This window comes from Pseudomonas sp. GW822-FHT01E03 (assembly GCF_058802985.1).
This window is the reverse complement of sequence record NZ_JBXAOQ010000009.1, coordinates 56,644-113,660: the sequence shown is the minus strand read 5'-3', so window position 1 is coordinate 113,660 and position 57,017 is coordinate 56,644. Positions and strand designations below refer to the sequence as shown.

General features: G+C 60.9%; 51 protein-coding genes (2 of these 51 only partly in view). 31 read left to right on the top strand and 20 right to left on the bottom strand.

The features are described 5' to 3' along the window. The 4 genes in view from scpB to AC1RP7_RS18965 are tightly spaced (at most 13 nt apart) and all read right to left on the bottom strand, a layout consistent with a single transcriptional unit that may run on beyond the window. On the bottom strand, positions 1-95 hold the start of the coding sequence (scpB, locus tag AC1RP7_RS18980; protein ID WP_493181637.1) for an SMC-Scp complex subunit ScpB. It extends 877 nt beyond the left edge of the window; 95 of the gene's 972 nt are visible here — the first part of the coding sequence; its start codon is at positions 93-95; its stop codon lies off the left edge, out of view. A gap of 11 nt (positions 96-106) precedes the next feature. Then, the gene (locus tag AC1RP7_RS18975) at positions 107-925 is read right to left on the bottom strand and encodes a segregation and condensation protein A (RefSeq protein ID WP_007984128.1); all 819 of its coding nucleotides are present in this window, start codon (positions 923-925) and stop codon (positions 107-109) included. Continuing rightward, entirely contained in the window at positions 926-1,555 is a 630-nt protein-coding gene (locus AC1RP7_RS18970; protein WP_032829738.1) for an L-threonylcarbamoyladenylate synthase, read from the bottom strand. A gap of 13 nt (positions 1,556-1,568) precedes the next feature. Beyond that, positions 1,569-2,432: a PHP domain-containing protein gene (locus AC1RP7_RS18965; RefSeq protein ID WP_493181636.1), complete on the bottom strand. Its 864-nt coding sequence runs from the start codon at positions 2,430-2,432 to the stop codon at positions 1,569-1,571. Between the two features lie 87 nt (positions 2,433-2,519). Here AC1RP7_RS18965 and AC1RP7_RS18960 point away from each other — a divergent pair, with 87 nt between their 5' ends. The 6 genes from AC1RP7_RS18960 (at position 2,520) to AC1RP7_RS18935 (ending at position 6,867) form a co-directional block, all read left to right on the top strand. After that, the gene (locus tag AC1RP7_RS18960; RefSeq protein WP_057715933.1) at positions 2,520-3,116 is read left to right on the top strand and encodes a septation protein A; all 597 of its coding nucleotides are present in this window, start codon (positions 2,520-2,522) and stop codon (positions 3,114-3,116) included. Position 3,117: 1 nt separating this feature from the next. Further along, positions 3,118-3,417, top strand: coding sequence for a YciI family protein (locus AC1RP7_RS18955; RefSeq protein ID WP_493181633.1), 300 nt, complete (start codon positions 3,118-3,120; stop codon positions 3,415-3,417). 122 nt (positions 3,418-3,539) lie between these two features. After that, positions 3,540-3,953 carry an SH3 domain-containing protein gene (locus AC1RP7_RS18950; RefSeq protein ID WP_057715935.1) on the top strand — a complete coding sequence of 138 codons (414 nt, stop codon included), beginning with the start codon at positions 3,540-3,542 and terminating at the stop codon, positions 3,951-3,953. A 7-nt stretch (positions 3,954-3,960) separates the two neighbouring features. Continuing rightward, on the top strand, positions 3,961-4,638 hold the full coding sequence (locus AC1RP7_RS18945) for a response regulator transcription factor (protein WP_007984138.1): 678 nt from the start codon (positions 3,961-3,963) through the stop codon (positions 4,636-4,638). 248 nt (positions 4,639-4,886) lie between these two features. Further along, a complete protein-coding gene (locus tag AC1RP7_RS18940) occupies positions 4,887-5,336 on the top strand; it encodes a Spy/CpxP family protein refolding chaperone (RefSeq protein WP_090453778.1) in 450 nt (149 codons plus the stop codon). Positions 5,337-5,523: 187 nt separating this feature from the next. Further along, a complete protein-coding gene (locus AC1RP7_RS18935) occupies positions 5,524-6,867 on the top strand; it encodes a sensor histidine kinase (protein ID WP_218497013.1) in 1,344 nt (447 codons plus the stop codon). A 138-nt stretch (positions 6,868-7,005) separates the two neighbouring features. Here AC1RP7_RS18935 and AC1RP7_RS18930 read toward each other — a convergent pair whose 3' ends face one another. Next, positions 7,006-7,572 (bottom strand): NAD(P)H nitroreductase, encoded by a 567-nt coding sequence (locus AC1RP7_RS18930; protein WP_090453776.1) that lies wholly within the window; start codon positions 7,570-7,572, stop codon positions 7,006-7,008. Between the two features lie 121 nt (positions 7,573-7,693). Here AC1RP7_RS18930 and AC1RP7_RS18925 point away from each other — a divergent pair, with 121 nt between their 5' ends. After that, complete coding sequence (locus AC1RP7_RS18925) at positions 7,694-9,148, top strand: TrkH family potassium uptake protein (RefSeq protein WP_057715939.1); 1,455 nt, start codon at positions 7,694-7,696, stop codon at positions 9,146-9,148. On the opposite strand, the gene AC1RP7_RS18920 is transcribed toward AC1RP7_RS18925, so the two are convergent. Next, positions 9,105-10,166: an AraC family transcriptional regulator gene (locus AC1RP7_RS18920; RefSeq protein ID WP_079246791.1), complete on the bottom strand. Its 1,062-nt coding sequence runs from the start codon at positions 10,164-10,166 to the stop codon at positions 9,105-9,107. The genes AC1RP7_RS18925 and AC1RP7_RS18920 overlap by 44 nt on opposite strands. A 159-nt stretch (positions 10,167-10,325) precedes the next feature. On the opposite strand from AC1RP7_RS18920, the gene AC1RP7_RS18915 reads away from it, so the two are divergent. After that, positions 10,326-10,637, top strand: coding sequence for an Mpo1-like protein (locus AC1RP7_RS18915; RefSeq protein ID WP_218497011.1), 312 nt, complete (start codon positions 10,326-10,328; stop codon positions 10,635-10,637). Positions 10,638-10,664: 27 nt separating this feature from the next. Beyond that, positions 10,665-11,255, top strand: coding sequence for an HD domain-containing protein (locus AC1RP7_RS18910; protein WP_493181631.1), 591 nt, complete (start codon positions 10,665-10,667; stop codon positions 11,253-11,255). Between the two features lie 147 nt (positions 11,256-11,402). On the opposite strand, the gene AC1RP7_RS18905 is transcribed toward AC1RP7_RS18910, so the two are convergent. After that, positions 11,403-12,218 carry a UDP-2,3-diacylglucosamine diphosphatase gene (locus AC1RP7_RS18905; RefSeq protein WP_218497006.1) on the bottom strand — a complete coding sequence of 272 codons (816 nt, stop codon included), beginning with the start codon at positions 12,216-12,218 and terminating at the stop codon, positions 11,403-11,405. Between the two features lie 134 nt (positions 12,219-12,352). Here AC1RP7_RS18905 and AC1RP7_RS18900 point away from each other — a divergent pair, with 134 nt between their 5' ends. Next, the gene (locus AC1RP7_RS18900) at positions 12,353-13,111 is read left to right on the top strand and encodes a helix-turn-helix transcriptional regulator (RefSeq protein WP_493181629.1); all 759 of its coding nucleotides are present in this window, start codon (positions 12,353-12,355) and stop codon (positions 13,109-13,111) included. Positions 13,112-13,188: 77 nt separating this feature from the next. After that, positions 13,189-14,082, top strand: coding sequence for a DMT family transporter (locus AC1RP7_RS18895; protein ID WP_057715945.1), 894 nt, complete (start codon positions 13,189-13,191; stop codon positions 14,080-14,082). On the opposite strand, the gene AC1RP7_RS18890 is transcribed toward AC1RP7_RS18895, so the two are convergent. From AC1RP7_RS18890 to recQ, 4 genes are all read right to left on the bottom strand, one after another. Beyond that, positions 14,076-14,363, bottom strand: coding sequence for an Rdx family protein (locus tag AC1RP7_RS18890; protein ID WP_057715946.1), 288 nt, complete (start codon positions 14,361-14,363; stop codon positions 14,076-14,078). The genes AC1RP7_RS18895 and AC1RP7_RS18890 overlap by 7 nt on opposite strands. 33 nt (positions 14,364-14,396) lie before the next feature. Further along, entirely contained in the window at positions 14,397-15,644 is a 1,248-nt protein-coding gene (locus AC1RP7_RS18885) for a type IV pilus assembly protein FimV (protein ID WP_493181627.1), read from the bottom strand. Positions 15,645-15,771: 127 nt separating this feature from the next. Then, entirely contained in the window at positions 15,772-16,206 is a 435-nt protein-coding gene (locus AC1RP7_RS18880) for a MarR family transcriptional regulator (RefSeq protein WP_007984163.1), read from the bottom strand. Between the two features lie 119 nt (positions 16,207-16,325). Next, entirely contained in the window at positions 16,326-18,452 is a 2,127-nt protein-coding gene (recQ, locus tag AC1RP7_RS18875; RefSeq protein WP_057715948.1) for a DNA helicase RecQ, read from the bottom strand. 428 nt (positions 18,453-18,880) lie between these two features. On the opposite strand from recQ, the gene AC1RP7_RS18870 reads away from it, so the two are divergent. The 4 genes from AC1RP7_RS18870 to lapD all read left to right on the top strand — a co-directional run bounded on the left by AC1RP7_RS18870 (position 18,881) and on the right by lapD (position 22,807). Continuing rightward, positions 18,881-19,468, top strand: a complete 588-nt coding sequence (locus tag AC1RP7_RS18870; protein WP_057715949.1) for a UPF0149 family protein — start codon at positions 18,881-18,883, stop codon at positions 19,466-19,468. Positions 19,469-19,478: 10 nt separating this feature from the next. Continuing rightward, complete coding sequence (locus AC1RP7_RS18865; RefSeq protein WP_057715950.1) at positions 19,479-19,874, top strand: YbaN family protein; 396 nt, start codon at positions 19,479-19,481, stop codon at positions 19,872-19,874. Between the two features lie 256 nt (positions 19,875-20,130). Beyond that, on the top strand, positions 20,131-20,838 hold the full coding sequence (lapG, locus tag AC1RP7_RS18860; protein WP_489339987.1) for a cysteine protease LapG: 708 nt from the start codon (positions 20,131-20,133) through the stop codon (positions 20,836-20,838). A 22-nt stretch (positions 20,839-20,860) separates the two neighbouring features. After that, the gene (gene lapD / locus AC1RP7_RS18855) at positions 20,861-22,807 is read left to right on the top strand and encodes a cyclic di-GMP receptor LapD (RefSeq protein ID WP_493181625.1); all 1,947 of its coding nucleotides are present in this window, start codon (positions 20,861-20,863) and stop codon (positions 22,805-22,807) included. 82 nt (positions 22,808-22,889) lie between these two features. Here lapD and AC1RP7_RS18850 read toward each other — a convergent pair whose 3' ends face one another. Beyond that, a complete protein-coding gene (locus tag AC1RP7_RS18850; protein ID WP_493183999.1) occupies positions 22,890-33,056 on the bottom strand; it encodes a retention module-containing protein in 10,167 nt (3,388 codons plus the stop codon). 587 nt (positions 33,057-33,643) lie between these two features. Between AC1RP7_RS18850 and AC1RP7_RS18845 the strand changes: the two genes are divergently transcribed. The 3 genes from AC1RP7_RS18845 to AC1RP7_RS18835 are packed head-to-tail and all read left to right on the top strand — an operon-like array spanning position 33,644 to position 38,543. Beyond that, positions 33,644-35,002: a TolC family outer membrane protein gene (locus AC1RP7_RS18845; protein ID WP_057716654.1), complete on the top strand. Its 1,359-nt coding sequence runs from the start codon at positions 33,644-33,646 to the stop codon at positions 35,000-35,002. Positions 35,003-35,018: 16 nt separating this feature from the next. Beyond that, a complete protein-coding gene (locus AC1RP7_RS18840; RefSeq protein ID WP_489339984.1) occupies positions 35,019-37,178 on the top strand; it encodes a type I secretion system permease/ATPase in 2,160 nt (719 codons plus the stop codon). 9 nt (positions 37,179-37,187) lie between these two features. Beyond that, positions 37,188-38,543 carry an HlyD family type I secretion periplasmic adaptor subunit gene (locus AC1RP7_RS18835; RefSeq protein WP_057715955.1) on the top strand — a complete coding sequence of 452 codons (1,356 nt, stop codon included), beginning with the start codon at positions 37,188-37,190 and terminating at the stop codon, positions 38,541-38,543. Between the two features lie 145 nt (positions 38,544-38,688). Here the strand turns inward: AC1RP7_RS18835 and AC1RP7_RS18830 are convergent, their stop codons facing one another. Both AC1RP7_RS18830 and AC1RP7_RS18825 read right to left on the bottom strand, forming a co-directional pair. Beyond that, positions 38,689-39,285 carry a tRNA-uridine aminocarboxypropyltransferase gene (locus tag AC1RP7_RS18830; protein WP_493183097.1) on the bottom strand — a complete coding sequence of 199 codons (597 nt, stop codon included), beginning with the start codon at positions 39,283-39,285 and terminating at the stop codon, positions 38,689-38,691. 5 nt (positions 39,286-39,290) lie between these two features. Then, complete coding sequence (locus tag AC1RP7_RS18825; RefSeq protein ID WP_007972518.1) at positions 39,291-40,184, bottom strand: LysR family transcriptional regulator; 894 nt, start codon at positions 40,182-40,184, stop codon at positions 39,291-39,293. 351 nt (positions 40,185-40,535) lie between these two features. On the opposite strand from AC1RP7_RS18825, the gene speB reads away from it, so the two are divergent. The 6 genes from speB (at position 40,536) to AC1RP7_RS18795 (ending at position 46,169) form a co-directional block, all read left to right on the top strand. Then, a complete protein-coding gene (gene speB / locus AC1RP7_RS18820) occupies positions 40,536-41,486 on the top strand; it encodes an agmatinase (RefSeq protein WP_007984912.1) in 951 nt (316 codons plus the stop codon). A gap of 9 nt (positions 41,487-41,495) precedes the next feature. Further along, on the top strand, positions 41,496-41,918 hold the full coding sequence (locus AC1RP7_RS18815; RefSeq protein WP_090453759.1) for a YybH family protein: 423 nt from the start codon (positions 41,496-41,498) through the stop codon (positions 41,916-41,918). Positions 41,919-41,973: 55 nt separating this feature from the next. Continuing rightward, positions 41,974-43,485, top strand: coding sequence for a purine-cytosine permease family protein (locus AC1RP7_RS18810; protein WP_493183098.1), 1,512 nt, complete (start codon positions 41,974-41,976; stop codon positions 43,483-43,485). Between the two features lie 172 nt (positions 43,486-43,657). Beyond that, positions 43,658-45,037 (top strand): sodium:solute symporter family protein, encoded by a 1,380-nt coding sequence (locus AC1RP7_RS18805; RefSeq protein WP_057715959.1) that lies wholly within the window; start codon positions 43,658-43,660, stop codon positions 45,035-45,037. A gap of 84 nt (positions 45,038-45,121) precedes the next feature. Then, complete coding sequence (locus AC1RP7_RS18800) at positions 45,122-45,847, top strand: MBL fold metallo-hydrolase (protein ID WP_150813378.1); 726 nt, start codon at positions 45,122-45,124, stop codon at positions 45,845-45,847. 70 nt (positions 45,848-45,917) lie between these two features. Beyond that, positions 45,918-46,169, top strand: a complete 252-nt coding sequence (locus tag AC1RP7_RS18795) for a phosphopantetheine-binding protein (RefSeq protein ID WP_150813377.1) — start codon at positions 45,918-45,920, stop codon at positions 46,167-46,169. An 87-nt stretch (positions 46,170-46,256) separates the two neighbouring features. On the opposite strand, the gene AC1RP7_RS18790 is transcribed toward AC1RP7_RS18795, so the two are convergent. Both AC1RP7_RS18790 and ptrR read right to left on the bottom strand, forming a co-directional pair. Then, positions 46,257-46,385, bottom strand: a complete 129-nt coding sequence (locus tag AC1RP7_RS18790) for a PA1414 family protein (protein WP_007972508.1) — start codon at positions 46,383-46,385, stop codon at positions 46,257-46,259. A gap of 135 nt (positions 46,386-46,520) precedes the next feature. Next, positions 46,521-47,414 carry a putrescine utilization regulator PtrR gene (gene ptrR, locus AC1RP7_RS18785; RefSeq protein WP_057715962.1) on the bottom strand — a complete coding sequence of 298 codons (894 nt, stop codon included), beginning with the start codon at positions 47,412-47,414 and terminating at the stop codon, positions 46,521-46,523. A gap of 104 nt (positions 47,415-47,518) precedes the next feature. Between ptrR and AC1RP7_RS18780 the strand changes: the two genes are divergently transcribed. Next, on the top strand, positions 47,519-48,700 hold the full coding sequence (locus AC1RP7_RS18780) for an MFS transporter (protein ID WP_493183102.1): 1,182 nt from the start codon (positions 47,519-47,521) through the stop codon (positions 48,698-48,700). On the opposite strand, the gene AC1RP7_RS18775 is transcribed toward AC1RP7_RS18780, so the two are convergent. Next, positions 48,645-49,577, bottom strand: coding sequence for a DMT family transporter (locus AC1RP7_RS18775; protein ID WP_493183104.1), 933 nt, complete (start codon positions 49,575-49,577; stop codon positions 48,645-48,647). The genes AC1RP7_RS18780 and AC1RP7_RS18775 overlap by 56 nt on opposite strands. A 197-nt stretch (positions 49,578-49,774) precedes the next feature. Further along, positions 49,775-50,611 (bottom strand): CvfB family protein, encoded by an 837-nt coding sequence (locus tag AC1RP7_RS18770; protein ID WP_008018234.1) that lies wholly within the window; start codon positions 50,609-50,611, stop codon positions 49,775-49,777. Positions 50,612-50,962: 351 nt separating this feature from the next. Between AC1RP7_RS18770 and AC1RP7_RS18765 the strand changes: the two genes are divergently transcribed. The 3 genes from AC1RP7_RS18765 to AC1RP7_RS18755 all read left to right on the top strand — a co-directional run bounded on the left by AC1RP7_RS18765 (position 50,963) and on the right by AC1RP7_RS18755 (position 53,027). Continuing rightward, positions 50,963-51,151 (top strand): PFL_1563 family small protein, encoded by a 189-nt coding sequence (locus AC1RP7_RS18765; protein ID WP_015096330.1) that lies wholly within the window; start codon positions 50,963-50,965, stop codon positions 51,149-51,151. A gap of 206 nt (positions 51,152-51,357) precedes the next feature. Beyond that, positions 51,358-52,080, top strand: coding sequence for a TorF family putative porin (locus AC1RP7_RS18760; protein ID WP_090453748.1), 723 nt, complete (start codon positions 51,358-51,360; stop codon positions 52,078-52,080). A gap of 77 nt (positions 52,081-52,157) precedes the next feature. Further along, positions 52,158-53,027 (top strand): DUF6279 family lipoprotein, encoded by an 870-nt coding sequence (locus AC1RP7_RS18755; protein ID WP_493183105.1) that lies wholly within the window; start codon positions 52,158-52,160, stop codon positions 53,025-53,027. A gap of 60 nt (positions 53,028-53,087) precedes the next feature. Here AC1RP7_RS18755 and AC1RP7_RS18750 read toward each other — a convergent pair whose 3' ends face one another. Next, positions 53,088-53,480 (bottom strand): transcriptional regulator, encoded by a 393-nt coding sequence (locus AC1RP7_RS18750; protein ID WP_090453744.1) that lies wholly within the window; start codon positions 53,478-53,480, stop codon positions 53,088-53,090. Positions 53,481-53,674: 194 nt separating this feature from the next. Here AC1RP7_RS18750 and AC1RP7_RS18745 point away from each other — a divergent pair, with 194 nt between their 5' ends. Then, the gene (locus AC1RP7_RS18745) at positions 53,675-54,409 is read left to right on the top strand and encodes a DUF899 domain-containing protein (RefSeq protein WP_154910901.1); all 735 of its coding nucleotides are present in this window, start codon (positions 53,675-53,677) and stop codon (positions 54,407-54,409) included. A gap of 188 nt (positions 54,410-54,597) precedes the next feature. Continuing rightward, the gene (locus AC1RP7_RS18740) at positions 54,598-54,876 is read left to right on the top strand and encodes a hypothetical protein (protein WP_493183106.1); all 279 of its coding nucleotides are present in this window, start codon (positions 54,598-54,600) and stop codon (positions 54,874-54,876) included. A gap of 62 nt (positions 54,877-54,938) precedes the next feature. Here AC1RP7_RS18740 and AC1RP7_RS18735 read toward each other — a convergent pair whose 3' ends face one another. Continuing rightward, the gene (locus AC1RP7_RS18735; RefSeq protein ID WP_007972492.1) at positions 54,939-56,279 is read right to left on the bottom strand and encodes a DEAD/DEAH box helicase; all 1,341 of its coding nucleotides are present in this window, start codon (positions 56,277-56,279) and stop codon (positions 54,939-54,941) included. A gap of 192 nt (positions 56,280-56,471) precedes the next feature. On the opposite strand from AC1RP7_RS18735, the gene AC1RP7_RS18730 reads away from it, so the two are divergent. Further along, on the top strand, positions 56,472-57,017 hold the 5' portion of the coding sequence (locus AC1RP7_RS18730; protein ID WP_493183108.1) for a mechanosensitive ion channel family protein. 753 nt of this gene lie beyond the right edge of the window; the window shows 546 of its 1,299 coding nt (coding positions 1-546); the start codon lies at positions 56,472-56,474; its stop codon lies beyond the right edge, outside the window.

Genomic DNA, 57,017 nt, shown 5'->3' with positions numbered 1-57,017 from the left:
AGTTCGAACAGGCTTTCCAAAGATTGCGGCTTTCCCGAGGCCAACAGAAAGGCTTCAAGCAAGGGTGCCAGATCACGGGGTTCAGTCAGGTTCATGTTTCGACTCGTTATTCGGCTCGGGCTCGCACGTGGATCGCGGCAAATGGCTCATTCTGCACCAGCTCGACCAGGGATTCCTTGACCAATTCAAGGATCGCCATAAAGGTCACCACCACCCCCAGGCGCCCTTCTTCAGCGGTGAACAGCTCGACAAACGGTACGAAACCGCCGCCCTTGAGGCGCTCCAGCACATCGCTCATGCGTTCGCGGGTCGACAGCGCTTCGCGGCTGACCTGATGGCTTTCGAACATGTCGCCACGGCGCAACACCTCGGCCATGGACAACAGCAGCTCCGACAAGCGCACATCCGGCAACAGCTTGCGCGCCCGGGCCTCCGGGGCGTCCAGCTTGGGCACCACCACATCACGGCCGACGCGACTCAGGCCGTCGATGCCTTCGGCGGCAGCCTTGAAACGCTCGTATTCCTGCAAGCGGCGGATCAGTTCGGCGCGCGGATCTTCCTCTTCGTCTTCGACGGTTTCGGCCCGTGGCAGCAGCATCCGCGACTTGATCTCGGCCAGCATCGCGGCCATCACCAGGTATTCGGCGGCCAGCTCCAGGCGCACCGACTGCATCAATTCGACGTAGCCCATGTACTGGCGAGTGATTTCCGCCACCGGGATGTCGAGGATGTTGATGTTCTGTTTGCGGATCAGGTACAGCAGCAGGTCGAGCGGGCCTTCGAACGCCTCTAGAAAGACTTCGAGGGCATCCGGCGGGATGTACAGGTCCAGCGGCATTTCCATGACCGCCTGGCCATAGACCATGGCGAAGGGCAGTTCCTGCTGGGCTCCGGCCTGACTGTCGACGGGTTCTACTGCGGACATCTAGGCCTCGACCATGAACGGCGCAGGGTCGCCGCAACCAACGCGAATGACTTCCGGCTCGCCGTCGGCGAGGCTGATCACGGTGGACGCCTTGATCCCGCCGAAACCGCCGTCGATGATCAGATCGACCTGATGTTCGAGCAACTGGCGCATTTCGTGGGGATCGCTCAACGGATCTTCATCGCCTGGCATGATCAGGGTTACGCTCATCAACGGCTCGCCCAGTTCAGCCAGCAGCGCCAGGGCAATCGGGTGGCTAGGCACACGCAGTCCGATGGTGCGCTTCTTCGGGTGCAACAACAGCCGCGGCACTTCGCGGGTGGCATTGAGAATGAAGGTATACGGCCCCGGCAGATGGGCCTTGAGAATGCGGAAAGTGCCGGTGTCGATCTTGGCGAACAGCCCCAGTTGCGACAGGTCGCTGCAAATCAGCGCGAAGTTGTGCTTTTCATCCAGCTGCCGCAGACGCCGAACGCGCTCCACGGCTACCTTGTCGCCGATCTGGCAACCTATGGCGTAGGAAGAGTCCGTGGGATAAATCACCACCCCGCCCTTGCGGATGATCTCGACTGCCTGTTTGATCAGGCGCGCTTGCGGGTTTTCCGGATGAATCTGGAAAAATTGACTCACATTCTCTACCTGTTCAGACGGCGGCAATAACTGGGTCATGTTTGAATCGACACCATAGCGGTGGCAGATCCTCCGGGAGTGGCCGGTATTCACCGATCTCCGACCAGCCTCCGGGGCCATGAAAATCACTGCCGGCACTGACCAGCAGACCGAACTCGCGGGCCAGAATGGCCAGGCTGCCCACTTGCTCGGCAGGCTGGTAACCATTGACCACTTCGATGGCGTGGCCCCCTGCTTGAATATAGTCGGCAATCAGGCGACGTCGCTTGCTGCGCGTGAATTCATAGTGCCATGGGTGTGCCAGACTGACCCAGGCCTTGGCCGCGCGCAGGGTTTCGACGGTTTCCTCCAGGGTCGGCCAGTGTTGCTTGACGTCGCCCAGCTTGCCGGCGCCCAGCCATTTGCGGAACGCCTCGGCGCGATCCTTGACGAATCCTTCACGCACCATCCAGTCGGCGAAATGCGGGCGAGCCGGCGCGTTACCGCTGTCGCCCAGCTCCTGCTGGATCTCCCTGGCGCCATCCAGCGCCCCCGGCATGCCTTTCAATGCCAGTTTGCGGCTGATTTCCTCGGAGCGTAGCCAGCGGCCATCATGCAATCTGGCAATGGCCTCGACCAACGGCGCGGCGTTCACGTCAAAACCGTAGCCCAGGATATGAATGGTCGCGCCGCCCCAGGTGCAGGACAATTCGACGCCGTTGACCAGCTGCATCCCCAGCGCGGCAGCCGCGTGCCGGGCCTCGTCGAGGCCCTCGAGGGTGTCGTGATCGGTCAAGGCCAGGACTCGCACGCCTTTCTCGAACGCTCGCGCCACCAGAACCGCAGGCGCCAGGGCGCCATCGGAGGCCGTGCTATGGCAGTGCAAATCAACATTCACAGGGCTTTGTAACCTCAAATCAGCTGGCGCTATCGCGCGCCCATATGTTTGTTATTATGCCGCCACATCCTGCTTCTGGCTGCCACTGTGAAACAATTCATCGATTTCATCCCGCTACTGCTGTTTTTCATCGTCTTCAAAATCGACCCACAGGTCGTCGACATCGCCGGTCATGAGATCACTGTAGGCGGTATTTACAGCGCCACCGCGATGCTGATCGTCAGTTCCCTGGTGGTCTACGGCACACTGTTCATCAAGCAGCGCAAGCTGGAGAAGAGCCAGTGGCTGACCCTGATCGCCTGCCTGGTCTTCGGCAGCCTGACGCTCGCGTTCCACAGCGAGACGTTCCTTAAGTGGAAAGCCCCGGTGGTCAACTGGCTGTTCGCCCTTGCGTTCATCGGCAGCCACTTCGTCGGTGACAGCCTGCTGATCAAACGCATCATGGGCCACGCGCTGACCTTGCCGGAGCCGGTCTGGACGCGCCTGAACATCGCCTGGATCGCCTTCTTCCTGTTTTGCGGTGCCGCCAACCTGTTTGTCGCGTTCACCTTCCAGAGCTACTGGGTCGACTTCAAGGTCTTCGGCAGCCTGGGCATGACTTTGCTGTTCCTGATCGGCCAGGGCATCTACCTGTCCCGTCATCTGCACGATGCCGACACCACAACGCCAAAAACCGAGGACTGACATGCTTTACGCAATCATTGCCACAGACGTCGCCAACTCCCTGGAAGCCCGCCTGGCCGCTCGGCCTGCACACCTCGAGCGCCTGCAAGCGCTCAAGGGCGAAGGTCGCATCGTACTGGCCGGCCCACATCCGGCGATCGACAGCAATGATCCGGGCGCGGCGGGTTTCACCGGCAGCCTGATCGTCGCCGAATTCGATTCCCTGAACGCCGCCCAGGCCTGGGCCGACGCTGATCCGTACATCGCCGCTGGCGTCTACGCCAACGTTCTGGTCAAGCCGTTCAAGCAAGTCCTGCCGTAACTTTCTTCTCGCAATGCCCCCACGCGGTGAACCATATCGGTTCATCGCGCTCTCAATCGCTCATTATTCTCGTTTGCCGGCCGACAACTTTCCCAATACTCGTATTGGAACCAGGAGTCGCCATGCGCAAGGGTCCGTTGTGCCTGATGTTGGTCACGTTGTCGATCGTGGCGCCCGCCCACGGTGAAGAAAACGCCGAGGGGGGCAACTCGACGCCGCTTTCCTTGAGCGCCGGAAGCCAGATCACCGAGCTGCAGCAACGCTTGAAAGAAAGCGAACGGCAACGGGAAGAACTGAACAAACAATTGCAAACTGCCGATGGCGAACGCGAAAGCCCGCTCCTGGCCCGGTTGCGCCAGGAGAACCAGCGTTTGAAGCTGCAACTCAAGGAAGCCCAGGCCAGCAGTCCGCTGCCGCGCCTGCTGACCGACCAGCAACAATGGTTCGTCATTGGCGCCGGGGTAGCGCTATTGGCTCTGCTCTGCGGTATCTTCGCCAGTGGAGCAAGTCGAAAACGTCGACAATGGCTAAATTGAGTGAGTCATGAGCGAGCTGTTACTTATTGATGATGACCAGGAGCTGTGTGAGCTCCTGAGCAGTTGGCTGAGCCAGGAAGGGTTTCAGGTTCGGGCCTGTCACGACGGCCAGAGCGCACGCCGCGCGCTGGCTGAAACCGCCCCGGCGGCCGTGGTGCTGGATGTGATGTTGCCCGATGGCAGCGGCCTGGAACTGCTCAAGCAGTTGCGCAGCGATCACCCGGACTTGCCCGTACTGATGCTCTCGGCCCGGGGCGAACCGCTGGACCGTATCCTCGGCCTGGAACTCGGCGCCGACGATTACCTGGCCAAGCCCTGCGACCCACGGGAACTGACCGCCCGCTTGCGCGCAGTCCTGCGCCGTAGCCACCCGGCGGCGGTGTCCAGCCAGATGGAACTGGGCGACCTGTGTTTCAGCCCGGTGCGCGGCGTGGTCAGCATCGACGAACAGGAATTCACCCTCACCGTCTCCGAAAGCCGCCTGCTGGAAGCCTTGCTCAAGCAACCGGGCGAGCCCCTGGACAAACAGGAACTGGCGCAGATCGCCCTCGGCCGCAAGCTGACCCTGTACGACCGCAGCCTGGACATGCACGTCAGCAACCTGCGCAAGAAGATCGGCCCACACCCCGATGGCCGCCCGCGTATCGTCGCCCTGCGCAGCCGCGGTTACTACTACAGCCTGTAGGAGCAACCGGTCGACGCTCGATTGCTCGCGATGGTCTCACAGTCAACGCGCTTTTCCAGACAGCACGCGTAATCGTTCAACTCCATCGCGAGCGAGCTCGGTCCTACAGTCAGGCACCTGGACGTTTTGTCAGGTCGGCGCAAAATCATCTTTACCCAAGCTTTACGTACCGCTGACCGCCGCTGACCTTGATCTGCGTAATCTGTACTCATCCGGAACGTACCGGGAACGAGACAAGGAGATACACCATGCGCAAGACTCTTATCGCTCTGATGTTCGCTGCTGCCCTGCCGACCGTTGCCATGGCCATGCCTGAAGGCACGGGCCCCATGGGTGGGTCGATGGACGGCTCGCGCCACGGCGGTCAGATGCACGGCATGCACGGCAAAGGCCCGTACAGTGAACTGGACCTGAGCCGCGAACAGCGCGAGCAGATCCGCAAGATCATGGGCGAGCAGATGCACGAGCGTAAGCAACTGGTCGATAAGTACCTGGAGAAACTCTCGCCAGCCGACCAGAAAGCCATGAAGGACGAGATGGCCGCCAACCACAAGAAAGCGGAAGCGGATGTGCGCGCCTTGCTGAAACCGGATCAACAGAAGAAATTCGACGAGATCCAGAAAAAACAGGCTGAACGTCGCGCCGAGTGGGCCGAGTTCAAGGCCTGGAAAGCGCAACAACCGCAAAAGGCGCAATAATGCGCTGACCCCGGACCCGACGGCTGAACACCGTTGGGTCTGATGCTTTTGATCTACTGTAGGAGCGAGCCTGCTCGCGATGGACGTCAACGATAACGCGCGGCATCAGGCAGCCCGTGTTGTCTATGCGTTTTTCGCGAGCAAGCTCGCTCCTACATGGGATTCTGTGTTTGTTTGAGGATTTCCTGTGCGTTCATTGTTCTGGCGTATCCTGGCCAGCTTCTGGCTGGCCATCGCCCTGGTTGCAGGGCTTTCCATCCTGCTCGGGCACATGCTCAACCAGGACGCATGGATTCTCAGCCGCCACCCGGGCCTCAACACGCTGGCCGAAGAGTGGACGCAAACCTACGAAAGCCAGGGTGAAGACGCCGCCCAGGACATTCTCCAGCAACGCAAACGCCAGTATCACATCGACGTTCAGGTGCTTAACGAAAGCGGCGATCCGCTGGTGCGCGGCACTTTCCCCAAACGTGCGGCGGCCTTTGAGGCGCGCCAGAACAATGAGGACCGGCGCCTGCCGTGGCGGCGTCTGACCGATGAGTTCACCAGCGAAAAAACCGGTGACACCTACCTGTTCATCTACCGCATTGCGCACCCGGAACTGGACGCCTGGCACCGCGAGAGCCTGCTCTGGCCGCTCAGTGCGCTGGGGATCGCCCTGGTGGTGCTGACCCTGTTCAGCCTGCTGGTGACCTTCTCCATCACTCGCCCGCTCAGCCGTCTGCGCGGCGCGGTGCATGACCTGGGACAAACCACGTATCAACAGAACAGCCTGGTCAAGCTGGCCAACCGTCGCGATGAGTTCGGCGTCCTGGCCAACGACTTCAACCGCATGGGCGCGCGCCTGCAAAGCCTGATTGGCAGTCAGCGGCAACTGCTGCGGGATGTGTCCCATGAACTGCGCTCGCCCCTCGCCCGCCTGCGTATCGCGCTGGCACTGGCCGAACGGGCCACCCCGCAAGAACGGGAACAGCTGTGGCCGCGCCTGACCCGCGAGTGCGACCGACTGGAAGCGCTGATCAGCGAAATCCTGGTACTGGCGCGGGTCGACTCCGATAACGCCAGTGCGGAAGAGGTGGACCTGAACGCCTTGCTCTATACCCTGCAAAAGGATGCGCAACTCGGTTCACCCGAGCAACTGGTCCACCTCGAAGCCGAATCGCAACTGAATCTGAAGGGCTGGCCGACCATGATCGAACGGGCCGTCGACAATCTGCTGCGCAATGCACAGCGCTTCAATCCGGTGGGCGGCCTACCGATCGAAATGCAAGCGCTGCGTCAGGGTGAGCGGATCGTCGTGACTGTGCGCGATCATGGGCCCGGTGTCAGTGCCGAATACATGAGCCAGCTCGGTGAGCCGTTCTATCGGGCGCCGGGGCAGACTGCGGCCGGACACGGCCTGGGCCTTGCCATCGCCCGGCGCGCGGCGGAGCGACATGGCGGCAGCCTGGTGCTGGCCAATCACCCGGAAGGCGGGTTCATTGCCAGCCTGGAATTGCCGTTGGTGCCGGGGGCTGTCGTACAGCCCTGAAACGGACACCCTTTGATGTGAGCTACCTGGATCTACTGTGGGAGTGAGCTTGCTCGCGATGACGGCGGCACTCTCAACAATCAAATTGACTGACCGGCCGCTATCGCGAGCAAGCTCGCTCCCACAGGTTTTGCGGTGTCAGACTTTGCCCGGCCAGGCGCTGACGAACTCGGCCAGGTCAACTTTCTCGGCCACGCGCGGTTCTTTCTGCGGTGTGCCCAGATACAGGAAAGCAATCACCTCCTCCCCTTCCGCCAGGCCCAAACCCTTGGCCACATGGGGCGAGTAAGCCAGGTCACCGGTACGCCACACCGCGCCAATGCCCTGCGCATACGCTGCGAGCAAAATCCCGTGGGCCGCACAGCCTGCCGCCAGCAATTGCTCGGACTTCGGATACTTGACGTGATCCTGCAACCGCGCAATCACCACCACCACCAGTGGTGCACGCAGTGGATTATTGCGCGCCTTGTCGATGGCCGCTTCGCCGACTTCGCTGTCTTGCAGTTTCGCCGCCTCGGCCAGCAACTCGCCCATCTGCTCACGCGCCGCGCCTTCCACCGTCAGGAAACGCCAAGGCTGCAAGTGACCGTGATCCGGAGCGCGCATGGCGGCGCCAAACAGCACCTCGCGCTGCTCGGCAGTGGGTGCAGGGTCAATCAGTCGTGGAACGGAAACACGGTTGAGCAAAGCGTCGAGAGCCTGCATCGGCCACCTCCTGAAAAATTTGTGCGGCTATTCTAGCTGTAACTGTCGCAGCAGTGCCGGTTTACATGCCCTGCCCCGCAGGTAGAATGGCGCCCTTTCCACTATCAGCCGAGCGGACCTCATGGCGTTGCCGACCTTACGGATCATTGGTTTCATCATCGGCATCTTCCTGATCACGCTGGCGATCTCCATGGTCGTGCCCATGGCCACGCTGGTCATTTTCGAGCGCACCAGCGATCTGCCGTCGTTCCTCTGGGCCAGCATGATCACCTTTGTCGCCGGTTTGGCGCTGGTGATTCCAGGGCGCCCCGAACATGTTCACCTGCGCCCCCGGGACATGTACCTGCTGACCGTCAGCAGTTGGCTGGTGGTGTGCATCTTCGCCGCGCTGCCATTCCTGCTGACCCAGCACATCAGCTACACCGATTCATTCTTCGAAAGCATGTCCGGCATCACCGCCACTGGCGCAACCGTGCTCAACGGCCTGGACAACATGTCCCCCGGCATCCTGATGTGGCGCTCGTTGCTGCACTGGATCGGCGGCATCGGCTTCATCGGCATGGCGGTGGCGATCCTGCCGCTGTTGCGCATCGGCGGCATGCGGCTGTTCCAGACCGAATCGTCGGACCGCTCGGAAAAGGTCATGCCCCGCTCACACATGGTGGCGCGGCTGATCGTGGCGGCCTACGTCGGCATTACCATTGTCGGCAGCCTGGCGTTCTGGTGGGCCGGGATGAGCCCGTTCGACGCCATCAACCATGCGATGTCGGCCATTTCCACCGGCGGCTTCTCGACCTCCGACCAGTCTTTGGCCAAGTGGCCGCAACCGGCGGTGCATTGGGTAGCGATCGTCATCATGATTCTCGGTGCCCTGCCGTTCACCCTGTATGTGGCCACGTTGCGTGGAAACCGTCGGGCGCTGATCAAGGACGAACAGGTTCAAGGCCTGCTCGGCATGCTGCTGGTGACTTGGCTGGTGCTCGGCACCTGGTATTGGTGGACTACCCAGCTGCATTGGCTGGAGGCGTTGCGGCATGTGGCGCTGAACGTGACATCGGTGGTGACGACGACCGGTTTCGCGCTGGGGGACTACAGTCTCTGGGGCAATTTCTCGCTGATGCTGTTTTTCTACCTGGGGTTTATCGGCGGTTGTTCCGGCTCGACCGCGGGCGGGATCAAGATTTTCCGCTTCCAGGTGGCCTATATCCTGCTCAAGGCCAACCTTAACCAGCTGATTCACCCGCGGGCGGTGATCAAGCAGAAGTACAACGGTCACCGCCTCGACGAAGAAATCGTGCGGTCGATCCTGACCTTTTCGTTCTTCTTTGCAATCACCATCTGTGTGATCGCGCTGCTGCTGTCGCTGCTCGGCGTGGACTGGATGACCGCCCTCACCGGCGCGGCCAGTACCGTGTCCGGTGTCGGCCCGGGGCTCGGCGAAACCATCGGCCCGGCGGGCAACTTCGCCACCCTGCCGGATGCCGCCAAGTGGATTCTCTCGTTCGGCATGCTGTTGGGCCGACTGGAGATCATTACGGTGTTTGTGCTGTGTATTCCGGCATTTTGGCGTCATTGACCGCATCAGGTGCTTGCATCAGCCGCATCCGGTACTCGCCGGGTGTGGCATCGAACCAGCGCCGGAAAGCACGGAAGAAGTTGCTCGGATCGGCAAACCCCAGCAAGTAGGCAATTTCCAGCAAGGTCATGTTCGGTCGTGCCAGGTACTGTTCGGCCAGTTCGCGCCGGGTATCGTCCAGCAGCGCCTGAAAACTCGTACCCTCTTCCTGCAAGCGCCGCTGCAAGGTGCGCTGGGACAGATGCAGCGTCTGCGCCACGGTATCGCGCTTGGGTTCGCCTTGGGGCAACAGGCGGCACAACACCTGCCGCGCCTTGTGGGTCACGCGGCTTTCGGAAAAACGCGCCAGGTACTCGCCGGCAAAGCGGTCATGCAGCAACGCCATGGCCTCGTTGGCCGTCGGCAGCGGCGCTTCCATATCGGCGGGTTCGAAAATCAGCGCATCGTAAGGTGCGTTGAACACCAGCGGTGCATGGAAAGCTTGTTTATAGGGTTCCAGATTGACCGGCTCGGTACCTTGCAACAACACTTTGCGCGGTTGCAACGTACGCCCGGTCAACCAGCCACACAGCGCCAAGGCACAGGCCATTGAAGCTTCGGCGCTTTGCCGGGTCGGCGGCAGATGATCGCCATGCACCGTCAGAATCAGCCCGTAGCCTTCTTCCAGTAGCTGGAAACTCAGGTCGGCACTTTCGGCGATGATCCGCTGATAGCGCACCAGACGCTGAAAGCCTTCGGCCAGGGTCCGGCTGGACATCAAGGCGTAACCGGCCACATGAAACTGCGCCGGTCGCAGCACCTTGCCCATGTTCAGGCCGATGGCCGGGTTCCCGGACAGCTCGACCGCGCGTTGCCACAACCGGGTCATGGAATCTTGGGGGAAGCGTGCGTCCGGATCATCCAGTGCCGCGTAGTCGAGCCCCAACTGCTTGAACAGAGCCCGGCAATCCAGGCCGTCCATCTCCAGCGCTTTGACAATCCCCATCGCCCAGCTTGCAGAAGTCGTTCGTTCGCTCATGGCGTTTTCTTACATGGTGGCCGCATGCTACGGCTATTGACCGAAGGATACTAAAGTGGCGCCTATTGTCAGTGGCTGATGCCATTGATCACTCTAGACTCAAATAAGCTACCCGCAGAACAACTTGCAGCAAGAACAATAACCACAGAGATCGCTGTCGTGGAAAACGTCAAACGATTCAACAGCTTCGCTGAGTTCTATCCTTACTACCTCAGTGAGCACAGCAACAGTACCTGCCGCCGTTTACACTTTATCGGCACGACCCTGGTTATCTTGATTCTGACGCTGACCATTGGTCGCGGAGCATGGATTCTGTTGTGGACCCTGCCACTGGCAGGCTACAGCTTTGCCTGGGTCGGGCATTTCTTCTTCGAGAAGAACCGCCCGGCAACGTTCCAACACCCCTTCTATAGCCTGCTCGGCGATTTTGTCATGTACCGGGACATGGTCCTGGGGCGCGTTCCGTTCTAGCTGACTTGCGTCACAAGAGAGTTACCGATGAATGCCAATGCCCGCTTCACCCACATGAAGGACGGCACACAGGAAGATTGGGCGATCATCGCCGCGGACTTCAGTGCCTATGCGCGACAATTGCCGACAAGGATCGTGGCGCACCTGAAGTTGCTGGAGGGGGATTTTGGCGGCTTCCCGGTGGATCGCCTGACCCACTCCCTGCAAACCGCCAGCCGCGCCTGGCGCGATGGTCGCGACGAGGAGTACGTGGTCTGCGCCCTGCTCCACGATATCGGCGACACCCTGGGCACCTACAATCACCCGGACATCGCGGCGGCGATCCTCAAGCCGTTCGTCAGCGCCGAGAACTTGTGGATGGTGGAAAAGCACGGGATTTTCCAGGGCTACTACTTCTTCCATCACTTGGGTATGGATCGGCACTTGCGCGAGCAATTCAAGGACCATCCGCAGTACCAGGCGACCGTCGAGTTCTGCGCCAAATACGATGCGGCGGCGTTTGATCCGGCGTACGACACGCTGCCGTTGAGCTTTTTCGAGCCGATGATGGAGCGCCTGTTTGCGCACCCCAGGAATTCGATCTACAAGGCGGCGATGGAAGAACATTCGCCAGCCTGACAGATCCAGCGGGACCGCTTCGCGCTCCATTCGCGGGCAAGCCCGCTCCCACAATGGGCGAAGGTGAACGCAGCACTTGTGACCGCCAGTTAACCCTGTGGGAGCGGGCTTGCCCGCGAAGAGGCCAGTACAAACACCGAATGATTATCAGGCCAACTCCGCAACCCTGCCCGCCTTCATCTGTGCCTCGCGCGCCTGGGCATCCGCCAGTCGATACAACTCGATCGAGCCATCCCAGTGCTCGATCAGCGCGGTGCACGATTCCACCCAATCGCCGCAATTGAGGTAGTCCACCTCGCCGACCTTGCGAATCTCGGCATGGTGAATGTGCCCGCACACCACTCCGTGCAGCTCGCGCTTGACGCATTCATGGGCGATGGCTTCTTCGAAGTCGCTGATGAAGCTGACCGCGGTTTTCACCTTGTGCTTGAGGTAGGCCGACAGCGACCAGTAGCCGTAGCCATATCGCGCGCGCCAATGATTGAGCCAGCGGTTGAGGGTCAGGGTGAATTCGTAGGCCGAGTCACCGAGAAACGCCAGCCAGCGATGGTAACGGGTGATCACATCGAACTGGTCGCCGTGTATCACCAGCAGGTGTCGGCCGTCGGCGGTGATGTGCACGGCTTCGTCGACCAACTGGATGTTGCCCAGGATCAGCTTCGAATAGCGGCGCAGGAATTCGTCGTGGTTGCCGGTGACGTAGATCACCTCGGTACCACGCTTGCTCATGGTCAGCAGGCGACGGATGACGTTGGTGTGTGCTTGCGGCCAGTACATGCCGCCGCGCAGTTTCCAACCGTCGATGATGTCGCCGACCAGGTAGATCTTGTCTGCGTGGTAGCTCTTGAGAAACTGCGACAGGTGTTCAGCCTGGCAATCCCGGGTGCCCAAATGCACGTCGGAAATCCATAAAGTCCGTACGCGTTGCTTACGGGTGGGTTTGGCGAGCTCGGCGCTGGTCATGGGCAACCCTCTGACAAGTTTTGCCAAGTCTGCCCCGGCCCGGTTAATGGTCCATGACAGCGTCAAGTCAGTCCTGTGACAGCGCTTGTTGGCCCGCTCGGTGTAGACTGACGCCCTGAACCGGGAGACCCGCGATGAGACCGATCCTCACGCTTCGCCAATACAGCCACGACCTGATCGTCCATAGCCACGAACACGCGCAACTGGTGTTCGGGCTCTCGGGCGCCCTGGATTTCGAGGTCGACGGCCGTGGCAGCCAGGTGGTCCAGCAGAGTTTCGTGGTGGTGCCCTCCGGAGCGCATCACGCGTGTGGCAGCACCAATGGCAGCCGCTGCCTGGTGCTGGATGTCCCCAGCGAACAATGGGTTGCCCAGTCGTTGGGCGATCACGCCGAGTCCAGCCGACGCCTGCTCGACAACGCCGGGCGCCTGCCCCTGGACGCCGGGCAAAGCCATTTGGTCAGTTGGCTGGCGAACAGTCCGGTCGATGATCCGCTGATCGCTCAACAAGGCGCGGTGCTTTTGCTGGCCAGCCTCAACAACGCCAGGCCCGAGGCCGTCGGCGGTCGGCGCCTGCCCTACGCGGCGCTGAACGCACACATCGATCAGTACGCGGCGTACCCGTTACAAGTGGCCGACCTGGCCCGGGTCGCCGGCCTTTCCAGTGCCCGTTTGCATGCGCGGTTCGTGGCCGAATGCGGGCAGACGCCGATGGACTACATCCGCAGCCGACGCCTGCACATCGCGGTGGGCTTGCTGCGCAATTCGGCGTTGCCCATCGGCGAGATTGCCAGCCGCGTCGGCTACAGCTCCCAGAGTGCCTTCGCGGCGGCGGTGCTGCGCGAGTTCGGGGCATCCCCCGGAAAACTGCGGCGCGAGGCTGGCGACAAATAACGCGAGTTTGCCGACAGACTTGATGGGCCATTACGCGCTTCAATGAGGCCTCCGTTCGTTTGTCGTTAAGGATTGCAATGACTCCCCGTACCGCCCTTGGCGCCTTGCATATAGGCGCATTGATGTTCGGCCTGACCGGTGTGTTCGGCAAACTGGCCGCTGCGTCCCCGGCGATCATCGTTTTCGGCCGTGCCGCTTTCGCCGTGCTCGCGCTGGCGTTTTTTGCACGGTTCGCCAGCCAGACGCGCTGGCAGAAACTCGAGGCCATGGACTGGCGTCGGCTGTTGCTCAGCGGCTTGTTGCTGGCCGGACACTGGGTGAGCTTCTTCATTGCGGTGAAAGTCGCAGGCGTGGCGATTGCGACGCTCGGTTTCGCCAGTTTCCCGGCCTTTACCGTGATCCTCGAAGGGTTGATCTTCCGCGAGCGCATTCGCGCCAATGAGATCGTGCTGGTGCTGCTGGTGAGTGTCGGCCTGGTGCTGGTCACGCCCGATTTTGACCTCGCCAGCGGCGCCACCACCGGCCTGCTGTGGGCCGTGGGTTCCGGATTGTTGTTCGCCCTGCTGTCACTGACCAACCGTGCCAGCTCCGGGCGAGTTCCGCCGGTACAGGCGGCGCTGTGCCAGAACGTGGTGGTTGCCCTGTGCCTGCTGCCGGTGGCGGCGCCTCAATTGAGCGAAGTGCGCGCCATCGACTGGCTGTGGATCGGCCTGCTCGGTGTGTTCTGTACCGGTGTCGCCCACAGCCTGTTCGTCGCCAGCCTCGCGGTGATCAAGGCACGCACTGCCGCCGTGGTGTTCGCCCTGGAGCCGGTCTACGGCATCACCGTCGCCTGGCTGCTGTTCAACGAAAACCCGACCCTGCGCATGTTGCTGGGGGGTGCGCTGATCATTGTGGCGATTGTGGTCTCCAGCCGGTTCTCAAGTGGCACAAGCAAGAAAGCCATTGCAGCCGAGGCCACATCTCACTGAGTGCGGTCGTTGTGCCCCAGGTCGCGGTCCGGGTCGATCTGGTCGCGGACCCGCTGCTTGAGCACTTTGGCCTCGGGGAAGCCACCGTCCGCCTTGCGCTCCCAGATCTGCACGGCGTCACAGTAGATATGAAAGACCCCGCCGGTGCCTGGCACCAGGGAGACTTTGCCCAGGTCATCACCAAAGGTGCTGAGCAGTTCCTGGGCCAGCCAGGCCGCACGCAACAGCCATTGGCATTGCGTGCAGTAGGTGATGATGATTTCCGGTTTGTTGACGGTCATGATGGGACCTGACTCCAGAGTTTGACGACGCCGCTATGATAGCTCGACCGGAGGCTGTCGAGACGGCGCAACGGGTTGCATCTCCAACTCGAACTCAGACTCGATCATGGCCAGAGCCGCCGGCTGCGGGTTCTCGGTCAGACTGATCACGTCCCAACTGGACGCCATGGACAGCTCCTCCAGGTTGAGCCGGTACTCATCGTCCGTAGCGGATTCGCCGGATATCGCCAAACCCGGAACCACCGCCATGGCAACAGCAACCGGGACGGAACGATGGCTATCGACCCGTTCAAGCTCGTCGTTGGCCGGCACCCCGTCGCGATGCCCAGTGGATGGTTGCATGACGGAGGGCCACATCACTGGCTCGGTAAAGAGCTCAGCCAGCGGTTCATGCTGCGACGGCAGCGCCTCTGACGCTGTGGCTTGATGCTGCTGGCGGCGAACAAACCAGCCCAGCGCCAGCAACGCTATCAGCGCCGACAAACCGGCAATCGGCAGCCAGCCAATCCCGGGGGTTTCAGCAACAACAGGGGCTGGCGTCGCCACGTCGGAAGCAACCGGTTGGGCCTTTACCTTCTGGAGCTCCGCGAGTTGGGTTTGCAGCTCGGCCAAATGTTTTTTCTGGCCGGCGATCAGCTCATCCTGGCCTTGAAGCTTCGCGTTGAGCTCATCGACAGTGGTTTGCAACTGGTGGTTTTGCAGGGCGCTGGCGGCCAGTTGTTCGACAGCGGGATCAACCACTGCGGCGTCCGTTTCCGGTGTCGTCCTGGCCACGGGTGACGGCGCCACGACCGGTTTAACACGGGGGAATGCGGACACCGGGGAACCGGATGCCGCTTCATCAGCGGCGGGAACAACCCCAGGCGCACCCGGCGGATCGATCAGTAACGTGTACTCACGCAGCAATCGCCCATTAGGCTGATTGAGCTGCACGAGGAAATTCAGGAACGGCTCACTCACCGGTTTGTTGGAGGTCACCTGTATCACGCTGCGATTACCGCGCAACACCGGGGTGAACTTCAGGTTGCTGAGGAAAAACGCCCGGTCGACCCCGGCACGGCTGAACTCGTCTGCCGTTGCCAGGCTCACTGACAGCTGGTTTTCCTCCACGCCAGCAGCATCCACCAGTGCGATATCGGCACGCAGCGGTTGATTCAGCGCCGAATGCAGGGTGATTTCACCCAGGCCCAGCGCAGGTGCCCATGCCGAATAAGTGACCGCGGCCCCGGCCAGCAACCACAGAGAACCACCGCGTAAAACCAATCGCCAACACTTGAGCATGAGCATCCTTGAGATCTACAGAAACCATCCGCACGGGTTCGTACATCCGTTACGAACACGATATTGCCGAGTAGTTCTTATAGTCTGTCCAATGCGGTCTCTCAAAAACCTGGCGTTCGGTTATGCCTCAAGACTTTTCAAGGTTGCCCAGGATGTGCCCGTGAACCCGCATGCACACCTTCAAATCCGCCTCATCGACGCCTTCGAACAGTTCGTGACGCAGTTGCGTGGCAATGGTTTCAATTTGTTCGATCAAGGGACGCGCTGGCGCGCAGAGCACGATTTTCTTCGCCCGACGGTCTTCCAGCACTGCCTGGCGTTGCACCAGGCCCTGGCTTTCCAGGCTGTCGAGTAAACGGGCCAGGGTCGGACCTTCGACGCCGACGCTTTGTGCCAGCTCACGCTGGGTCGGTGCTTCTTCGAAACGGGCCAGGTGCAGCAGCACCAGCCAGCGTGCCTGGGACAAGCCCATGCCCGCCAGTCGGCGGTCCAGTTCGGCACGCCAGCCACGGGACATCTGGGCCAATTGCATGCCAAAGCGGTGTTGATCGGTTAACGGCATAAAACACTCATGATTAGACTGAAATAAATAAAAACTAATTATTAGTCAGCTAAGCATGAGCCTCGACTTGAGGCAAGGCTTGATCTGTAGTGAATCGTTACATCAGCACTACGGATGTCTCAAATCTCGAACTCCGACTGCAAGGCAGCGCGAACGCAGTACAACACCCCTTCCGGCACCCGGCCCGCGAATAGCGCGGCGATCTCGGAAACCGGCGGCAACTCGCCTTCGCCGTCGAGGAAGGCGTCCTGGACTTCACCCATCAGGTCTTCAGGCAGATCCAGCGCCTGTTCCAACGACAACTGCTGCTTGCCGATCGCTTCGGCCAGCATGGTGTAGACGTTCTTTTCCGAGCACTGCAACTGACCGGCGATCTGCACCGGCGTCATCCCGGCCCGCGCCAGCGTGATCAGTTCGTGACGTACGTCGGCCACCGGTTTCGGCGCCTCGACCTGGCCGCCGAGCACTTCGAGGAAGGCCTCGCCGTAACGCTCCAGCTTGCGCGCGCCGACACCACTGACCGTGGCCATTTCCGCCAGCGAGGTCGGCTGGCTGCGCAGCATCTCCAGCAAGGTCGAGTCGGGGAAGATGACATACGGCGGCACGCCATGTTCTTCGGCGAGCTTGCGACGCAGGGCGCGCAAGGCTTCCCATTGTTCGCGCTCCTCGCCACGGACCAGCTGGCTCGCCTGGCTCTTGCTGCTTTTCGCCACGGTTTGCGCCTTGAGATCGCGGCGCAGTTCCAGGGTCACTTCACCCTTGAGCAGCGGCCGGCAGCTGTCGCTCAGGCGCAGGCCACCGTAGCCTTCGAGGTCGATGTCCGCCAGACCACGGGCCACCAGTTGGCGGAACAACGAGCGCCATTCGCCCTCCGCCATCGTCTTGCCAACACCATACACCGACAGGTGCTGATGGCCGAAGCTGCGGACCTTCTCGTTGTCCTTGCCCAGCAATACATCCACCAGGTGCCCGACGCCGTAGCGCTGACCGGTGCGGTAGATCGCCGACAGCGCCTGACGCGCAGGCTCCGTGGCATCCCAGGTCTGCACGCCGTCGACGCAGTTGTCGCAATGACCGCAGGGCTCGGGCATGTCTTCGTCGAAGTAGGCCAGCAGCGTTTGTCGACGGCAGCGGGTTTCTTCACAGAGCGAGAGCATGGCGTCGAGCTTGTGCTGCTCCAGACGCTTGTGGCGTTCGTCGCCTTCGGAGTTCTGCAGCATCTGCTTGAGCATCACCACGTCTTGCAGGCCGTAGGCCATCCAGGCATCCGCCGGCAGACCGTCACGGCCACCACGACCGGTTTCCTGGTAATAGGCCTCAAGGGATTTCGGCAAATCGAGGTGCGCGACAAAACGCACGTTGGGCTTGTCGATGCCCATGCCGAACGCCACCGTCGCGACCATGATCAGGCCTTCCTCATTGAGGAAGCGCTTCTGATGGTAGGCCCGCAGATCATTGGGTAGCCCGGCGTGGTACGGCAGCGCCGGGAAGCCTTGCTCGCTGAGGAACGCGGCGACTTCCTCGACTTTCTTGCGCGACAGGCAATACACGATGCCCGCATCGCTACGGCGCTCGGCGAGGAATGCCAGCAACTGCTTGCGCGGCTGTTCCTTGGGCACGATGCGATAAAAGATGTTCGGCCGGTCGAAGCTCGACAGGAAGCGCTCGGCGTCTTGCAGGTGCAGCCGGGTGACGATTTCTTCCCGGGTGCGCTTGTCGGCCGTGGCGGTCAGGGCGATGCGCGGCACGTCGGGGAACATTTCCGCCAACTGGCCCAGTTGCAGGTATTCCGGGCGGAAATCGTGGCCCCATTGCGACACGCAGTGCGCTTCGTCGATGGCGAACAGGGAGATGTCCAGGCCCTGCAGGAAGGACAACATACGCGGCTGGACCAGGCGCTCCGGCGCCAGATAGAGCATTTTCACTTCACCGCGGCGGATACGGGCGGCGAGGTCGCGTTGCTGCTCGGCACTGAGGGTGGAGTTCAACGCGGCGGCGGCCACGCCCAGTTCTTCGAGGGTAGCGACTTGATCGTCCATCAGTGCGATCAGCGGCGAGACCACCACGGCCAGGCCTTCGCGCAACAGCGCCGGAACCTGGAAGCACAGGGACTTGCCGCCGCCGGTAGGCATCAGGACCAGGGCATCGCCGCCGCTGGCCACGCGCTCAATGATTGCACCCTGGCGGCCACGGAAACTGTCGTAGCCGAAGATGTCCTTGAGGACGCGTTGAGCCTGTTCGAGCATAAAAACTCCAAAAATCACCGAAACATCCCTGCAAGGCTGGTTCAGAACCCGCGACGCTGCACCGATAAATCGTAAGTGCGCATTGCATGACGCTTCACATTTCAGCCGTGACGCCAGCAGGGCATCACAAAACGCGCGAGTATACCCGAGCCCCGTCCGGCAAAGGGCACCGCTGATAAGACACCGCCAAACCCGATGTGCATAAAAAACTGTGGGAGCGAGCTCGCTCGCGATGAGGCCATCACAGTCAACATTGATTTCGCCTGAACCACCGCTATCGCGAGCAAGCTCGCTCCCACAGAGGTAGCGCTTGACCGAACTGCAAGGGGAGCAGCTCCCACAAACGGGCAAATATGCCGTGCGGCTGGCCCAAGTGCTCAAGAAGGCCTAGAATTCCCGCATCGAACATTCCCCAAGGTAGTCCTTTAATGTCCTTCGCTGAGCAACTAACCCGCCTGCAAGTCTTCCTCGACGCTGATGAACTGCATGACGAGGCGCTGGACTACGTGGCCGCCCACGGCTACCTCACCGCGCTGTCGATCTGTTCCGAAGTCGTTCCTGATCGTGAGTGGATCGATGCACTTTTCGCCGAGGAGCCGCATTACAGCAGCGAAGCCCAGCGCGAAGAGATCGAAGCCACCCTGATCGGCCTCAAGGCCCACATCGCTCGCCAGCTGGCCTCCGATGAAGAATTCGAACTGCCATGCGACCTGGACCTGGGCGACGAGCCGGACGATTCCGACCTGCGCGGCTGGTGCATCGGCTTCATGGAAGGCGTATTCCTGCGCGAAGCGGCCTGGTTCGAAAGCGCCGAAGACGAAGTCAGCGAAATGCTGCTGCCGATCATGGTCGGTTCGGGCCTGTTCGACGAGCAGCCGGAGTTCGAAGACATCGCCAAAGATGCCAACCTGATGGACGACATGATCGTACAGATCCCGGAAGCCCTGACCGCGCTGTACCTGCTGTGCAACGCGCCAGACGAAAAACCGGCGATTCTCAAGCCCCGCCACCACTAAGGTTCTGCCTATGGACAACCCCATAGGCAACCGCCCCCTGATGTTGCGCTACGTGCTGCTGGCCATCGGCTGGCTAAGCGTGGCGCTGGGGGTGATCGGGATTTTCCTGCCGGTATTGCCCACCACCCCTTTCCTGCTGCTGGCGGCCGCCTGCTTCGCCCGCAGTTCGCCGCGCTTTTATCAATGGCTGGTCGAGCATCCACGGCTTGGCCCGTGGATTCGCGATTACCTCAACGGCAACGGCATTCCACTCAAGGGCAAGGTCTACGCCATTGGCCTGATGTGGCCGAGTATCCTGTTCTCCTGCTACCTGGTACCGCTGTACTGGGCACGGTGCTTCATGCTGACTAGTGCGGTGCTGGTGACGATTTACATCCTCAAGCAGAAAACCCTGCGAAAATCCTGAAATTTCCCGCGACCATTGTGGCGAGGGGGCTTGCCCCCGTTGGGTTGCGCAGCAGCCCTAAAGCCATTCACCGCAGATCACCAGATAGATCGCGCTCACAGGTTCACGGCGGCTTCGCCACCGAACGGGGCGGTGCGGCGTTCCGACAAGCCCCCTCGCCACAAAAAACTCAGTGAGCGTCCTTCGGCCGACGACCTGCCCTGCCCCGGCAAAAACACCACCTAAACTTCACAAACCTACACTCGAGCAGCCAGACATGGCCCGCAGTCTGCGTAGTCCAGGATGGCCAACGCTCCGACTTCGGCTCGGCGGCTGGTTGCTGCTGGCTGGTTTGGTACTGACTGTATGCAACGGGGTCCGGGCCGACTGGGATTTTGCGCAGATCCTGCAAACCGTTGAAAAACGCTACGGCCCCCTTGGACCGGCGCGAGCTCGGATCGAGGCCTGGAGTCAAATGCTGCAAAGTGCACGCGGCGCCCCCGAACGCGAGCAGCTCAACGCGGTGAACCGCTTCTTCGATCAACAGCTGAACTTCCAGGACGACACACGCATCTGGCAACAGACCGATTACTGGGCCACGCCCGTCGAAGCCCTGATCAAGGGCGCCGCCGATTGCGAAGACTATGCTCTGGCGAAGTATTTCAGCCTGCGCCGGCTTGGTATTCCCAGCGAAAAACTGCGCATCACCTACGTCAAGGCCTTGAGCCAGAACCAGGCGCACATGGTGTTGACGTTCTACAGCACCCCCACGAGCGAACCACTGGTGCTGGACAACCTGATCGGCGATATCCGCCCCGCCTCCCAACGCAAAGACTTGCTGCCGGTGTACGCCTTCAATGCCGAAGGCCTGTACCTGCCGGGCAAAAACGGCGGCCAGCGCAGCAGCGACTCGAAAAAGCTGTCGCGCTGGCAGGACGTGTTGAAAAAGATGCAGGCCGAAGGGTTCGACATCGGCGACGGCTAACCGCCTTGGCAAGGAGCGAAGCATGACACTGCGAAAACAATTGTTCCTGGCAATCTGCCTGTTCCTGCTGGTGGCGTTCAGTGGCAGTTTTTTTGCCAGCCTGGAAAGCTCCCGCGAACAAACGCTCAGCCAACTGCGCGCCCACGCCCAGGACGCGGCCACCGCGCTGGGGCTGTCGCTGACGGCACAGGTCGATGACCCGGCAATGATGGAACTGATGGTCAGCTCGATTTTCGACAGCGGCTATTTCAGCAGCATCCGCGTCATCAGGCTCAAGGATCAGCAAACCCTGGTGCAACGCTCCGCACCGACAAAAATCGACGGTGTGCCTGACTGGTTCGTCAACCTGGTCGACCTGCGCCCGGAAGGCGGCGATGCCCTGATCATGCGCGGCTGGGAACAACTGGCACGGGTCGAAGTGCTGAGCAATCCGCAATTCGCCCTGGCCAAGCTCTGGGAAAGCACCCTTGGCAGCCTGATCTGGCTGCTACTGTGCGGGCTGTTCAGCGCCGTGATTGGAGGATGGATGCTGCGCCGGCAATTTCGCCCACTCGACAGCATGGTCCGACAAGCCGAGGCCATCAGCAAACGCGAATTTCTCAGTCTGCCGAAACTGCCGCGCACACCGGAATTGAAACGGGTCGTGCTGGCGATGAACCAGATGGTCGAGAAGCTCAAGGCGCTGTTCGTCGAGGAGGCTGCACGCAGCGAAAAACTGCGGGCCGAATCCTATCTGGACAGCCTCACCGGCCTGGCCAACCGACGCCTGCTCGACGAGCAACTGGCCGACCATTTACGCGTGTGCGAACAGAGCCGTGACGGCCATTTGCTGATGTTGCGAATCAACGACCTGAACGGCCTCAACCAGCGCCTGGGTGGCCAACGGACTGATGCGCTGATCACTGCCGTCGGCGAGTTGCTCAAGCGCCTGACTCAATTGCCGGAGCGTCGAACCTGGCTGGCGGCGCGCAACCGTGGCGGCGAATTCAGCCTGCTGACACCGGGTCTGGATGCTGAAAGTGCCGCGCGCCTGGCCGCCGATGTCAGCGTCAGCCTGGAGAACCTGCGCCTGACCGGCGCCAGCGATTGCATGCCGGTCGCCCATCTGGGCGTTGTCGCCTACCGCCCCGGTGAGCCGATCAGCACCGTTCTCCTGCGCCTTGATCAGGCGCTGACGGAGTCCCGGCAGCATCCCGAACGCCCCTGGGTTCATTTGAGCCATCGTGACACGGCACCCAATCACTCCCAGCACGACTGGCGCACCTGGATCGACGACGCCCTGACCCATGGCAAAGTGCAGCTGTACTTTCAGCCCGTCGTGCAATGCGCCGACACCCGCCAGATGCTGCATCACAAAGTACTCGCACGCCTGCTCGACCCGCAGGGCGAAGCGATTGCCGCGGGGCATTTCCTGCCGTGGATCGAGCGTCTCGGCTGGTCGGGACGGTTCGACCTGGCGATGCTCGAAGCCACGCTGGACGAGCTGGTGGTCAACCGCAGCCCCTTGGCATTGAGCCTGTCCGGGAGCACCCTGCGCGATCCGGTGCAATGGAAAACAATTCTCGACCTGCTCGAATCCCTTCCCGAACTGGCGCCGCTGTTGACCCTGGAAATCGACGAACGCCAGTTGCCCTCCCCCGAAGTGCTGCAGAACCTTTGCAGCACATTGCTCAAGACCGGTTATCGAGTCGGCCTGCAACACTTTGGCGGGCGCTTCAGCCAGATCGGCAACCTGACCCAATTGGGCTTGGCGTACCTGAAAATCGATGGAGCCTACATTCGCAACATCGACGAGCAGCCTGACAAACGGCTGTTCATCGACGCGATCTTTCGCGCGACCCACAGCATAGATTTGCCGCTGATTGCGGAAATGGTCGAGACGCGTGGGGAACTGGAGGTCATCAGTGAGTTGGGAATATTCGGGGCCATGGGTCGATTGATCGGGGCGCCCAGGTTTTCTAACCACTGACCGGGCATCGACCATTGTCCCGGGCAACAAAAAACCCGCCTCCCCTTCACAGGGATGGCGGGTTCTTTAGCGGGTTTTCAGGTCACACGGTATCCACCTTCAACGAATGATCGTTGAGCATGCCGTTGATAATGGTCCCCGTGTCATGCCCACCCGCGATCACCCCACCCGCGCCTGGCGTTACACCGTATTGACTGGCGAGGTCGACGCCGGCCAGGTCGATGGTCTGGTTCGGCGCGGCACCGGCCATGGCGCTGACGTCGATGCTGGTCACTGTCGACGGCCCGCTGCCGGTGACGGTGAAGTGCAGGTAATCATCCAGCGAAGCCGTGGTGCCGCTTTCCCCTTGCAGCAGTTGCGACAGGTCGAGTTTGTCGGTGCCGGGCGTGAAGTCAGTGATTACGTCATGGCCACTGTTGCCCTTGAACCACTGGAAGGTATCGCCCCCCGCCCCCCCGGTCAGGGTGTTATTGCCCAGGCCACCAATCAGCAAGTCATCGCCGCTCCCGCCGCTGAGGATGTCGTTGCCAAGGCCGCCATTGATCGTGTTGTTAGTGTTGTCGCCGGTCAGGGTGTCGTTGAAATTCGAGCCGATGAGGTTTTCGATACCGGTCAGGGTGTCAGTGCCGGCACCGAGAGTGTTTTGCCCACCCGACAGGCTGAGGCCGACCGTCACCCCAGCCGTGGCGTGGGCGTAACTGGCTGTGTCGATACCCGTGCCGCCATCAAGGATGTCATTGCCCTGGCCGCTGAAGAGCAGATCATTGCCGGCGCCACCATGCAGCTCGTTGTTGCCGGAACCGGCAGTGAGCACATCGTTGCCGTCGCCGGCATTGATGATGTTGTTGCCCGTGCCCGCCACCAATACGTCATCCCCGCTGGTACCGGTGAGGGTATGGCCGTCCTGATAGCTGATGGTCAGGTTGGCCGAGTCGCTGCCGCCGTGGTTGTCGTTGGCGGTGTAGGTGCCGTGGTAGTCCGTAGTGACTTCGTGTGCTCCGGCGTAGTTGACGGTCATGGTCAGTTCGTAGTTTTCTGCCCCATTCTTATTGCCGCCACTGGAGTTGGCGATGTTGGTCACGTGGATCTGGTAAGTGCCATCGGCGCCTGCGGTGATGGTGTCACCATCGGCGATGCTTACGAACGCCCCACCGTTGAGCGAATACTCCATCGTGATGTGCCCGGCATCCAGGTTGTGATTGAGGTTGAGTGTCTCTCCTTGATTCAGCTTGACCGTGATGAAGTCTTCATTGTTGCCATTGGAGTTGTTCGCTGCGCCAAGATAACCACTGACCACCAGCAGCGCCGTCATGGTCGCCGCGTTGGCCGCAAAGGCGTTGCGCACGTTGGCCAGATTCTGGTTGCCGGGGTTGTTGTTTTCGCCGGCGAAGCTGATCGCGCCGGTGCCGGTGAAGTCCGCACCTTTCACGACCCAGCCGGTGTTGAACGAGGTCGGTGTCGCCGAAAGTTGGTCGCCATTGGGGTCGGTGTCGTTGGCCAGCAACAGTTCGCCCGGCACCACGATGGTGCCCGAGAGCACGTTGGTGATGACGTGGTCGTCCACCGCCACCGGAGGCGCGTTGGGGATCACTTTCACGGTCAGCGTCGAGCTGGCGAGGTCGCCATCGTTGTCGCTGGCGGTGAAGCCGATGTTCTCGGTGATCACCACCGCAGTGGTTTTCTGCGAGGTGTAGTTGTAATCGCCAGTGTCGAGGTTGATCACCAACGTGCCGCCGTTGTTGGTGGCGATGCTCACCGTGTTGTTCACGGTGTTGAAGGTGCCGTGGTTGGTGCCACCGCTTGACGTCAACGAACCCTGGCCGCTGAGGGCGTTTGGATCGTAAGTGTAGGTAGTGCCGTCGACCACGATGGATTTGATGAAACCGCCATCAGCGCCGAACGTGCCGCCCTCACCCAGCAACGAACCGGTGACCGGTGAGCCGACCACGGTGCCGGACAGCACCGAGTTGAGTTGGTTGAGGTCAGTGACCACCACCGCATTTGTGTTGGTGTGGCTGATGCCGTCGTAGGCCAGCGGATCGAGGTTGGCGTTGCTCACGCCACTGCCCAGGCCGATCGCGTAGTTCTTGATGTTGTTGGCATCGAGGAAGGCTTTCAGCGCGGTTTCGTCGGCGGTGCCGATTTCCTGGCCGGTGGTGGGCTTGCCGTCAGAGAAGAAGTAGCCGACGTTTTGCGCACCGGTCAGTTTGCCCGAAGTGTTGAACGCGGCCTGCATGGTCACCACGGCCGCGTCGTAGTTGGTCCCGCCGTTCGCGGTGAGGCCGGCCAGCAGTGTCTTGGCGGTCGCGACATCGACCCACACAGAGGTCATGTCGGTAGCACTGCTGCTGAAGGTGACGAGCTGCACTTTCACATCGCCGAGGTCATCGTATTTATCCAGCAAGGCACTGATGGCCTGCTTGGCCAGGGCCAGGCGCGACAGGCCCGACACGCCGGATGGGTCGGCCATGCTGCCGGAGACGTCGAGCACGATCAGCAGATTGGAATCGATCTCCACCGCCGCCACCGAGCGATCCGTTGCCACCGCCTTGGGCACGTCATCGACAATGTTGACCACGATGGTGCTGGTGCTGCTGTTGCCCAGCGCATCGGTCGCTTTGTAGGTGAAGCTTTCACTCAGGCTGTTCGGCCCGTCGTTGGCATTCGGCAAGGTTTTCGGAGCCGAGGTCAGCGTGTAGGTATAGCTGCCGTCGGGGTTGATCAGGATCTTTCCGTAGGTGCCTGTCGCGCTGCCGACCAGGGTGTAGGTGAGCGCGCCGCTGGCACCCGAGACCGAACCGACCAGGGTCCCGGACGCGGTTTCGCCAGTGTTGCCCGGGTCGCTGCCGGTGACCGTACCGGCGACCAGGTCCAGCCCGTCCTTGCTCAGGTCGAGGGCTTTTTCGTAGACCGTCACGTCGCTATCGGGGTTGGCCTTGATCGTGCTGCTGGCGACGTCGATGGTGATGGTGGTGGTGCTTTCATCGCCATCGGCATCACGCACGGTGTAGGTGAACGTGTCAGTGGCGCCCGGATCGCCGACGGAATCCTGGTTGCTGTGATACACCGCGTTGCCGTTGGCATCGAGGGTCAGGTAGCCATAGGTGCCGTTGATCTGGTTACCCAGTCCGCCGATGGCCGAGGTCGAGGTGTTGCCGCCGGCACGCACGCCGACCACCGTCGCCGGACCATCGGCGCCGCTGGCGTCATTGCCCAGCACACTGATGTTGACGGTGCCGCCCTCCACTACCGACGACGAGTCAGGTTTGGCGTTCGGCAAGTCATCGATGATGTTGACGTTGATCTGCCCGGTCGCCGTGTCGCCATTGCTATCGGTAGCGACGACGTTGAAGTTCTCGGTCAGGCTGTTGGCGCCGTTGGCGGTTGGATGGGCTTCGTTATCGTTGAGGGTGTAGCTGTAGCTGATTACCCCGGTCGCCGGGTTGTAATCGGTGATGGTCAGGGTGCTGCCCAGTAGCGTAACGGCCGTTTGCGGGAAACCGGCGGCCACGCCTCCGCTGACGACAGTGATGCCGCCCACGGTCAGGGTCGTTACGCCGTCCAGTGCGGTGACGGTGAAGGTGCCGCTCTGGGTCAGGGCCGATGCGTTGGGGTTGCTGCCGTCGCCGAGATTTTTTTCGTAGACCGTCAGCTCACCGCCATACACGTTGAGGCCGTCGAGGGTCACCGGATCGTCGTTGTTGTAGACGTTGAGTACCAGGTTGGCGGTGCTGCTGTCGCCGTCCGAATCGGTGATTGTGTAGGTGAAGGTTTCGGTGCCGTCACCACCGCCGTGCAACGCCTTGAAGTCGGCATCGCTGGTGTTCAGGGTGTAGGTGTAAGTGCCGTTGGCATTCAGCACCAGGGTGCCGTAGGTGCCGGTGAAGGTGCCGGGGGTGATGGGTCCGGCGTTTTCGCCGATCGTCACGCGGTCGGCGCCTTGCACGTCGTTGGTCAGCACGTTGCCGTTGAGGGTCAGCAGGGTTTCCGAAGCCGTTGATGCATTGCTGTCGTACACGCCTTTCGGCAGGTCGTCGACGATGTTCACGTCGAGAGAACCGGTGGCAGTGGTGCCGTTGTCGTCGACCACAGTCACCGCGAACTGCTCAGGCAGGGTGTTGGCACCGTTGGCGGTTGGGTGGGCTTCGTTGTCCACCAGGGTGTAGCTGTAGCTGACCACGCCGGTTACCGCATTGAACCCGGTAATGGTCAGGGTGCTGCCCAGTGGGGTGGTGATCGATTGCGGGAAGCCGGCGGCCACGCCAGCGGTGACCACGGCGATGCCGCCGACAGTCAGGGTCGTCACGCCGTCGAGTGCAGTGACGGTGAAAGTACCGCTCTGGGTCAGGGCCGACGCGTTGGGGTTGCTGCCGTCGCCGAGATTTTTTTCGTAGACCGTCAGCTCACCGCCATACACGTTGAGGCCGTCGAGGGTCACCGGATCGTCGTTGTTGTATACGTTGAGCACCAGGTTGGCGGTGCTGCTGTCGCCGTCCGAATCGGTGATTGTGTAGGTGAAGGTTTCGGTGCCGTCGCCACCGCCGTGCAGGGCTTTGAAGTCGGCATCGCTGGTGTTGAGGGTGTAGGTGTAAGTGCCATTGGCATTCAGCACCAGGGTGCCGTAGGTGCCGGTGAAGGTGCCGGGGGTGATGGGTCCGGCGTTTTCGCCGAGCGTCACCCGATCGGCGCCCTGCACGTCGTTGCTCAGCACGTTTCCGTTGAGGGTCAGCTGGGTTTCCGAAGCCGTTGATGCATTGCTGTCGTACACGCCCTTCGGCAGGTCGTCGACGATATTCACGTCGAGGGAACCGGTGGCAGTGGTGCCGTTATCATCGACCACGGTCACGGCGAACTGCTCAGGCAGGGTGTTGGCACCGTTGGCGGTTGGGTGCGCTTCGTTATCGTTCAGGGTGTAGCTGTAGCTGACCACGCCGGTGGCGGCGTTGAACCCGGTAATGGTCAAGGTGCTGCCCAGTGGGGTGGTGATCGATTGCGGGAAGCCGGCGGCCACGCCAGCGGTGACTACGGCGATGCCGCCGACAGTCAAGGTCGTTACACCGTCGAGTGCAGTGACGGTGAAGGTGCCGCTCTGGATCAGGGCCGACGCGTTGGGGTTGCTGCCGTCGCCGAGATTTTTTTCGTAGACCGTCAGCTCACCGCCATACACGTTGAGGCCGTCGAGGGTCACCGGATTGTCGTTGTTGGAGACGTTGAGCACCAGGTAGGCGGTACGGCTGTCGCCGTCCGAATCGGTGATTGTGTAGGTGAAGGTTTCGGTGCCGTCGCCACCACCGTGCAGGGCTTTGAAGTCAGCATCGCTGGTTTTGAGGGTGTAGGTGTAAGTGCCGTTGGCATTCAGCACCAGAGTGCCGTAGGTGCCGGTGAAGGTGCCGGGGGTGATGGGTCCGGCGTTTTCGCCGATCGTCACGCGGTCGGCGCCTTGCACGTCGTTGGTCAGCACGTTGCCGTTGAGGGTCAGTTGGGTTTCCGAAGCCGTTGATGCATTGCTGTCGTCCACGCCCTTCGGCAAGTCATCGACGATGTTGACGTTGATCTGCCCGGTTGCACTGTCGCCATCGCTGTCGGTAGCGACGACGTTGAAGTTCTCGGTCAGGCTGTTGGCGCCGTTGGCGGTCGGGTGCGCTTCATTGTCGTTGAGGGTGTAGCTGTAACTCACCACGCCAGTGGCGGCGTTGAACCCGGTAATGGTCAGGGTGCTGCCCAACGGCGTGACGGCGGTTTGCGGGAAACCGGCGGCCACGCCAGCGGTGACCACGGCGATGCCGCCGACGGTCAAGGTCGTTACACCGTCGAGTGCAGTGACGGTGAAGGTGCCGCTCTGGGTCAGGGCCGATGCGTTGGGGTTGCTGCCGTCGCCGAGATTTTTTTCGTAGACCGTCAGCTCACCGCCATACACGTTGAGGCCGTTGAGGGTCACCGGATCGTCGTTGTTGTAGACGTTGAGTACCAGGTTGGCGGTGCTGCTGTCGCCGTCCGAATCGGTGATTGTGTAGGTGAAGGTTTCGGTGCCGTTGCCGCCGCCGTGCAACGCCTTAAAGTCGGCATCGCTGGTGTTGAGGGTGTAGGTGTAAGTGCCGTTGGCATTCAGTACCAGAGTGCCGTAGGTGCCGGTGAAGGTGCCGGGGGTGATCGGCCCGGCGTTTTCGCCGAGCATCACCCGGTCAGCACCTTGCACGTCGTTGCTCAGCACGTTGCCGTTGAGGGTCAGCAGGGTTTCCGAAGCCGTTGATGCATTGCTGTCGTACACGCCTTTCGGCAGGTCGTCGACGATGTTCACGTCGAGAGAACCGGTGGCAGTGGTGCCGTTGTCGTCGACCACAGTCACCGCGAACTGCTCAGGCAGGGTGTTGGCACCGTTGGCGGTTGGGTGCGCTTCGTTATCGTTCAGGGTGTAGCTGTAGCTCACCACGCCGGTCGCCGCGTTGAACCCGGTAATGGTCAGGGTGCTGCCCAGTGGGGTGGTGATCGATTGCGGGAAGCCGGCGGCCACGCCAGCGGTGACCACGGCGATGCCGCCGACAGTCAGGGTCGTCACGCCGTCGAGTGCAGTGACGGTGAAAGTACCGCTCTGGGTCAGGGCCGGTGTATCCGGGTTGCTGCCGTCGCTGAGGTTTTTCTCGAAGACGGTCAACTCACCGCCCTCAGTATTCAAACCGCCAATCGTGATCGGGTCATCGTTGTTGTGGATCTGCAGTACCAGGTTGGCGGTACTGGTGTCGCCATCGGCGTCTGTCAGCGTATAGGCGAAGGTTTCGGTGCCATTGCCGCCGCCGTGCAACGCCTTGAAGTCGGCATCGCTGGTGTTGAGGGTGTAGGTGTAAGTGCCGTTGGCATTCAGCACCAGGGTGCCGTAGGTGCCGGTGAAGGTACCGGGAGTGATCGGGCCGGCGTTTTCGCCGAGCGTCACGCGGTCAGCGCCTTGCACGTCGTTGCTCAGCACGTTGCCGTTGAGCGTGAGCAGGGTTTCCGAGGCGGTGCCATTGCTGTCGCCCACGGCGTTGGGCAGGTCGTCGACGATGTTCACGTCGAGAGAACCGGTGGCAGTGGTGCCGTTGTCGTCGACCACGGTCACGGAGAACTGCTCGGGCAATGTATTGGCGCCGGCGGCGGTTGGGTGGGCTTCGTTATCGACCAGCGTGTAGCTGTAGCTGACCACGCCGGTCGCCGCGTTGAACCCGGTGATGGTCAGGGTGCTACCCAGTGGGGTGGTGATCGATTGCGGGAAGCCGGCGGCCACGCCAGCGGTGACCACGGCAATGCCGCCGACGGTCAGGGTCGTCACGCCGTCGAGGGCGGCGACGGTGAAGGTGCCGTTCTGGGTCAGGGCAGTGGCATCCGGTGCACTGCCGTCGCCGAGGTTTTTCTCGAAAACGGTTAACTCGCCGCCCTCAGTATTCAAACCGCCAATCGTGATCGGGTCATCGTTGTTGTGGATCTGCAGTACCAGGTTGGCGGTGCTGCTGTCGCCGTCCGAATCGGTGATTGTGTAGGTGAAGGTTTCGGTGCCGTCACCACCGCCGTGCAGGGCTTTGAAATCCGCATCGCTGGTGTTGAGGGTGTAGGTGTAAGTGCCGTTGGCATTCAGCACCAGGGTGCCGTAGGTGCCGGTGAAGGTACCGGGGGTGATCGGGCCGGCGTTTTCGCCGAGCGGCACGCGGTCTGCGCCTTGTACGTCGTTGCTCAGCACGTTGCCGTTGAGCGTCAGCAGGGTTTCCGAGGCGGTGCCATTGTTGTCGCCCACGGCGCTGGGCAGGTCGTCAACGATGTTCACGTCCAGTGAACCGGTGGCAGTGGTGCCGTTGTCGTCGACCACGGTCACGGCGAACTGCTCGGGCAATGTGTTGGCGCCGTTGGCAGTTGGGTGGGCTTCGTTATCGACCAGCGTGTAGCTGTAACTGACCACGCCGGTTACCGCATTGAACCCGGTGATGGTCAGGGTGCTGCCCAGAGGTGTGGTGATCGATTGCGGGAAACCGGCGGCCACGCCAGCGGTGACCACGGCGATGCCGCCGACGATCAGGGTCGTCACGCCGTCGAGGGCGGCGACGGTGAAGGTGCCATTCTGGGTCAGGGCAGTGGCATCCGGTGCACTGCCGTCGCTGAGGTTTTTCTCGAAGACGGTCAACTCACCGCCCCCGGCATTCAAACCGCCAATCGTGATCGGGTCATCGTTGTTGTGGATCTGCAGCACCAGGTTGGCGGTGCTGCTGTCACCATCGGCGTCTGTCAGCGTATAGGCGAAGGTTTCCGTGCCATTGCCGCCGCCGTGCAACGCCTTGAAGTCGGTATCGCTGGTGTTGAGGGTGTAGGTGTAAGTGCCGTTGGCATTCAGCACCAAAGTGCCGTAGGTGCCGGTGAAGGTACCGGGGGTGATCGGGCCGGCGTTTTCGCCGAGCGTCACGCGGTCAGCGCCTTGCACGTCGTTGCTCAGCACGTTGCCGTTGAGCGTGAGCAGGGTTTCCGAGGCGGTGCCATTGCTGTCGCCCACGGCGTTGGGCAGGTCGTCGACGATGTTCACGTCCAGTGAACCGGTGGCAGTGGTGCCGTTGTCGTCGACCACGGTCACGGCGAACTGCTCGGGCAATGTGTTGGCGCCGTTGGCAATTGGGTGGGCTTCGTTATCGACCTGCGTGTAGCTGTAGCTGACCACGCCGGTCGCCGCGTTGAACCCGGTGATGGTCAGGGTGCTACCCAGCGGGGTGGTGATCGATTGCGGGAAACCGGCGGCCACGCCAGCGGTGACCACGGCGATGCCGCCGACGGTCAGGGTCGTCACGCCGTCGAGGGCGGCGACGGTGAAGGTGCCGTTCTGGGTCAGGGCAGTGGCATCCGGTGCGCTGCCGTCGCTGAGGTTTTTCTCGAAGACGGTCAACTCACCGCCCCCGGCATTCAAACCGCCAATCGTGATCGGGTCATCGTTGTTGTGGATTTGCAGTACCAGGTTGGCGGTGCTGGTGTCGCCATCGGCGTCTGTCAGCGTATAGGTGAAGGTTTCCGTGCCATTGCCGTCGCCGTGCAATGCCTGGAAGTCGGCATCGCTGGTGTTCAGGGTGTAGGTGTAAGTGCCGTTGGCATTCAGTACCAGGGTGCCGTAGGTGCCGGTGAAGGTGCCGGGGGTGATCGGGCCGCTACTCTCCCCAACCGTTACCCGATCGGCGCCTTGCACGTCGTTGCTCAGCACATTGCCGTTGAGCGTCAGCAGGGTTTCCGAGGCGGTGCCATTGTTGTCATCGACTGCTTGCGGCACGTCGTCGATGATGCTGATATCCAGCGTACCGGTAACGCTGTCGCCATTGCTGTCGCTGGCCACCACGGTGACGTGTTCGGCAAGACTATTGGCACCCTCGCCGCTTGCGTGGGTTTCGGCACGGTTGAGGGTGTAGCTGTAACTGACCACGCCCGTGCCCGGGTCGTAACCGGTGATGGTCAAGGTACTGCCCAGAGGTGAGGTGATCGATTGCGGAAAACCTGCCGCCACACCGCCGCTGATCAAGTTGATTGCGCCGATGCTGAGGCTGGTCAGCCCGTCTGGCGCATTGATGGTGAAGGTGCCGCTTCGCGTCAGCGAAACTTCGTTCCTCGCCGAACCGTCGGCCAGGTTGGCTTCATTGACAGTCCGCTCGCCGTTCTGCTCCGACAGGCCGACGAAGGTGACCGGATTGTTCGGCACCTGCGGCGGCACCACAGGGGCTTCGTCCGCTACAGCGATGTCCGGATTAACGTTAAGTCGTTCTTCGGGAAATTCGGGAATGCCATTGAACCCGGCAGTGGGGAAGCCGATGACAGGATCGACTCGCCCGCCCACTTCTTCGAGCATGACAAAACTATGGCCACTGCCCGGGATGCCGCCCGGTACTCCGGTAGTCATGGCAGGCCCGGCAGCGGTGGCTTCAGCGGTTTGGGTCGGGTCGTCGCCCGCCGCAATGGCTTTTTGCAGCTGTTCGACATCGGTCAGTTGCGCTTCGCTCGGTGTCATCGCTTCGGGTGAGTCGATATGGGGAATCTGATTGGCGAGCAACTGCGGCGTCATCTGCATGCTGCTGTCGCGCCCGAGGGTCAGTTCCTGGCCATTTTGCAGATGTACCGCCACCGCACCTTCAGCGCCGGTGCTCAGTCGGTCACCAGCGAACAGCCGGTCCCCCTCGACCAAAGCACGCCGGGTGCCGTCGCTCGCAACCGCGAACACCTGACCGATGACCTTACTGACGATTCCGATGAGCGTTGCCATGTGCACTTCCTCCGCCGCCAACCGCTGTCGGCACCTTGATTGCGCGAAGAACGTGCTCATGGCTCGAGCGGGTTGTCTGGCGGATCGTGTTCCGGGTGCCGGTTTACTTGAGTAAGCCGTGGCCCCGGCAACGATCTCGCCCAGCCAGTCGCTCACGGCGCTGTTTACGATTTCGGGAAAATCCCTCTGCAATCAATGGCATCGGATCCCTGTTCGCAACAACGTTGCCTGTGAGCGATGCGTAACGATCTCGAAGCACTCAAGTGACAAAAAACCGTCGCCACAAGATCGCTCGCATCCCTCCCCTCCAGCACTTCTCCGCTCTATTTCGATAAGTGGATTGGAACTTTCCTAAAACCCTGATGAGCGCCCTAGAGCCCATAAAACAAGGGCTTTCTAATTGAACAATGTGCTGGATTTTGCAGAGCGCATAAGTTTTTTTTGGCATATCCGTTATGAAAAAAATTTCTTGGCTACGCTCCAGAATGTTCTTAGCTCTTTTGTTAAAGATGTGAAACAACTTTACCGGTAAATTTCGTCAAATAATTGGCGACAGACAAGCACCATCAGGAATCAGGGAGATGTACATGCGCCTATTAACCCCCGTCTGCAGCGCGGTTCTTTTGGCCATGGCCTGCTCGTCCCAAGCGCAGGCCATAACGCTGACCGAAGCGATCCAGAGCACCATTGCGACCCACCCGGAACTGGCATCCCGGGTGGACAGCCGACTGTCGGCGGATGAGGACGTGAAGGTCGCCAAAGGGGGCTTTTATCCATCGGTTGATTTGAACGCCGCCTACGGGCGCGGGTACAGCGATAACACCAATACCCGGGCGTTCGGCAATCACCACACCGAAATTCTCAATTACACCCAGTCGGAATTGCGCCTGCGGCAAATGCTCTTCGACGGGTTCAACACTTCCAATGAAGTCGAACGCACCAAAGGCGTGGTCAACTCGCGAGCCTATTACGCTCAGGGTACGGCTCAGGATCTGGCCCTGCGCACCACCGAGGTTTACCTCGAAGTCCTCAAGCGCCGCGAACTGGTGACCCTGGCCAAGAACAACCTGCAAGCGCACTTGCGGGTCAACGACCAGATCGGCCTGCGCACCCAGCGCGGCGTGGGCAGCAACGCCGATGCCGACCAGTCCAGCGCTCGCCGGGCACTGGCGGAAAACAACCTCGACACCGCCGAAGTCGATTTGGCCGATGCCGAGTCGAACTTCTATGCCGTTGTGGGGCGCATGCCCGATGAACTCGAAACCCCGCCGTCGATTCGCGGTGAAGTCCCCACTACCCTGCCCGAAGCCCAGCAGAGCATGGTGGAAAACAACCCTTACCTGAAATCCGCCCAGGCCGACGTGCAATCGGCCGAAAGCCAGTACGAAGTCGCCAAGTCGCCGTTCTACCCTCGCTTCGACGCCGAAGCGGCGGTGGGCGCGAACAACAACCTGCAGGGTGAGGAAGGTCACGACAACGAATGGCGGGTCGGCGTGGTGATGAACTACAACCTGTTCCGCGGCGGCAGCGACAAGGCGCGCCTGGCCTCCGACTCGCACAAGATCAACCAGGCCATGGACATCCGCAACAATGCCCTGCGCCAGCTCAACGAGAACATTCACCTGGCCTGGAACGCCATGGTCAACGCCAAGAAACAAACCCCGACCGCCCGTGAATACGCCGACACCAGTAAGCGCGTGCGCGTCGCCTACCAGGATCAGTTCGGCCTCGGCCAACGGACCCTGCTGGACCTGCTCGACAGCGAAAACGAGCTCTACAACGCCAACCGTCGCTACACCGAAGTGCGCTACACCGAAGAGTTCTCGATGTACCGTGTCCTGGCGAACATGGGCCAGTTGCTGAGCAAGCAACGGGTCGTACTGCCCGCCGACGCGATCGCCCAGACCGAAGTGAAAAACGAAGCTCGTCTACCTGACATGAAGTAGTGCACGGGAGGGTTCAATGACTAGCATGGAACCCGGCAACACCGGTGTCGATCCGCGCCTGAGCTTCGATGACCCGCTTCTGGACGGTCTGTTGATCCTCTGCAAACTCCACGGCGCGACGGTCAGTCGCGCCAGCCTCAGTGCCGGGCTCCCCATGGCACACCAACGCCTGAGCCTGGACCTGCTGCCCCGTGCAGCGGCCCGGGCCGGTTTACAGGCGCGCTTGCTGCGCCGAGACCTCAAAGACATCTCCTCGCTCAATCTGCCCGTGCTCCTGCTGCTCAACAACGGCCGCACGGCTGTGCTGCGTCGTTATGGCGAGGACGGCAAGGTGCTGATCCTGCCCAGCGAAGCCGACGGCGGTGAACAATGGCTCAGCCCAGAGGAGCTGGGCGAACACTACAGTGGCCAGGCATTGTTTGCCCGGCCACGTCACGAACTCGAAGACTTGCGATCGCCGCTGGTGCCTCGGGTCCAGGCCTGGTTTCGCGATACGCTGAAGCTGTCGAAATGGCTGTACAGCGATGCGATCCTGGCGAGCTTCCTGATCAACCTGCTGGGACTGATGGTGCCGCTGTTCGTGATGCAGACCTACGATCGCGTGGTGCCGAACCAGGCCACTTCGACCTTGTGGGTGCTGGCGATCGGTTTGCTGATCGGCACGGCTTTCGAACTGGTGCTGCGAGTTGTGCGCGCGCACTTGCTGGATACCGCCGGCAAGAAAACCGATGTGATCCTGTCGGCCACCCTGTTCGAGCGCATCACCGGCATGGCGATGAAAGCACGGCCGGCGACCATCGGTGGCTTCGCCCAAAGCATTCACGACTTTCAGGGCCTGCGGGAATTTCTCACCGCCGTGACCCTCACCAGCCTGATCGACCTGCCCTTCTGCCTGCTGATGCTGCTGGTGATCGGCCTGCTCGGTGGCTGGCTGGTGGTGATCCCGATGCTGGCGTTTCCCATCACCATCATCTTCGCCATGGTGATCCAGGTGCGCCTGCGCGATACCGTGCAAAAAAGCCTCAGCCTGGGCGCCGAACGCCAGGCACTGCTGATCGAAACCCTCAGCGGCCTGGAAACCCTCAAGGCCTGCAGCGCCGAAAGCGAACGCCAGCACAAATGGGAAAGCACCCACGGCGCCCTCACCCGCCTCGACAGCCACGCGCGCAACCTCTCGGCCCTGGCCACTAACGGCACGTTGTTCATCCAGCAACTGTCCGGCATGGCAATCATCGTCGCCGGGGTCTACAGCATCATCGCCGGCAACCTCAGCGTCGGAGCCCTGGTGGCCAGTTACATGCTCGGTAGCCGGGTACTTGCACCACTGGGTCAGATCGCCGGCCTGATCACCCGCTACCAGCAAGCGCAACTGACCATGAAAAGCACCGATGCGCTGATGGGGCTGCCCCAGGAGCGCGACGCCAGACAACGGCCACTGGAGCGCACCCAACTGCAAGGCGCACTGGATGTTGTCGGCGTAACCTTCCACTACAACGGCCAAAGTGCGCCTGCCCTGGCCAATGCCAGCTTCAGTGTGAAACCCGGCGAGCGCATCGGCATCATCGGCCGCAGCGGCTCAGGCAAAAGTACCCTGGCGCGACTGGTGATGGGCTTCTACGAACCGGATGAAGGCCAGTTGCTGCTCGATGGTCTGGACCTGCGGCAACTGGACGTCGCCGACCTGCGCCATCAAATCGGTTACGTCGCCCACGACCTGCCGCTTTTGGCCGGCAGCCTGCGCGACAACCTGACCCTCGGCGCGCGCTATATCAGCGACTCACGCATGCTCGAAGTGGCAGAGATGACCGGCGTTACCGAACTGGCCCGGCAACACCCGCAAGGCTTCGACCGGCCCGTGGGTGAACGCGGGCAACTGTTGTCCGGCGGCCAGCGCCAGGCCGTATTGATGGCCCGGGCGATGTTGCTCGACCCGCCCATCATGCTGCTCGACGAACCCACCAGCGCCATGGACAACAGCAGCGAAGACGTCCTGCGGCAAAAACTTCACGGATGGGTCCAGGGCAAAACCATCCTGCTGGTGACCCACCGCACCTCGATGCTGAGCCTGGTGGACCGGCTGGTGGTACTGGACAACGGACGGATCGTCGCCGACGGTCCGAAAGACGCGGTCATCGATGCACTGCGCAAGGGCCGTGTCGGCTCTGCGGCCGTCTAGGAGTCGCCCATGTCTGCCGATCAAGGTTCCCGTGGCTACTTCGACAGTTTCAACAAAAGTGCCGAAACCGAGTACATGCCGGAAACCGCCGGCGCCTCCTTGCAGGACTCACCGCGCTGGTCGCGGATCACCGTGTGGCTGGCGGCCGCGCTGTTGGTCAGTGCACTGGTCTGGGCCAAATTCGCCGTGTTGCAGGAAGTGACCATGGGCGAAGGCAAGGCGATTCCGTCAAGCAAGGTCCAGGTGATCCAGAACCTGGAGGGCGGCATCGTCACTGAAATTTTCGTCCGTGAAGGACAGATGGTGAACAAGGGCGACACCTTGCTGCGCCTGGATGACACCCGCTACCTGTCGAACAAGGGCGAAAGCGAAGCCGATCGCTTTGCCTTGACCGCGCAGGTCGAACGGCTTTCGGCCGAAGCCGAAGGCCGGCCGTTCAAGCTGTCGGAAGAAGTGATCGCCAAAGCCCCGCAAGTGGCTGAAGACGAGCGTTCGTTGTACGAACAGCGGCAACGGCGACTGGCCAGCGAGCAGCGCACCCTGAGCGAACAACTTCGGCAAAAAACCCAGGAGTTAGCGGAGTTCCGCTCGAAACAGGGTCAATTCAGTTCAAGCCTGGCGTTGTTGCAACAAGAGATGAACATGTCCGCGCCGCTGGTGGGCACGGGGGCGGTGTCACCGGTGGAAATCCTGCGGCTCAAACGCAGCGCGGTGGAGATTCGCGGCTCATTGAACGCCACCACACTGGCGATTCCCCGGGCGGAATCGGCGATCAACGAAATCAAAAGCAAGATCGACGAGTCGGAGCAAACCTTCCGCTCGGAAGCCGCCAAAGAGCTGAACGAGAAACGCACTGACCTGTCGAAAATCACGGCCTCGAGCATCGCCATCGACGACCGCGTGACCCGCACCACCGTGGTCTCGCCAGTGCACGGCATCATCAAGGTGTTGAAGGTCAACACCATCGGCGGCGTGGTCCAGCCCGGCAGTGACATGGTGGAAATCGTGCCGCTGGAAGACAACCTGCTGATCGAAGCCAAGGTACGCCCACAGGACGTTGCATTCCTGCATCCGGGCCAGAAAGCCATGGTCAAGTTCAGTGCCTACGACTACACCATTTACGGCGGCCTGAGCGCCAAGCTGGAGTTGATCGGCGCTGACACCATCACCGACGATAAGGGCAACAGCTTCTATCTGATTCAGGTGCGTACCGACAAAAACCATTTGGGCGGGGATGTGAAACCACTGCTGATCATCCCGGGGATGGTGGCGACGGTGGACATTATTACCGGGGAGAAAACGGTGCTGGATTATCTGCTCAAGCCGGTGTTGAAGGCGCGGACCGAGGCGATGCGGGAGCGGTAGGCAGTATCCAGAATCTGCAGTGACTGATCTGCCGTCATCGCGAGCAAGCTCGCTCCCACAGTGTCCGTGTCGTACAAAAAATCTGCGAATGCCACTGAACCTGTGGGAGCGAGCTTGCTCGCGATGAGGCCGGCAAGACCACCAATCATTTTTCAGAATGATTACGCTGGTAAACCTCCTCCCCCATCGCCGCAATCTGCCCCTCGATCAACGCTTCGAACGGTTTGAGCAATGGCGCAAACGAAGTCGGCGCTTCGAGGGTTTCCAGCGCCTGCACAATCGCCTCCACCGTCGACAACGCCCCCGGTCCCGGTGCCTTGCGCAACCGATAGCGGGACACACCGCCCTCGGCCAGCGTCACCCTTGGCAACGCCGCCAGCAGCGGATTGAGGTGCAACATCTTGCGTGCCTTGCGCCAGGTACCGTCCGGGACCACCAGCAGCAAGGGTTCGTCTGTCGCGGCACAACCCTGCATCGGTTGGGCATCTTCGCCGGGAAACAGCAACCGCGCCCGATACCCCGGCTGATTCAACAGCGCTGGCAAATCCTCAAACACCTCGCCGACGATCAACTCGGCATTCGTCAACCCAAGCGCCGCCAGACGCGCGGTGTTCAACGCATGATTCACTTCGCTCGGATGCTGCAACAACAGTACCCGGGTGCGGCTGTCGAGGCTGGGAATCAGCGGGCACAGGCAATGAGTTTGCGGGCGCAGACAACGCTGACATTGAATTCTGGACATCGTCTCTACGCCTGATTCAGTTGAGCTTTAAGCAAGTCGCGGAATGTCTGGATCAGCGGCTCGCGGCTACGGCCCCGACGCACGATCATCGAGAACGGCGCTTGATAACCGAAGGTCGCCGGCAGCAGCACCCGCAAGTCACCCTTGTCGGCCCAGGCCTGGGCGTAATGCTCCGGCAGGTAACCGATGTAGGCGCCGGACAGCACCAGGATCAACTGGGCCTCCATACTTTCTACCGTCGCGGCACTGTGCTTGAAACCATGGCGCGCCAGTTCGGCCTGGCTCCAGTAGCCACGACCGACCATTCGCTGCTGGGTGATGACTTGCTCGGGAATGCGCCGCTCGTTGAACAGCGGATGCCGCGTGCTGCAATACAACCAGTGTTGCTCACGGTACAGCGGCATGTACACCAGGCCGCTCATGCGCGTGGAAAACGCACCGATGGCCAGGTCGAGACGGTTGTCCTGCACGCCGAGTTGCAATTCGTAAGGGCTCATCACCGACAGGTGCAAGTGCACGGCCGGGTGTTCCTGGCTGTAGGCGCCGATGGCTTCGGCGAACGGCAGGGCCTTGTCGCTGACGGTGGAGTCGATCACCCCCAGGTTCAAGGTACCGCGCAACTCGCCCTTGAGGGCGGCGGCGTACTGCTCGAAGCCTTCGAGTTCGCCCAACAGACGCAGGGTTTCCTGATGGAACAGTTCGCCCTTGCTGGTCAGGCTGAAACCGCCACGGCCGCGATGGCACAGCACCAGGCCAAGGGCTGCTTCGAGCTGGCTCATGTAGGTGCTGATGGCCGACGTCGAGAGATTGAGCTCCTGCTGGGCGTTGGCGAACCCCTGATGGCGCACCACGCTGACGAAGATGCGCAATAGTTTCAGGTCGGGTAAAGCGTTGGCCATGGAAATGCTCCGATCTCGGGGTGACGCGCAATGCTCGATTCAATGCAAATCCTGGTGGGAGCGAGCTTGCTCGCGATGAGGGCGTAACAGCCAACATCAATGTTGACTGACCCACCGCTATCGCGAGCAAGCTCGCTCCCACCAGGTTTGTTCCCGGCATTGGGTTTTGCGTATGGGGTGAAGTCTAACGCCGCCACTTCCATTAGTTTAGAAAAATCTGAACTAAGTATTTGCCCGTAGCGATTCTTCCCGGCCACTACATTTCGCAGAATCGGCGCCACAAGGTGCGCCCGTCCCTTCCGTGAACGGCGCAACCGACATAAATAAAACAACGACGATGAGGCCCTACCCGTGGACAAGATTCTTCACCAACCACTGGGCGGCAACGAAATGCCGCGCTTCGGCGGCATCGCCACCATGATGCGACTCCCCCATTTGAATACCGCTGCCGGCCTGGACGCTGCCTTCGTAGGCGTGCCCCTGGACATCGGTACTTCCCTGCGCCCCGGCACCCGCTTCGGGCCTCGCGAAATCCGCGCTGAATCGGTAATGATTCGCCCGTACAACATGGCAACCGGTGCTGCGCCGTTCGACTCGCTGTCGGTTGCCGACATTGGCGACATCGCGATCAACACCTTCAACCTGCTGGATGCCGTACGGATCATTGAAGAGTCCTACGACAACATCCTCGAACACGACGTGATCCCGCTGACCCTGGGCGGCGACCACACCATCACCCTGCCGATCCTGCGTGCCATCCATAAAAAGCACGGCAAGGTCGGCCTGGTGCACATCGATGCCCACGCCGATGTGAACGATCACATGTTCGGCGAGAAAATCGCCCACGGCACCACCTTCCGTCGCGCCGTTGAAGAAGGCCTGCTGGACCCGGACCGTGTCGTGCAGATCGGCCTGCGCGCCCAGGGCTACACCGCTGACGACTTCAACTGGAGCCGCAACCAGGGTTTCCGTGTGGTTCAGGCTGAAGAGTGCTGGCACAAATCGCTGGAGCCCTTGATGGCTGAAGTCCGCGAAAAAGTCGGCGGCGGTCCTGTTTACCTGAGCTTCGACATCGACGGCATCGACCCGGCCTGGGCACCTGGTACCGGCACCCCGGAAATCGGCGGTCTGACGACCATTCAGGCAATCGAGATCGTTCGTGGCTGCCAAGGCCTCGACCTGGTCGGTTGCGATCTGGTAGAAGTCTCGCCCGCTTACGACACCACCGGCAACACCTCGCTGCTGGCCGCCAACCTGCTGTACGAAATGCTCTGCGTACTGCCTGGCGTAGTCCACCGCTGAGGACCGGTCATGAGCGAACGTGATCAGGTTCTCAAAGCCGCCGCCGATCTGGTGTCCGCTTTTGCCCGTAACGATCGCGAAGCCTACTTCGGCGCGTTCAGCGCCGATGCCAGCTTCGTCTTCTACACCCTCGAACAGCCCCTGCTGTCGCGCGACGCCTATCAGGCGTTGTGGGACGGCTGGCGCTCTGAGGATGGCTTCGAGGTGCTCTCGTGCACTTCAAGCAACGCTTTCGTCAGCCTGCAGGGTGACGTGGCGATTTTCATCCATGACGTGGCCACCGAGTTGCGCATGCAAGGGGAGCAACACTTCAGCCAGGAGCGCGAGACGATTGTTTTCAAGAAACAAGCGTCTGGCCAAGAACAACAAGGCCTATGGCTGGCCTGCCACGAACATTTATCCGCGATGCCGGAAGGGCTGCCACCCCCTTAGCCAACACAGGTGACGCTCACGCACGATGAGCGCGCCTTTATGATCGGAGCTGATCATGAATAACAAAAACAACGAAAAAAGCCTTAGCAGCATCGAAACAAACGGGGTCGAACAGATCGCGGACAATGAGCGTGACGCCAAGCCCAGCGATCTGTTTCGCCTGATCTTCGGCGGCGCCAACACCTTTGCCACCGCCGTGCTCGGCAGTTTCCCGGTGCTGTTCGGCCTGTCCTTTCAGGCTGGCGTCTGGGCGATTGTGCTGGGCGTGGTACTCGGTGCGCTGATCCTGGCGCCGATGGGCCTGTTCGGCCCCATCAACGGCACCAACAACGCCGTCTCTTCCGGTGCGCACTTCGGCGTGCACGGGCGAATCGTCGGTTCGTTCCTGTCGCTGCTGACCGCTATCGCGTTTTTCTCGCTCTCGGTCTGGAGTTCGGGCGATGCGCTGGTGGGCGGTGCCAAACGCCTGATCGATCTACCGGAAACCGATCTGACCCTGGGCCTGGCCTACGGTCTGTTCGCGCTGCTGGTATTGACCGTGTGCATCTATGGTTTCCGCTTCATGCTGTGGGTCAACCGCATTGCGGTGTGGGCGGCCAGCCTGCTGTTCCTGCTGGGCGTTTTCGCTTTCGCCCCTGCATTCGACAGTCAGTACGCCGGCACCGTAGCCATGGGCCAGGCCGGATTCTGGGCTGCGTTCATCGGGGCAGCATTGGTGGCCATGAGCAACCCGATCTCCTTCGGTGCGTTCCTCGGTGACTGGTCGCGCTACATCCCCCGTGATACGCCCAAAGGCCGGATCATGGTGTCGGTGATCGCTGCGCAACTGGCCACGCTGATTCCGTTTCTGTTCGGCCTCGTCACCGCCACTATCGTAGCGGTCAAGGCACCGGACTACATCGCGGCCAACAACTATGTCGGCGGCCTGCTGGCGGTATCGCCGAGCTGGTTCTTCCTGCCGGTGTGCCTGATCGCGGTCATCGGCGGCATGTCCACCGGCACCACTTCGCTGTACGGCACCGGCCTGGACATGTCCAGCGTGTTCCCTCGGGTGCTATCGCGGGTCAAGGCCACGCTGCTGATCGGTGTGATGTCGATTGCCTTCATCTTCATCGGGCGCTTCGCGGCCAACCTGGTACAGAGCGTGTCGACCTTCGCCGTGCTGATCATCACCTGCACCACCCCGTGGATGGTGATCATGATCATCGGCCTGCTGGTGCGTCGCGGCTTCTACTGCCCGGATGACCTGCAAGTGTTCACCCGCGGCGAGAAAGGTGGCCGCTACTGGTTCACCCACGGCTGGAACTGGCGAGGCCTAGGTGCCTGGATCCCGAGCGCGGCCGTTGGCCTGTGCTTCGTGAACCTGCCGGGTCAGTTTGTCGGGCCGCTGGGTGAAATGGCCGGTGGTATCGACATCAGCCTGCCGGTGACCCTGGGCCTGGCATCGGTGGTGTACCTGGTTCTGCTGAGCCTGTTCCCGGAATCGAGCGCAGTGTTCGGTCCGAACGACCCTCGCAGCAAGAGCACGGATTCGCTCGCTAAACCGGCGATGCGTCAAGCCGCCTGATTCAACGCACTACCTGCGGTCAACACATTACCTGTGGGAGCGTGGCTTGCCCGCGATGAACGATAACGCGGTCTGCCTGGCGGACCGCGGCGCTCCCTTCGCAGGCAAGCAACGCTCCCACAGGGATTGATTTTCAGCCTCACATAAAAAAGACAATCGGAGACACGCCACAATGGCTTTGGATTTATTCGTCGTACTCATCTACGCCGCCGCGATGCTGATACTCGGCTACTACGGCATGCGCAAGGCCAAGACCAACGAAGACTTTTTGGTCGCCGGTCGTAACCTCGGCCCAAGCCTGTACATGGGCACCATGGCTGCCACCGTCCTGGGCGGTGCGTCTACCGTGGGCACCGTGCGTCTGGGCTACGTGCATGGCATCTCCGGCTTCTGGCTGTGTGCCGCACTGGGTTGCGGGATCGTGGCGCTGAACCTGTTCCTCGCCAAACCGCTGCTGAAACTGAAGATCTACACCGTTACCCAGGTCCTGGAAAAACGCTACAACCCGATGGCCCGCTCCGCGAGCGCGGTAATCATGCTGGCCTACGCGCTGATGATCGGCGTGACCTCGATCCTGGCAATCGGCACCGTGCTGCAAGTGCTGTTCGGCCTGCCGTTCTGGATCTCGGTCCTGCTCGGCGGCGGCGTCGTGGTGATCTACTCGGCCATTGGCGGCATGTGGTCCCTGACCCTGACCGACATCGTTCAGTTCGTGATCAAGACTGTCGGCCTGATGTTCATCCTGTTGCCGATCTGCCTGTACCGCGTTGGCGGTTGGGATGAGTTGGTAATGAAACTGCCAGCGGCGAGCTTCAGCTTCACCACCATCGGCTGGGACACCATCATCACCTACTTCATGATCTACTTCTTCGGCATCCTGATCGGTCAGGACATCTGGCAACGGGTGTTCACCGTCAAGACCGCCAAAGTGGCTCAGGTTGCCGGTACCGCTGCCGGTATCTACTGCATCCTCTACGGCCTGGCCTGCGCCTTGATCGGCATGGCTGCGCACGTACTGATCCCGGATCTCGACAACGTCAACAACGCCTTCGCTGCGATCGTGAAACTGTCCCTGCCGGACGGTATCCGTGGTCTGGTGATCGCTGCCGCACTGGCCGCCATGATGTCCACCGCCAGCGCCGGCCTGCTGGCCGCCGCCACCACCCTGACCGAAGACCTGCTGCCGAAACTGCGTGGCGGTAAACAGTCGAGCCTGGCGATCAACCGCCTGTTCACCCTGTTGACCGGCATCGTGGTACTGGGCATCGCTCTGATCGTGAACGACGTGATCAGCGCCCTGACCCTGGCCTACAACCTGTTGGTAGGCGGCATGCTGATCCCGCTGATGGGTGCGATTTTCTGGAAACGCGCTACCACCGCCGGCGCTATCGCCAGCATGGGCATGGGCTTCGCCACCGCGCTGCTGTTCATGTTCAAGGACGGTCTGGACGCCAACACCCCGATCTACTACAGCCTCGGTGTAGGCCTGGTGAGTTTCGTGGTGGTGAGCTTGATGTCCCGCCGCACGGCAGCAGTGGCCAGCGCTGCCTAAGCTGAACATAACGACTTGATGCTTTCTTCGACGAGTGTGGCGTCGGTTGCCACACTCGTTTTTTTTCGCCTGGAGAAAACGTTCATGAAGATTGTTTCTCGTGACCAGTGGTTCGAGGTGAAACCGCTCAGTGACGGCATCCGCCTGATCCACGAGCCGTACATCCGCCCCTTCTACCGCTGCAACCTCTGGCATATCCAGGGACGTGACAAAGACCTGCTGCTGGACAGCGGCTCGGGCCTGGTCAGCCTGCGCGAGCAACTGCCGTGGATCACCGAGCGGCCGCTGGTGGCCGTGGCCAGCCACTGCCATTTCGATCACATCGCCGGTCATCACGAATTCGCTGAACGGCTGGTGCATCCGGCCGAGGCGGACATTCTCGCGGCACCCGATGGCAACAACGACCTGAGCAAAGCCTTTGTCGGCGACGACATGTTCGAGGCGCACCCCGATTGCCCGCTGTGCTACGCCGAATACCGGGTCAAGGCCGCACCGGCCACGGGGTTTGTCGAAGATGGCGATGTGCTGGACCTGGGCAATCGGGTGTTGCAGGTCGTGCACACACCGGGACACTCGCCCGGTGGCATCTGCCTGTACGAAGCCGCCACAGAGACCTTGTTCAGCGGCGACATCATCTACGACGGCCCGCTAATCGAAGACGCCTACCACTCCAATCTCGATGACTACGCCCGCAGCCTGCAACGTTTGCGCACGCTATCGATCCGCACGGTGCATGGCGGGCACTTCGGCAGTTTTTCCGGGGAGCATTTGCGTAGCATGATCGACCAATGGCAGCGCTCACACGGCTAAAGCCTGCTGTACTCAACGGCAGGAACTGCATCGGCAGGGAGAACTGCACCCACCTCGTCGAAGAACGATCATGAAAGAAGCTGCCCTTCGTGCTGTCGTACATCGCTACATCAGCCGCCTGCTGGAAGGCCGGGATGACTTCGACGACAACGCCAGCCTGGCGCAGTTGGGATTGGATAAAAAAGATATCGAAGAACTGATCTTCCATCTGGAAGATGAACTGGGTGTCACGGCGTTTACCGCGGAAGAAGACCGGATGCTCAAGACCGCCAGGACGGTGAATGATTTAAGCCGGTTCTTGCTGGAGATCGGGCGGTACTAAGTCTGGTAATCAAACGTACACGAAGCGGCAAGGGAGCTTGCTCCCTCGCCACGGGAAAACCTTTCACCTGTCAGATGCTATCTGCCATTACCGGCGCCGCTGCTGGCGCCGACGTTGTTCGTCGTCAGTACGAACAGGAACGGGTTGCAGAGGCGGCTCGATCAAACCGAGAGCAACGCCCAAGTCATGCAGCCAGTTTTGGATTTTCTCTTTCATGATGCCCCCTTCAGGGTGGTGCCGAGCGGCCAAAGTACTGTAGCCCCTTCGTACAGATAATAGTCCGAAGTCCTACGCAATGCTCGCGCAAAGTCACAATGATCTGTTACTGAATCCATCAAAATCAGCCTGCGTTCAGGCAATGTCCTGCGCCCGTACATGTGCCGGTGGAAAAACCACCTGTTGCTGCTCGATCCAGGCATTCAGGTTGGCCCCGACCATACCCTTGCGCCACATCAGCCAGGTAGTAGCACTGGCGAACGGTTCGGCCAAAGGATGTACGGCCACACTCTCACGACCCGGCAGACTGGCGAGCATCGACTCCGACATCAGCGCCACACCGGAACCGGCAATTACACACGCCAACATTCCCGGATAGGACTCGATCTCCATCGCCCGGCCCATGGCCGCATGATCATGGGCGAACCAGGCTTCCAGGCGCATGCGGTAGGAGCAGCCCTGGCGAAAGGTGAACACCGAGCGACCTTGCACATCCAGCGCGCTGCGCACGGGCGGATGGTCGGCCTCGCTGATCAGCACCAGGCGCTCGTCGCACAAGGGCACCCCGTCGAGTCCGGCCAGTTCCAGCGGGCCATCCACCAGCGCCGCATCGAGTCGACCGGTGAGCAGGCCTTCGAGCAGTTCACCGCTGGGGCCGGATTGTACTTGCAGGTTCACCGCCGGATACAAACGGTGGTAATGCGCCAATAGCCCCGGAAGGTGAATCGCCGCCGTGCTGTACATGGTGCCGAGCACGAAGTCTCCCGCCGGTTGCCCGCCCTGCACCGCCGCGCTGGCTTCATCGCGCAAGGCAAACAGCCTGGCGGTGTAGTCCAGCAGGACTTTTCCCGCAGGCGACAACTGCAAGCGCTGACGTTCGCGCAGGAACAGTTCGACACCCAATTGCTCTTCCAGCTGTTTGAGCCGGGTCGACAGGTTCGACGGAACTCGATGTAGCCGTTCGGCGGCACGGGTTATGGATCCTTCCTCTGCCACCGCCTGGAAGATGCGCAATTGGCTGAACTCCACGACATTCTCCAAAAAAGAACAAGTTACTCACTATTATTCATTTTTAAAGAAAGTCAATCAGTCCTAGCCTGACGGTCATTGATCCTCCAGACGGACTCCAGACCATGTCTCCCCTGATCCGCTTATCCGCCAGCTTCGTTGCCCTGATGATGGCCATGGGCATCGGCCGCTTTGCCCTGACACCACAATTGCCGCACCTGCTCAGCGAAGGCCAGATCGACCTGACTGCCGCCGGGCTGATCGCCGCCGCCAACTACCTCGGTTATTTCATCGGTGCAGTGGATGCCATGTTTTCCCGGCGTCCGGCACAAGTGCGCCGACGCTTGTTCGGCGGATTGTGGCTGTGCGTGCTGCTGACCCTGGCGTCGTTCTGGGCCAATGGTTTCTGGTCGCACCTGTTGCTGCGCTTCGGCACCGGCGTGGCCAGCGCCTGGGTGTTGGTGATGATTACCGCCCTGAGCCAACCCCTCGCGGCAGCGGCCGGTCGTCCTCGGCTCGGAGCCCTGGTCTTCGCCGGACCCGGTTTGGGGATTTTTCTGACAGGTCTGTTGGCCCTGGGCTCGAATCTGCTGGGCCAGACTTCTGCCACCTTGTGGCTGGTGTACGCCGCCACGGGGCTGGCGATGCTGCTGGGGATCCTGCCGTTCCTGCCACAACCGAGTGTCACCGCGACTGCTGCACCCAGCGCCAGCGCCTCGGGCAATCAAGGCATCGCTCGCCTGGGCTGGATCTATGCCTTGTACGGATTGGGCTACATCATTCCCGCGACCTTTTTGTCGCAAATGGCCAACGCGCAATTCCATGGTCAATGGCAGGCTGACCTGTTCTGGCCATGCTTTGGCCTGGCGGCGGCAACCGGTGTGGTGCTGGTGAGTCTGCGTCGGCAAAAACCTGGCGCCACGGGTCACTGGCTGATGGCGACGTTATGGCTGCAAGCCGCTGGCGTGTTCGCCTGCCTGCTGGGCAACGGTCCAGGCCTGGCGTTGGTTGTGATCCTGTGCGGCACGCCGTTCCTGGCCTGTATGCAACTGGTGATGCAACGCTCCCGGGAACTGGCGCCCCATGCCACCCAGCGCAATGCTGGCCTGCTGACAGCCTGCTTTGCCGTGGGCCAGCTCAGCGGGCCATTGCTGGCGGCGCTGAGTAGTCATTTCAGTGGCGGTTTACAGCCGGCACTGGTGGTCGCCGGCTGCGGCTTGTTGATCGCCGGCGGTCTATTGCTCGCGCCGGTCACTGCTGCCCGAGGGCTTTGCGCAAACGACGGCGCAACCACTGCTCGGCGCTGACAAACGTGATGCCCGCCAATACCAGAACGGCACCGATGACGAAGTTCAGGCTCAGCTCCTCGCCGAGCAGTACCACACCGAAGGTGACGCCGAACAACGGCGTCATGAACGAAAACACCGCAAGGTTGGCCGCCAGGTAACGACGCAGCAGCCAGAACCAGACCAGGTAACTGAAAAACGACACGACCACACCCTGAAACAGCACACTGGCCACCGCCACATGGGTCAGGCTGACATGGGTGATCTGGCCGCTGAGCAGCGCAATCAACAACAAACCGAAGAAGCCGACAATCAACTGATAGAACAGCGTCAGGGTCACCGGCGCTTCCGACAGGCGCGAGGCGCGCACCACCACCGTGGTCGCGCCCCAGGCGGCACCCGCCAGCACACCCAAGGCATCGCCCATCAACATGCGGTAATCAAGGTTGTCCCAGGACACCCCGCCGGCAAACGCGATGGCAATCCCGATAAACGCCAGGACAATCCCCAGCCATTGCAAGGGCCTCAATCGCTCATTGGGCAGCAACCAGTGCACTCCCAATGCGGTGAAGATCGGCGCGGTGTAGAGGAACACCGACATGTGCGCCGCCGTGGTCAGTTGCAGGCCTTCGGAAATGAAGAAGAACTCCAGGCCGAACAAGGCACCGGCCAACAGACCGCCGCGCCAGGTCGTACCTACCTGGTTCCAGCCGCCCTTCCAGCAGATCAGCAGCCCGACCAGCAACGCCGACATACCGGAACGTCCGGCCGCCTGCATCACCGGCGCGATATCGGCCGCCGCCCACTTGATCATCACCTGCTGCACACCCCAGATCAGGCACAACCCGACCATCACTTGCAGGGCAAACCCGTCGGCGCTGCGCCGGGTGGCGCTCACCGGAACACCTCGAAGACACAATCCATGGCAAAGACTCGGCAGAAAAAAAAACAAAGCCCCGGCCTTCTCGTTGAAAAGAAAACACCGGGGCGAAGAATCATGTTGTCGATTATTAACCAGAAGGCCAGAAAATGCCGCCTGCCAGAGACCTCTACTTCTCTGCTTGCGCCATCCTGGCCCTCTGTCTTGTCAGCGCATCAACTGAGTTCGATGCGATCGGCATGAATGACAATCTGGCCATTCTTGTACAACGCACCGATGGCCTTCTTGAAGTTGCCCTTGCTGACACCGAACAGACTGCTGATCAACGCCGGATCGCTCTTGTCGCTCACCGCCAGGCTGCCGTTGTTTTCGCGCAACTTGGCGAGGATCTTCGAGTTCAGGCTGGTGGCCGCTTCCTGGCCAACCGGTTGCAGGCTCAGGCTGATCTTGCCGTCGGCGCGAACTTCCTTGATGAAGCCCTTTTCTTCTTTACCGGCGCGCATGAACTTGAAGATTTCGTTCTTGTGGATCAGGCCCCAATGCTTGTTGTTGATGATGGCCTTGAAGCCCATGTCCGTGGCTTCGGCCACCAGCAGATCCACTTCCTGGCCCGCGGTGTAGTTGGCCGGGGTCTTGTCCAGATAGCGGTCCAGGCGCGCGGTCGCGGTGATGCGACGGGTGTGCTTGTCGAGATAGACGTGCACCACCACATACTCGCCCGCCGTCATCTGGCGCTTCTCTTCGGAGAACGGCAGCAACAGGTCTTTCGGCAACCCCCAGTCCAGGAATACGCCGATGCTGTTGACTTCAACAACTTTCAAACTGGCGAATTCACCGACTTGAACTTTCGGCTTTTCAGTAGTTGCGATGAGTTTGTCATCGCTGTCCAGATAAACAAAAACGTTGAGCCAGTCTTCATCTTCGGTAGGAATATCTTTTGGAATATAACGATTAGGCAGAAGGATTTCGCCATCCGCGCCACCGTCCAGATATAAACCGAAGTTAGTGTGTTTAACCACTTGCAAACTGTTGTAACGCCCGACTAAAGCCATGTCCAATACCCTCATTGCGTGGGCGGCATTCTACCCGGTTTTAAGCGCCGCGTTCGGCAGCCGGCCCGGTGGCGCGAGAAAATCTCCCTGAAGCCCTTAATTTTCCCGGGTTTTCATCGCACCCCGTCCGCTCGTCAGGCCGTTCCGGGCATTTACGCCATGCCCAGGCAAGCGTGACGCGGTATTTTTCCAGGCAATGTTATTAGTTAAAACAGCGGCTTAGGTGCATATTTCGAATATTGGCCGGGGACCAATTACCCCGTGCTCACGAATATGCCAAGGGGATATTTGCCAAGCAATTATCAGGCAATTCCTGTACGATGCCTGGCCAAGTTAATTTTCTACAGGTTAATGGCCGCCATGCGCGTAAAAGCATCCACCAGCAAAGCAAAGCCAGCTCCAGCCGTCGAAACCAGCGAATCGATCAACAGCCAGATCGCTGCGTTCCTCAAGTCCGGCGGTGAAATCCAGCAAATTGCCAAAGGCGTCAGCGGCCAGACGTTCGGCCCGTCCAAGCAGATCACCCTGGGCAAAAAGTAATCCCCTCGCGTCACCTGGTCCCAAAGCGCTTTGAGCTTCGAAGCGCTTGGACTGGAACCCTCGTTACTCCTCCGGCACTCCCTCAAATCCCGTAGAAATCGACGAACGGCCTTCATTGCCGATTATTCGCCGGTATCCTTGCACACGTCTGGATCAAGCGTTTCAGCGGGTTCACCAGCCTGCCCTCGCAGTTCATGGAGTGACGCATGCTCAAATCTTTCTACCTTTCGGCATTGCTCGGCAGCCTGCTGGCATGCTCCGTAGCACAGGCACAAATCTTTCAGCGTGAGCTGGGGGGCTTCGACCTCAAGCTTGGCACCACCCCCACCCGCAGCATGGCCCAGGGCCTGGTCAAACCCTCGGCCGTCGGCTCGTTTCACGGTGGCCTGGACCTGAGCCACGACAGCGGTTTCTACGTGGGCCAATGGTCGCCCAGCATGGGCATCAGCCCGGGGAAAGACCTCGAGATCGACTCCTACATGGGTTTTAAACAACCCTTCGACCAAACCCTCGGCTACGAAGTGGGCCTGATCCGCTACAGCTACCCCGAAGTCACGACCCCTGACAGCCAGGAACTGTTCGGCGGCCTGACCTTGCTCGGCAGCCGTTTCGGCATCGCCTTCAGCAATGACCCAGACAAACAGAACAACACCCTGTTCGCTGACTTGAGCGGCAATCAACCGTTCGGTGTCGGCATCAGCCTGAAATACACCACCCACCAATTCAATACGCCAGTGGCGGTGGATGGCGGGTATGTAGGCAGTTTTACCGATTGGTCGCTGAAATTGTCCCGCCCGTTCATGGGCATCGACCTTGACCTGATCTACAGTGACTCCAGCCTGAGCGGCAGCGGTTGCTCGGCCTATGCCGGGCACAACAGCCAGTGCGATGGGCTGGTGACGCTCAAGGCCGAACACGCGTTCTATTGATCGGCTGAACTGCCGGGCTCCTCCCGGGTTCACATGAGAATCAGACCCCGAAGACTGGCTTTCGCAAGGAATCGCCCATGTCCCGCTGGTTCAAGCATTTCGCCGTTGTGCTGACCGTTACCCTCGCCCTCGGCGCGTGCAGCCGCGTGGGCCTGGCCTACCGCAATCTCGATGTGATCATCCCTTGGACGCTCAGCGACTACCTGGACATGAACGGCGAGCAGAAAATCTGGCTGGACGAGCGCCTGAAGGAACACCTGAGCTGGCACTGCACCACCCAACTGCCCGGCTATCTCGACTGGCTGGACCGCCTGCAAACCATGGTCGCTACCAACCAGGTCACCGATGCCGCCTTGCAGGCCCGCGCCCACGAAGCCGAACAGGCGATCGCCGAGACCGCGCGAGAAATCACCCCGTCGGCCATCGAGTTGCTGCAAAGGCTGGATGACAAGCAAGTCGCCGAAATGAACGACGCCTTCGCCAAGGACCGGCGCAAACGCCAGGAGGAATACCTCAAACCCTCCCTCGACCAGCAGATCAAGGAGCGCGGCGCGCGCATGGAGAAGCGCCTGAATGACTGGCTCGGGCCACTGAGCACCACCCAGCAACAGCGGGTAGCCACATGGTCCAGCGCCCTGGGCGAGCAGAACACCCAGTGGCTTGCCAACCGGGTCCATTGGCAGAAGCAGTTCAGCGCGGCCGTTGCCCAACGCCAGAGTCCACAATTCCCACAACGGATCGAGACACTTCTGGTCAATCGTGAGAGGTTGTGGACACCCGCCTATCGTCAGGCCTTTGCCAACACCGAAGCCCAGGCGCGTTCACTGTTCGTGGATCTGATGGCTGAAAGTACGCCGAGCCAGCGGGCACGTTTGCTGAAGAAAATTGAAGGTGTGAGGAAGGACTTCAACGACTTGAAGTGCCTGAAAGCGGCGAAACAAGACTGACTGCAACACAAGACGCATGTGGGAGCGAGCCTGCTCGCTCCCCCAGGGGATCACACAACATCAGGCAATCTGCGCTTTCGACGCTACCTCATCAAACGTCATCTCATCCAGCGCATCCTCCTGCTCGTCCAGCACCTGCCGCGGGTGATCATTGCCGGGAATACTGCTGTCGATCAGGCTCAACAAACGCGAACCCCGCGCCGTCAGAATGTAATTGGTGCCCGTGCCACCTTCGTCTTCAGGTCGCGGCGCGATATAGCCACGCGCCAACAGTAACTTTTCGTACTCTCCAGCCACCGTTTTCAAGTGATCAAGATTTTCAATCGGCTCGCCTTCCGCGGCCTTCTGCGCGGCATGCTGTTCGGCGTAAGGCCGCGGCGTGAAGCTGTGGCCCGCGCTGTTTTGCACTTCATGCAGCAAGCGCTCAATCAAGTCCCAGTTGTAAGTCGTCATCCTGATTCAACCTCCGGTGTCCGTTCGATTGATGCCCGTGCAATTGAACGGGCCTTACAGGTTGTGACCGGTACGCCCGGCCACCGTTCAGCCGGGCGTTTGCAGACGACCGACCGGCGGCATGTCGAAATCCATGCAAGCCAAACGACTAGGCTGTGTAAGTCACCTCCCCGCCCCACGCAGGAGAAAACAACATGAACATTCAGAACCATCCCGTCGTATCGCGGGAAGAATGGGTCGCCGCCCGCAAAGAGCACCTGGCCCACGAAAAAGCCTTCACCAGGGAAAGGGACAGACTCAGCGCCGAACGCCGCGCCCTGCCCTGGGTGAAAATCGACAAGGACTACCACTTCCAGGGACCCGACGGCGAACTGAAACTGGCGGACCTGTTCGGGGGGCGCAGCCAGTTGGTCATCTACCACTTCATGTTCGCCGAGGGCTGGGATGAGGGCTGCCCCGGTTGCTCGTACCTGAGCGATCACATCGACGGCGCCAACCAGCACCTGGCCCACCACGACGTGGCCGTGGTAGCGGTTTCCCACGCACCGTTCGCCGAATTCCAGGCGTTCAAACGGCGCATGGGCTGGAAGTTCGACTGGGTATCGTCCGAAGGCTGCGATTTCAACTACGACTTTGGCGTCACCGCCCGAGCCGAAGACGTCGCCGCCGGAAAGGCTACATACAACTACGAAAAAACCGACGGTGCCGAGGAGGAACTCCCCGGTCTCAGTGTGTTTTATCGCAATGACGCCGGCGAAATTTTCCATACCTACTCCACCTATGCCCGGGGCCTGGACATGCTGGTCGGCGCCTACAACTACCTGGACCTGACGCCCAAGGGTCGCAACGAAGACGAAATCATGGAGTGGGTGCGGCATCACGACAAATATGAGGAACAGGAGAAGTCGAGCTGCTGTCATGGTGGTTAACCCCAGACACCGAGGCACGGCCTTCGCGGGCAAGCCACGCTCCCACAGTTTCTGCGGTGTTCACAAAACCTGTGGGCTTGCCCGCGAAAAGGCGCTGACAACCAACGCAAATATCACAGGCTGAACTTTCCCCAGGGGCCAACGCTCAACCGAATAACCCGCCTTGACCGGAGCTGAGGCCCGCCCCCATGAAACCACTGCTGAAGAAGCTCACTCTCGCCGCTACCCTCACCTGTGCCCTGCCCGCCTGGGCCTGTACCCTCGAGGAAGCCACCGCCAAACGCGAACAACTGGCCCGGGAAGTGGCCAGGTTCACCGAGCAGAACCCGACCAAGGCCAAGGAGATCAACGACGAGTTGCAGAAAATGGACCTGGGCACTGCCGCCAAGGACCTGCCGGACAAGTGTCAGTTAATCGATCAGCGCTTGAAGGAGTTGGACTCGGTAGAAAAGAAAACCGAGAGTTGATAATCATCAGACATAAAAAACCCGGACAGTGTCCGGGTTTTTTATGGGTCGCTTGCAACGACTTACTCAGCCGCCGGCGCTTCCGGCTTGCGCCGCTTGAGCGGGGCCATGCCGTCCTTGCTGACCAGGGAATCGCTCTTCGGCCGGTTGGCGCTCTTGCGCTTGGTCGGGGTCTTGGCGGCAGTTTTCTTCTTGTCACCCTTGGCGTCGGTCTTTTTCTTCTTCACGCCGACGGCCTTGCCCGAGGCCTTGACCTTTTTCGGTCCGCCGTAGGTGCCTTTGACTTCCTTGATGGTGCGGCGCTCGAAGCTCTGCTTGAGGTAGCGTTCGATGCTCGACATCAGGTTCCAGTCGCCATGGCAGATCAGCGAGATGGCCAGGCCATCGTTACCGGCGCGACCAGTACGACCGATACGGTGCACGTATTCGTCGCCGCTGCGCGGCATGTCGAAGTTGATCACCAGGTCCAGGCCATCTACGTCCAGACCGCGAGCGGCGACGTCGGTAGCCACGAGGATTTTCACGCCGCCTTGCTTAAGGCGGTCGATCGCCAGTTTGCGATCCTTCTGGTCTTTCTCGCCGTGCAGCACGAACGCTTTGTATTCCTGCGCCACCAGGCGGCCGTAGATACGGTCGGCCATGGCCCGGGTGTTGGTGAAGACGATGGCCTTCTGGTAGGTCTCGTTGGCCAGCAGCCAGTTGACGATCTGTTCTTTGTGCTGGTTGTGGTCAGCAGTGATGATTTGCTGGCGGGTGGTGTCGTTCAGCTGGCTGACCGCATTGAGCTGCAGGTGCTCAGGGTTGTTCAGGACCTTGGCGATCATCTCGCGCAGGCCCGAACCACCGGTGGTGGCAGAGAACAGCATGGTCTGCTGACGGTTGGTGCACTCGTCCACCAGACGCTGAACGTCTTCGGCGAAGCCCATGTCGAGCATGCGGTCGGCTTCGTCGAGCACCAGGACTTCAACTTCTTTCAAGTCGAGGTTGCCGGCGTTCAACTGCTCGATCATCCGGCCCGGCGTACCGATCAGGATGTCCGGCACCTTGCGCAGCATCGCGGCCTGGACCTTGAAGTCTTCGCCGCCAGTGATCAGGCCGGACTTGATGAAGGTGAACTGCGAGAAGCGTTCAACTTCTTTCAAGGTCTGCTGGGCCAGTTCGCGGGTCGGCAGCAGGATCAGGGTCTTGATGCTGACGCGGATTTTCGCCGGGCCGATCAGACGGTTGAGGATGGGCAAAACGAATGCAGCGGTTTTGCCGCTACCGGTTTGCGCCGTCACCCGCAGGTCACGCCCCTGGAGCGCCAGCGGGATGGCCGCGGCTTGCACAGGCGTTGGCTCGACAAATTTCAGCTCGGCCACGGCTTTGAGCAGGCGTTCGTGCAGGGCGAATTGGGAAAACACGGGTGCTACCTCGAAGAAATGCAAAAAAACAGCTGCATAGGGTAACGGTTTCGAGCGCTCAGGCCGAGTTTCTTTATACAAATGGCGGTAAACAGTTGGTTTTTTGTTGCCTGATTTTTCCCGAAACGTAATACAAAGCGTCTTAAATGCTCTAATCCCCTCTCGCGCCTTACAGAAGAATCGTTTTCGACCATGGATATCAAACAGCTCTGGACCAACGTCCTGGACCTTTGGGGTGCCCTCGACCAGCACCCGCTCGTGCACTCCAGCCTGTCGCTGTTGCTGCTGCTGGCAATTGCGCTGTTCCTCGGACGGGTGGCGCGCTACCTCATTCTGCACGCGGCAAAAATGCTCAGTCGCCAGCCGGCCCTGCACTGGGTCAATGATTTTCTACAGAACAAGGTGTTCCATCGCCTGGCCCAGATCACGCCTTCGCTGGTGATCCAGTTCGGCCTCAATCTGGTGCCGGACCTGAGCAAAACCGGCCTGAATTTCCTCGGCAATGTCGCGCTGTCCTTCACCTTCCTGTTTCTGCTGCTGGCGGTCAGCGCCCTGCTCAATGCCCTGCTGGATATCTACGCCCGCACCGAACACGCCCGCACCCGCTCGATCAAGGGCTATGTGCAACTGGCGAATTTGGTGTTGTACGTGTTTGGCGCGATCATCATCGTCGCTACGCTGATCGACCGCTCGCCGCTGTTGCTGCTGTCGGGCCTGGGTGCCATGTCGGCGGTGATT

What these genes read in the sequence shown, in the direction of transcription:
- AC1RP7_RS18975 (WP_007984128.1), bottom strand. Translation starts at nt 925, where the DNA reads ATGTCCGCAGTAGAACCCGTCGACAGTCAGGCCGGAGCCCAGCAGGAA.
- AC1RP7_RS18955 (WP_493181633.1), top strand. Translation starts at nt 3,118, where the DNA reads ATGCTTTACGCAATCATTGCCACAGACGTCGCCAACTCCCTGGAAGCC.
- AC1RP7_RS18950 (WP_057715935.1), top strand. Translation starts at nt 3,540, where the DNA reads ATGCGCAAGGGTCCGTTGTGCCTGATGTTGGTCACGTTGTCGATCGTG.
- AC1RP7_RS18945 (WP_007984138.1), top strand. Translation starts at nt 3,961, where the DNA reads ATGAGCGAGCTGTTACTTATTGATGATGACCAGGAGCTGTGTGAGCTC.
- AC1RP7_RS18940 (WP_090453778.1), top strand. Translation starts at nt 4,887, where the DNA reads ATGCGCAAGACTCTTATCGCTCTGATGTTCGCTGCTGCCCTGCCGACC.
- AC1RP7_RS18930 (WP_090453776.1), bottom strand. Translation starts at nt 7,572, where the DNA reads ATGCAGGCTCTCGACGCTTTGCTCAACCGTGTTTCCGTTCCACGACTG.
- AC1RP7_RS18925 (WP_057715939.1), top strand. Translation starts at nt 7,694, where the DNA reads ATGGCGTTGCCGACCTTACGGATCATTGGTTTCATCATCGGCATCTTC.
- AC1RP7_RS18920 (WP_079246791.1), bottom strand. Translation starts at nt 10,166, where the DNA reads ATGAGCGAACGAACGACTTCTGCAAGCTGGGCGATGGGGATTGTCAAA.
- AC1RP7_RS18910 (WP_493181631.1), top strand. Translation starts at nt 10,665, where the DNA reads ATGAATGCCAATGCCCGCTTCACCCACATGAAGGACGGCACACAGGAA.
- AC1RP7_RS18905 (WP_218497006.1), bottom strand. Translation starts at nt 12,218, where the DNA reads ATGACCAGCGCCGAGCTCGCCAAACCCACCCGTAAGCAACGCGTACGG.
- AC1RP7_RS18900 (WP_493181629.1), top strand. Translation starts at nt 12,353, where the DNA reads ATGAGACCGATCCTCACGCTTCGCCAATACAGCCACGACCTGATCGTC.
- AC1RP7_RS18895 (WP_057715945.1), top strand. Translation starts at nt 13,189, where the DNA reads ATGACTCCCCGTACCGCCCTTGGCGCCTTGCATATAGGCGCATTGATG.
- AC1RP7_RS18890 (WP_057715946.1), bottom strand. Translation starts at nt 14,363, where the DNA reads ATGACCGTCAACAAACCGGAAATCATCATCACCTACTGCACGCAATGC.
- AC1RP7_RS18885 (WP_493181627.1), bottom strand. Translation starts at nt 15,644, where the DNA reads ATGCTCAAGTGTTGGCGATTGGTTTTACGCGGTGGTTCTCTGTGGTTG.
- AC1RP7_RS18880 (WP_007984163.1), bottom strand. Translation starts at nt 16,206, where the DNA reads ATGCCGTTAACCGATCAACACCGCTTTGGCATGCAATTGGCCCAGATG.
- recQ (WP_057715948.1), bottom strand. Translation starts at nt 18,452, where the DNA reads ATGCTCGAACAGGCTCAACGCGTCCTCAAGGACATCTTCGGCTACGAC.
- AC1RP7_RS18870 (WP_057715949.1), top strand. Translation starts at nt 18,881, where the DNA reads ATGTCCTTCGCTGAGCAACTAACCCGCCTGCAAGTCTTCCTCGACGCT.
- AC1RP7_RS18865 (WP_057715950.1), top strand. Translation starts at nt 19,479, where the DNA reads ATGGACAACCCCATAGGCAACCGCCCCCTGATGTTGCGCTACGTGCTG.
- lapG (WP_489339987.1), top strand. Translation starts at nt 20,131, where the DNA reads ATGGCCCGCAGTCTGCGTAGTCCAGGATGGCCAACGCTCCGACTTCGG.
- lapD (WP_493181625.1), top strand. Translation starts at nt 20,861, where the DNA reads ATGACACTGCGAAAACAATTGTTCCTGGCAATCTGCCTGTTCCTGCTG.
- AC1RP7_RS18850 (WP_493183999.1), bottom strand. Translation starts at nt 33,056, where the DNA reads ATGGCAACGCTCATCGGAATCGTCAGTAAGGTCATCGGTCAGGTGTTC.
- AC1RP7_RS18845 (WP_057716654.1), top strand. Translation starts at nt 33,644, where the DNA reads ATGCGCCTATTAACCCCCGTCTGCAGCGCGGTTCTTTTGGCCATGGCC.
- AC1RP7_RS18840 (WP_489339984.1), top strand. Translation starts at nt 35,019, where the DNA reads ATGACTAGCATGGAACCCGGCAACACCGGTGTCGATCCGCGCCTGAGC.
- AC1RP7_RS18835 (WP_057715955.1), top strand. Translation starts at nt 37,188, where the DNA reads ATGTCTGCCGATCAAGGTTCCCGTGGCTACTTCGACAGTTTCAACAAA.
- AC1RP7_RS18830 (WP_493183097.1), bottom strand. Translation starts at nt 39,285, where the DNA reads ATGTCCAGAATTCAATGTCAGCGTTGTCTGCGCCCGCAAACTCATTGC.
- AC1RP7_RS18825 (WP_007972518.1), bottom strand. Translation starts at nt 40,184, where the DNA reads ATGGCCAACGCTTTACCCGACCTGAAACTATTGCGCATCTTCGTCAGC.
- AC1RP7_RS18815 (WP_090453759.1), top strand. Translation starts at nt 41,496, where the DNA reads ATGAGCGAACGTGATCAGGTTCTCAAAGCCGCCGCCGATCTGGTGTCC.
- AC1RP7_RS18810 (WP_493183098.1), top strand. Translation starts at nt 41,974, where the DNA reads ATGAATAACAAAAACAACGAAAAAAGCCTTAGCAGCATCGAAACAAAC.
- AC1RP7_RS18805 (WP_057715959.1), top strand. Translation starts at nt 43,658, where the DNA reads ATGGCTTTGGATTTATTCGTCGTACTCATCTACGCCGCCGCGATGCTG.
- AC1RP7_RS18800 (WP_150813378.1), top strand. Translation starts at nt 45,122, where the DNA reads ATGAAGATTGTTTCTCGTGACCAGTGGTTCGAGGTGAAACCGCTCAGT.
- AC1RP7_RS18795 (WP_150813377.1), top strand. Translation starts at nt 45,918, where the DNA reads ATGAAAGAAGCTGCCCTTCGTGCTGTCGTACATCGCTACATCAGCCGC.
- AC1RP7_RS18790 (WP_007972508.1), bottom strand. Translation starts at nt 46,385, where the DNA reads ATGAAAGAGAAAATCCAAAACTGGCTGCATGACTTGGGCGTTGCTCTC.
- AC1RP7_RS18780 (WP_493183102.1), top strand. Translation starts at nt 47,519, where the DNA reads ATGTCTCCCCTGATCCGCTTATCCGCCAGCTTCGTTGCCCTGATGATG.
- AC1RP7_RS18770 (WP_008018234.1), bottom strand. Translation starts at nt 50,611, where the DNA reads ATGGCTTTAGTCGGGCGTTACAACAGTTTGCAAGTGGTTAAACACACT.
- AC1RP7_RS18765 (WP_015096330.1), top strand. Translation starts at nt 50,963, where the DNA reads ATGGCCGCCATGCGCGTAAAAGCATCCACCAGCAAAGCAAAGCCAGCT.
- AC1RP7_RS18760 (WP_090453748.1), top strand. Translation starts at nt 51,358, where the DNA reads ATGCTCAAATCTTTCTACCTTTCGGCATTGCTCGGCAGCCTGCTGGCA.
- AC1RP7_RS18755 (WP_493183105.1), top strand. Translation starts at nt 52,158, where the DNA reads ATGTCCCGCTGGTTCAAGCATTTCGCCGTTGTGCTGACCGTTACCCTC.
- AC1RP7_RS18750 (WP_090453744.1), bottom strand. Translation starts at nt 53,480, where the DNA reads ATGACGACTTACAACTGGGACTTGATTGAGCGCTTGCTGCATGAAGTG.
- AC1RP7_RS18745 (WP_154910901.1), top strand. Translation starts at nt 53,675, where the DNA reads ATGAACATTCAGAACCATCCCGTCGTATCGCGGGAAGAATGGGTCGCC.
- AC1RP7_RS18740 (WP_493183106.1), top strand. Translation starts at nt 54,598, where the DNA reads ATGAAACCACTGCTGAAGAAGCTCACTCTCGCCGCTACCCTCACCTGT.